This is a genomic window from Cellvibrio sp. KY-GH-1 (genome assembly GCF_008806975.1).
Taxonomy (GTDB): Bacteria; Pseudomonadota; Gammaproteobacteria; order Pseudomonadales; family Cellvibrionaceae; genus Cellvibrio.
Genome location: NZ_CP031728.1, coordinates 2,975,857 through 3,033,527, shown reverse-complemented (window position 1 = coordinate 3,033,527; position 57,671 = coordinate 2,975,857). Strand labels below are relative to the sequence as shown.

Genomic DNA, 57,671 nt, shown 5'->3' with positions numbered 1-57,671 from the left:
TGCCAATGCGCCCAAGCCAGACCCGTTACAGCAGGCGGTTGGCCTCTCTATGTCACAGTTTGACCTGCCAGTCGAAAACTTGATGAATTCAGAATACATTTACGAGCGTTACGATGCCAAGACCATTAAAAAAGTGCTTGCGCAGCTGGACGAAAAAAGTGCACGCGTTTGGTATATAAACCCGGATGAAAAAGCGGAAACGCCTGTGCCTTTCTTTGATGGTAAATATGCAATTCGCGATATCAGTGCGGCGGAGTTCAAGCGCTGGGATTCTCTGGAGAAAAACTTTACATTCAATTTGCCACCGCTAAACGATTTGTTTACCGATAAGCAAGCGCCAATTGTGGAAAACACTTATCTCAAACCGCACCAAGTGGTTAGTCAGCCGGGCGTAGAAGCGTATCTGGCGCATCCAGAATTTTATCGCGAAGACAAAGGCCAGCTGTCGTTACAAATTAATGTCGATTTTGGTAAGTCATCACCACGCCAGGCAGTTTTGTCGTCCTTGTTAAATGAAGTATTTAACAAGCAGAATCTGACATTAATTGATCGCGCCGGGCGTGCGTCGCTGGGTGTTGAGTTGAAAACAACGGTGACCAATTCACAGGGGATTTTTATTTCCGGTTATACCACCAAGCATGAATTACTATTAACCCAGCTGGTGAAAAACTTTGCGGAATTACCGATTACCGACCAGTGGTTTTCTGAAGCAAAAGATAGTCAGGAAAAAAATCTGCTCAATGCCAAAAAGAACCATGTGTTCCGCCAATTGTTTGGAGATTTGGGGCGCGTAACGGTTAAAAATGGTTACAGTATTGATGAGCAACTGGCGGCGCTTCAATCTATCACCAAAGCAGATTTAATTGCCTATCAGGACGCTGTAAAGAAAAATGCACTCTTGCGTTTGTTTGCAGTAGGCAATTACAGCGAAGCTCAGGTGAAACAATTTGCGCAAACCGCAGCACAAATGTTACCGGGTACGCGTTTGCCGGAAAACCGTGCGGTAAACGCATACATCATTCCAGCGATGGGAAAAATCACCGAGTCCAGTGGGGATGTAGAGCTGGCAGATAGCGCGGTATTGCAGGCCTGGTTTGGCGGCAAAAAGTCGGATGATGAGCAAGCACAGCTCGCAGTTTTAAATGCATTGTTTGGCAATGCCTTTTTTATGCAACTGCGCACCCATGAGCAATTGGGTTATGTGGTTACCAGTTTTGAATACCCGGTAGATGATGTGCCCGGTTTTGCGATGCTGGTGCAAAGTTCTAATACCGATTTGCCAGGTATAAAGACGCGTATGGATAAATTCCGCAAGGATTATCTGGCCACACTCAAGGCGACTGATGAACAGGAAGTTGAGCAGGCGAAGCAGGCATTGATCGCCAATGTGCTGGAAAAACCGACCGATTTCTACGCCGAGGCCTCGCGCTACACCAATGAGTTTTGGCAGGGAAAATATGCGTTTGATGCACGCGATCGCTATCTGGCGTCATTGAAAAAAGTTACCAAGGCAGATTTGGTGCGCATCTATGAAAGCTTGTTGCTGAACGACAAATCCGGCAAGGCGTTACTGCAGTTGCGCGGTACCAACTTCAAAACCAAACCCTTCGCCCCAGCGAAGTAATTGTTGCCCTCTAATAAAGCCCCCGTTGTCGCCTGACAGCGGGGGCTTTGTTATTTATAATTTGCGCACAACTGAAACTGGAGATATGTATGTCTGGCATAAATGAGGAAGATAGCTATTGGAATCAGGTGGAGGCCTTTATCAATCAGGCCAATGAAGCCTGCGATGCGGCTGATCCTGGCATAGTCGCGGCGGCGTTGCTTAATGCCGCGGCCCGCTTTAATGCCTTTGTGGTGGCGCATTCCTCGCTGGATAAAAATGAATTTGCCGAGGATGTTGAGGGTACCACCAATTATCTAACTGGCCGCTTTCGCGAGCACCTGAAAGAGCATATGGAAGATTATCGCGAGCACTACACGTCGCTGATTGGCAACCGCGAATTGCCGGCTGAGGAGTAGCCAGCAGTGAAGTGTTAGTTCAAAAGGCAGCCTGGCTGCCTTTTTTATTGGCGGGAGCGCAGGTTTGACATTATTGGCTATCGCTGCCTGGGGCGAATGCATCAATTTCTGTAAAAGTCGATGCAATTAGACTGACATGGTTTATGCTTTTGTCTGGTATACAAGTGCTTTACCGGCAATATTCGCCCCATAACTGATAACCAATAATGACCATTAAGCCTATGAAAACATCAATCATCTCCCGAGTTGCTGCAACTTGTCTGTTGGCGGTTGGCGCAGCCGATGTCCTTGCGGATGTTACCTTGCCGCGCCTGTTAAGTGATGGCGCAATCCTTCAGCGCGATAGGCCGTTAACTCTGTGGGGTTGGGCGGATGAAGGCGAAAAAGTGACGGTTAATTTCGCGGGTAAGGCGTTATCAACAGTGACTAAAGATGGTCGCTGGTCAGTTACTTTCCCCGCGTTTAAAGCGGGCGGGCCATACAAATTAACGGTACGCGGTAATAACCAGTTAACGCGCAACAATATTTTATTGGGCGATTTATGGGTTGCCGCCGGGCAATCGAATATGGAGTTGCCACTCAATCGCGTGAAATATAAATACCCGGGGTTAATTGAATCGACCAACCAACCGAATATTCGCGAATTTAATGTGCCGGTTACCTATGCGTTTAAAGGGCCGCTGCAGGATTACACCCAGGGTCAATGGAAAACCGCCACCCCGGAAAACATGGCAACGTTTTCGGCGGTGGGATTTTTCTTTATGCAAAAACTCCACGCTGAGAATAATGTGCCCATTGGTTTGGTAACTATCCCCGTGGGTGGCTCACCGGCTGAGGCTTGGGTGAGCGAGTCGGTGTTGCAGAAATATCCGCACTACCAACAAAAATTGCAGCCGTTTAAAGATGATGCTTATGTGCAGGCGACTAGTGCAAAAGACAAAGCCAATAGCGATAAGTGGTTTGCGGATTTGGGGGCAGCGGATATCGGCTTGAAAAATAATTGGCAGCAAGAAAAATTGGCAACTGCCGATTGGAAAACGTTGCAAGTTCCCGGGTTTGTCAAAGAGCAGGGTAGTGATTTTACCAATGGTGCTTTGTGGGTGCGTAAAACTATGAATTTAACCGCTGGCCAGGCGGCAAAAAAAGCGACTCTCTGGTTGGGCTGTATTGTTGATGGTGATCAAGTTTACGTGAACGGCCAGCTGGTGGGACAAACCGGCTATATGTATCCGCCGCGCATTTATGCTGTGCCGGCCGGCCTGTTAAAAGCGGGCGAAAACACCATCAGCATTCGTATCACCAGTTATTCGGGCAACGCCGGGTTTGTGAAAGACAAACGCTATGAATTGGCGCTTGGTGAAGGCTTGTTTGGCGATGAGCAAATCGATTTGAAAGGTGAATGGAAGTATCAAGTTGCTGCGCGTGCAGGTTCTATGCAGCCGACAACCACGCTGCATTATCTGCCGTCGGCTCTGTTTAATGCCAAGCTTGCGCCGGCACTGCCCCTGAAAATTAAGGGCGTGATTTGGTATCAGGGTGAATCCAATGTGGGTCGCGCAGAAGAATATAAATCGCTCATGACGGATTTAATTGCTGATTGGCGCGAGCAGTTCCAACAAAAAGATTTGCCGTTTGTGTATGTGCAGTTAGCCAACTTTTTAGCAGCAGCAAAAGAGCCGGGTGAAAGTGGCTGGGCAGATTTACGCGAGGCCCAGCGTCAACTGTTAGCGGTGAAGAATACCGCGATGGCAGTCGCTGTCGATGTTGGTGAGTGGAATGATATTCACCCTTTGGATAAACAATCCGTCGGTGAACGTTTGGCATTGGGTGCGTTGAAAGTGGCCTATGGCAAAAAATCGCTACTGGCGTCCGGGCCGATCCTGAAAAAAATCAAGGCGAAAGGCGGCAAGCTGGAATTGAGTTTTGCCGAGTTTGGGAAAGGGCTTAGGTTGCGCGGTGAATCTCTTGGCCATATAGCGCTGGCAGGTACGGATAAGAAATTTGTTTGGGCAAAGGCGGAGGTTAAAAAGGACAAGATAATCGTGTGGGCGGACGCTGTGCCTGAGCCGCAATGGGTACGGTATGCATGGGCGGATAACCCTGCGGGTGCAAATCTGTATAATAGCGCGGGTCTGCCTGCATCGCCGTTTGAGGCTCGCGTATCTGACTAATATCCGTTTCCTCCTCGTGACGGATTCCGGTGTTCACTCTGAGGCACGCCGTGAGTCCATCCGTGGGGGCTCGTCGCCCGCGTCCATGTGGGTCACGGTCTCCGAGCAAACACCGGAATCCATTCCGCTACCTCTGTGACAACGGATAAATGTTTCATACAAGATTCGCCGATGCAGAATTAATTTCTCATCGGCGTTTTTATTGTGAATCAACTCGATATTTTTGATCTCTCTCCCGCGAAAACCGTAGCAATTATTGGCGGCGGTCCCGCTGGCTTAATGGCGGCGGAAGTCATTGCCGCGGCGGGGCACCAGGTGTCTGTTTATGATGCAATGCCATCGGTAGGACGAAAATTTTTATTGGCCGGCGTGGGAGGAATGAATATTACCCATGCGGAACCGGCGGAAGATTTTCGTGCGCGCTATTCGGCCAATGTGCATTTCCTCAATAGCCTTAAACAATTCGATGCCAACACCTTGCGCAACTGGGTTCATGACCTGGGGGTTGAGACCTTTGTAGGAACTTCAGGGCGGGTATTTCCTGCCGATATGAAAGCAGCGCCTTTGTTGCGCGCCTGGTTGCATCGTTTGCGTGAGCAAGGTGTTAAATTTTATCCGCGGCATCGCTGGTTGGGCTGGGCAGAAAAACCCGCTGACGGTGGTGAAAAATCAAAAGCGACCGGTGCAATCCAATTAATCTTGTCGGCCCCTGACCATGAAACACCTTTCGCGATAATGGCTGATGCGGTGGTGTTGGCACTCGGTGGCGCCAGTTGGCAACGCCTGGGTTCTGATGGTGCCTGGGTTCCGCTTCTGCGCGAGCGCGACATACAAATTAATGCGCTGGTGCCGAGCAATTGTGGCTTTGATGTGGCCTGGAGCGAGCATATTCGCACTGAATATGCGGGCGCTCCAGTGCACGGTGTTGGTTTGAGTTGTGTGGACCTGGAGGGGCGCACGCGCGGTGTTTTATCTGAAGCGATTGTGAGTGCTTATGGTATTGAGGGTACTGGCATTTATGCATTGTCAAAATATTTGCGCGAGCAGTTGGAGCAGCAGGGCACCGCATTGCTGAATATCGATCTGTTGCCCGATTTCTCTGTCGATAAAATCCTGCAGCGGTTGAATAAGCCGCGTGAGAAAAATTCGCTCAGTAATTTTCTGCGCAAGCAATTAAATTTATCGCCCGTCAAATTGGCGCTGCTGCGCGAGCTGACGACGAAAAGCACGGTTGAAAACCCTGAATTGCTGGCATTGGCAATTAAAAAACTTTCATTAACGTTAAGCGCAACTCGGCCAATCGATGAAGCCATTAGCAGTGCCGGTGGTGTTGCGGCGAAAGAACTGGACAGTGCCTTTATGCTCAAAAAGGTGCCCGGTGTTTTTTGTGCGGGTGAAATGCTGGATTGGGATGCTCCCACCGGCGGCTATTTGCTTACCGGCTGCTTTGCCAGTGGTCGCGCAGCGGGTTTTGGTGTGGCTGCCTGGCTGCGCAAGTAATAGGGTAAAACTACTTATCTGACCAAGGCTTGCTGTTTTTATGCAGCTGGCCTATGATCGGCTTTCACCTTGTTAATTCTATATTGCCAGCAACTTCGTTGTTGGCTTTTTGCTTTTGGGGGAAATAACTATGTTGCCTGCGATTACAGTATCCACACTGGATTTTAAACGCATTGAATTGGTGTTGGATGCATTGCCAGCATCCCGCGATGACCTGAAAGATAAATTGTTTATGGAATTGGATCGCGCCGATTTAGTGGAGCCAGTAGATGTGCCGCCAACGTTGGTGACTATGAATTCGCGCGTGCGTTTTACGGTTCTCGCAACAGGTGTGACCATGGTGAAGACTCTGGTTTATCCAAAAGATCAGGCGGCCGATACACAAAATATTTCCATCTTGACACCATTGGGTAGTGCACTTCTGGGGCTCTCTATTGGGCAGGAAATTGAGTGGAAAATTGATGCCCACAAAACCATGCGCGTGCGTATTGACGCGATTGAGTATCAGCCAGAGCGTGCGGGTGATTTTCACTTGTGATGCAGAAGGTTTTAATTATTGGCTACGTCTGGCCGGAGCCAAAATCGTCGGCGGCCGGCACGCGTATGTTGGAGTTGGTGCAATTGTTCTTGCAGATGCAATCTGAAGTCACTTTTGCATCTGCAGCGCTGTTATCCGATCACCGTTTTGATTTAAACAGTTTGGGTGTGATAGAAAAATCTATCGCGCTAAATTGCAGCAGCTTTGATGAGTACGTAAAGGCGCTGCAACCGGATTTGGTGTTGTTTGATCGCTTTTTTACGGAAGAGCAATTTGGTTGGCGAGTTGCGCAAGCTTGTCCCAATGCATTGCGTATTTTGGATACCGAAGATTTTCACAGCCTGCGTTATGCGCGCCAGCAATTGTTGAAGGTAGAGCAAAAAAAATATTCCACCGAAAAAGAGAAGCAATCGGTTGGGCCAGTGTTGGTGGGCGCGGCGGAGTTATACCAACAGATGTGCACGCAGGATATGGCGTTGCGTGAAGTGGCGGCCATTTTTCGCTGCGATCTAAGTTTGATGATTTCTGAATTTGAAATGGAATTGCTACAGAAATACTTTTCGGTGCCTGCGCAATTATTATTTTATGTCCCATTCTTGTCGCCGATGAGGGTGCAGGAACAGTCATTGCCGGATTTTTCCGAGCGCCAGCACTTTGTCGCCATTGGCAACTTTCGCCATGAGCCTAATTGGGATTCGGTGCTTTGGTTAAAACATCATTTGTGGCCGATGATTCGCGCGCAGCTCTTGCAGCAGGGGGCGCACGCCGAGCTGCATATTTACGGTGCCTATCCGCCCCCTAAAGCGACCCAACTACATAATGCCAAAGAGGGGTTCCATGTAAAAGGCTGGGCAGAAGACGCCGCTTTGGTAATGCAGCAGGCCCGTGTTTGCTTGGCACCTTTGCGTTTTGGTGCGGGAATTAAAGGCAAATTAATGGATGCCATGCGCATGGGTACGCCTAGCGTAACTACCGCGATTGGCGCTGAATCAATGTGTGGAAGCCTGCCCTGGGGCGGAGCAATTGCTAATGACGCAGGCGCAATTGCCCGGGCTGCAGTTGCCTTATATCAAACCCCAAGTTCCTGGCATGCGGCGCAGCAGGCAGGGTTCACTATTTTGCAAAATTACTTCGCCCGGATCGACTATAAGCCGCGCTTGCAGGAACGCGTGGAGCGTTTATTTGAGCATGTTGCACTCGAACGCGGTAATAATTTTATCGGCCAGATGCTGCGTCATCATTCCCTCAAAAGCACCCAGTATATGGGGCAGTGGATTGAAGCGAAGAATAAGTAAGTCTTTTCTTCGTTTCTCTACCAATATTCGTACTTTTCCTTCCCACTTTTAAACGCCTGAAAGTGCTACGTTCGATCTTCCGTAAAATTTTGACAACGTTGTCCATCTGGGCGTAGCCTGTTTTTTCGGCAGTTTATGGCTGCCTGAATTACGCGACCAGTATTACGCGCGCAAGAACTAACCCTCGTAATCAACTCTCCCGTTTGTCCGGGAATAATAAAAACAGGACAGATCATCATGAATATTCAAGAAACTACCAGTCTGCGAAAAACGCTGGGCTTGGCCGTTGCACTTTTTTGCGCGGATCAGGCTTCTGCCTATAACTGTAATGGCGTAGCGCAGTATGTTGATGGGCGCTCTTACAGCGCTAATGCGATAGTCCAAAACGCCGGAAGTGCGTTCAGTTGTAAAGTGAGTGGCTGGTGTACCATCGGCGGGCCCTACGCGCCTGGATCGGGTTGGGCGTCGGGTGAGGCCTGGACCAACATCGGCTCTTGCGGCACTACCGCAACCAGCTCCACGCCCGCTTCAAGCGCGCGTTCCAGTGCGGCTTCCAGCACCCCGGTTACTGGTGGCAATTGCCCTAATTGGGCAGCGGGCACTACTTACCTGGCTGGCACAGTGGTGAAATACAACGGCGCCTTTTATCTGGCAGAGCACGATAACCCGGGGTACGACCCGGTCGTCAGTACCTGGTACTGGGAGCCAACAGCCTCCTGCCCGGGCGGTACCAATACTTCAAGCAGCACGGGCAATACTGGCACCTGCGCCGCCTGGGTAGCCGGTAGACTTTATTACGCCGGTAACACCGTGAGCTACAACGGAGCTTTCTACCGTGCGAAATACGACAACCCGGGATACGATCCGGTGATCAGTACCTGGTTTTGGGAGCCAACCAATAGTTGTAATGGCACGGTCACTAGCTCCAGCGTGTCATCTACTACGAATAATGGAACCGGTTTTGGCGCGGTGGTGAGCGAAGCCCAATTTAACCAAATGTTCCCCGGTCGAAACCCTTTCTACACCTATGCCGGTTTAGTCGCGGCGACGAAAACCTATCCTGCGTTTGCCGGAACTGGCGATCTGCAATTGAAAAAACGTGAAGCGGCAGCAGCGCTGGCGAATTTTTCTCATGAAACGGGCAGCTTCGTCTATGTGACGGAAATTGCGAAGGGATTGTACTGTAGCGATTGGGGGAATTTGGCAACTTGCCCTTGTGAGCCCGGCAAACAGTACTACGGTCGCGGGCCCATTCAGTTGAGTCACAATGGCAACTATTGCGCAGCAGGTGCTGCCCTGGGGTTGGATTTGCGTCGCAATCCGGAGTTGGTGGAACAAAATGCGACTGTAGCCTGGCAGACCGCGCTCTGGTTCTGGATGACTCAAAGCGGCGCGGGTTATCGCCCTGCGCATGACAGTATCGTCAACAATTACGGCTTTGGTGAAACTATTCGCACGATTAATGGCGCACTGGAGTGTAATGGCGGCAACCCGGCGCAAGTGCAAAGCCGTGTCAATGAGTTCAATCGTATTCTGCAGATTATTGGTGGAACTGCGGGCAATAATGTGGGTTGTTGATAATTGATTATTTGCAGGAATGGAATTAAAAGGACCTGAAAAAACGCCGCAATATTGCGGCGTTTTTCTTGGCGTAATTTATTTTTAGTGGCCTTTCAATTTAATTTCGCTCAGGGTCGCGGCGTTGTATTTTTTAATGCGCAGGTAACGGGTTTGCAAGTTCACCGGGTAGCTGGTGAATTTCAAGTAGCGATCTAATCCATCGGACACAATGACGGATTGTGAGCGCGTTGGATCTCCATCCGAAAACTCTACTAACCCTGTGCCGTTAGCGTCGTAAAAAGTAATTTCCGTCAAGGTATATTCGCGGCCTAAATCAATAATTGCCTCCACTGGATAAATACTGGTGGACCATCCGGCAAACCAATAAGTGGTAGGTGCTGTTGCCGTCTGCTCATCCACCAACGCCTGTGGATTGCCCAATGCGCCGGGCAGGATCATGGAGGGGTTCAGTAAAATGTCGTTCGCTCCACCGTTAACACTGGATGTTGAACCGATCGCGCTTGAGACTACTGAACTGGATGCAACGGATCTGGACGATGCAACGCTTGAAATCACAGAGCTTGACGCTACAGAGTTTGAAGCTGTGGATGAACTCGATACTACTGAACTCGGCGCAGAGCTGAATGACGTGCTGCTGGCAGGATTATAGTTAACCGGAAAAAGCGGCTTACCTTGATCAGAATTTTTTTGGGTCAACATCCAGTTGTAAATATTTTTTTCGGTGGTTGGCAGGGCGCTGTGAGTGCCGTTGTAAACTTCGCGCCAGCCGCTGTGACCATTCGTCGGCATAAACGTCGCGCGCAAATTTGTTGGTCGCAGCGCCGAAAAACGGGTACAACTCTTACCATTGTACACACACGCATAGGCGGGATTGGTGTATTCAATCACCGAATCGGGGCAGCTGCTGTTGGCATTGATTACGCTCAGCAAGTTTGCCGAGCCCATATTGCCGGAAGCGCCGCCGGCAAAGCCCCAGAAAGAAATTTGTTGATTGCGTAGCAAGCAGGCATCAATACCGCCCGCCGCTTCGATGGGAACCACAGCGGAAAAGTGAGTTGGATTTTCACTCACATATTTCATCACGCTGCCGCCACCCATACTCAAACCGGTGAGATAAATTCGATCCGCATCCAGCTCAATTCCTTTGGTGAGCATTTGCGCAGCGGTATCTGCTATTACCCGCCGAATGATATCCGTGGAAAAGCCGCCTTTGCTCATGGATTGTGGAATTATTACCACCATATTTTCCGCTGGTTTAAATTGTCCAGTTAATATCGCTGCGCCCGGGCCGCCGGCCTGGTTTTCCACTTTATTTAAATTAGTTGCGACGCCTGCGTAGTAACTGTCATCACGGGTGTAACACATATTTAACACCGAGCTGCCTTGCTCGCCCATACCATGTAAAAAAATTATCGCCGGAAACTTTCCGGTTTGTACTTGAGTGCTGTTGGTGGCGGGGGCGTATACGTAATAGGGGACGCGTGAAATCAAGCGAGCGTTGTTGCCAGGGGTACACTCGCTGCCCTCGTGGGACATGTACTGAAAGCGAAGCATGCCGGATTTGCTGAGAAAGCTGGGCGCTTCGGGAAAGCGTGGGTCGATCACTGCTTGAACAGACAAGCTCATAGTCAGCAGAAGTAGGGGAAACAATTTTTTCATGGCTGCGCTCCATAGAAAGCTGCATGCGTAAAGCCAATTCCATGGCGTTAAGTCCGGGATTGCAACTCTAGATGTACAGAACAGAAATTACCCGTTGATAGATTAATGAAATTCCATATTTGCGAGGGCTGCACGTATAAAAAAAATGTTGTTGTAACTACAAGATGTAAGAGGACTATTTCAGTGTCACTTTTTCGTGAAATAGTTTCATCCGCCTGGTTGAAAATGAATCGCGCCGCCCCCAATTAGTCTGTTCATCAGTGAAATCTCAAAAAATGCCAAATATTCCTTATTACCAAGCAGTGCAGTTCCGGCTCATATTGAGCTGGATTGGTTGTATTGGCGTGCTTTGGTTGGCGTTGCTTTGGGGCGCGGGTAGTGTTCACCAACGGCCTGTGCCTGAACATCATCCGGTCGCGGCAGGTGGTAGTACTGTTGTTGCTTATGTCAGTGGCGAGCAGCGTTTTAGTGCTCGACGCGGCACCGCGAATTTTTCTTCGGCAGATGATGCTCGACAGCCACCGGTAATATTGTCCAGTTGGATATTGGCCGCAGTTGCGATTGCGTTCGCCTTGGTGGCGATTCACTATCGGATTTTTTCCGCGCTCGTCCCGGTAGCATGTTTGCGATTGACGACCCTCAATATTTCGTGCGCCCCACCCTTAACTCCTCCGCTCGTTATCTAACACAATACGTTTAAATTTTAATTTATGTTTGCTTTCCTGGCGAAGGCAAGGCGGAGTATTGCTCATGAAAACTCTTTCATCCCGGGCGTTGGTATATGGCCTGGTTATTCTATTGGGACTGCTGTGCGCAGCGCCCAACCTACTGCCGGATTCCTGGTTAAAAAAATTGCCGGATTGGTACACGCAACAGCAAATTACCCTGGGGTTGGATTTGCGCGGTGGCTCGCATTTATTGCTGGAAGTCGATACCAGTGAATTAACACAAAATAAAAATCCAGCACTGCACGCGCAAATTATCCATGACGCAGTCGAGCAGAGTTTGGAAGTGGTGCGTCGCCGATTAAATGAAACGGGTATGGTGGAACCGATTATTACCCGGCAAGGACAAGACAGTATTCTGGTGCAAATGCCGGGCGTGAGCGACCCGCAACATATTCGCGAATTATTGGGCACCACTGCCAAGATGACATTCCATTGGGTTGCCGATCAGAAAACCCGCTCAGGCACACCCGTAATTTCTGTAAAAGGCGAAATGTCAGGTAGTAGCTATCAGCTTGAAGAGCGAGTTGTGTTGGAAGGAAAGCATATCAGTGATGCGCGCCTTGCATTTAGCCAGCAAACCAATGAGCCGGTTGTGAATTTTAAATTGGACGATGAAGGTGCGCTTCAATTTGGCAATTTAACCAAAAATAATATTGGTCGGGCGTTAGCGATAGTGTTGGACGACCAGGTTGTTACAGCGCCGGTAATTCGCAGTGCTATTCAGGGCGGCAGTGGTGAAATAAGCGGATCGTTTACCAGTGCGAGTGCAAATGACCTTGCCTTGTTGTTGCGCGCAGGCGCGTTGCCTGCGCCGCTAAACGTCATTGAAGAGCGGACGGTTGGGCCGGATTTAGGCAGCGACGCAATTTCCATGGGAATTAGCACGGGTATTTTAGGTGCACTCCTAGTGCTAGGTTTTATGGTGGGAATTTATGGTCGTTGGGGAGTGATTGCATGTCTTGGATTGGCGATTAATATTGGTTTGACGTTTGGTATTTTGGGTTTGCTTGGCGCAACACTAACCCTGCCCGGTATTGCCGGATTTATTTTAAGTATCGGCATGGCGGTAGATGCGAACATCCTAATTAATGAAAGAATCCGCGAAGAAACTCGCCAAGGGAAACCGGCGATGGCCGCATTGAATGCTGGCTTTCAACGCGCTTACGCCACCATTCTTGATTCCAACCTCACCTCGCTCATCGCTATCAGTTTGTTGTTTCTATTTGGTAGCGGTCCGGTGCGTGGTTTTGCAGTAACTATGGCAGTGGGTCTGCTAATTTCCATGTTCACTGCCATTTCATTCACACGCTTGGTCATGGAATGGCGCGTACGCAAACTGGGCAAACAACCGCTAAAAATTACTGGTATTAAATGGCTGGACACCGTGAGTGAAAACACGATTCCCTTTATGCGTGCACGCTACGCTGGTTTGATTGCGTCAGCTGTGTTATCGCTCGCGTCCGTATTTTTGTTTTTTAAACCGGGGCTGGAATACGGTATCGATTTTAGTGGCGGTAGCGTGATTGAAGTGCAGGCGCCGGGTTTAAATGTTAGTGATTTGCGCGAACAATTATCGACGCGCGATTTTCATCAGGTCGCGTTGCAAGAGTTTGGGAGTGACGGCCATTATTTGCTCCGGTTGCCAGCACAAACGGCAGAGGACGTGGCAACCGGCACTCAGGTTCAAGCAGTAAAAGACAAGGTGTTGCAGTTAGCGCCGGAAGCGAGTTTTCCCCGCACAGAAATGGTGGGGCCGCGCGTAAGTGGTGATTTTGGTGATGCCACAATTCTTGCAATTGTTCTGGCTGGTTTGGGAATGCTTGGCTATTTATGGGTGCGTTTTGAATCGCATTTTGCGCTGGCGGCGACAATCACCCTCGCGTTGGATCTCACCAAAACCATCGGTTTCTTTGCATTGTTAGGCGTGGAGTTTAATTTAACGGCAGTGGCGGCGCTACTCGCGTTAATTGGTTACTCGGTCAATGACAAGGTGGTGGTATTTGATCGCATTCGCGAAAATTTGCGCGCTGATCCTAAAAAGCCTTTGCTCGAATTATTAAATGAAAGTATTACTTCCACGCTTACACGCACTATCTTTACGTCTGTGGTAACTTTTTTGGCATTGTTGCCGATGGGAATCGCGGGTGGCAGCGCAGTATCCAGTTTTGCATTGCCGATGCTGTTCGGTATTGTGATTGGTACCAGCTCGTCGATCTTAATTGCTGCGCCCATAGTGCACTGGTTGGGTGTTAAACGCGCCCGGAAGGGGCAGGGGCAGTTGCGTCCGTTGTTGGCAGAATCTGATCGAGAAAATTTACCTTAATTTGTTCTTAAAAAAGCGACGCTAAAAATGTCTGCAATTGCAGGCATTTTTAGCGAGCACTTATGCTTGTCAGGGTAATGGTTGTAATTCAAATGCGCCCAAATCACAATTTGCAACACCGTCGGCATTGCCATCAGCAGGGCGCGGCAGCCAGCGTTGATCGTGCGAACTGCAAGAACCAATACCGGCGTCTATCGCTGGACTGTTGGGCAACAAGGCGTGTGTTTCCAGATGATAATTATTTTGTGCCAGTGGTGCTAATACATGAGTGAAGGTATCACTGTCGGCGACATAAATTTCACCCGCACATTTGGTATTACCTTCACCCAATAACAAACCGCGAGCTTTAAATTGTGAAGCGGGGCTGGAGTTATAGCAGTTAACGGGCGCAGGAGGGTATTCCTCATCGGGATAGTCGCTGAGGTTGTGTAGGATAATGCTGTTGCGGATGTTGCTCGTACCAGTGTTGTAAAATCCTGCGCCTACCCAATTATTAATAATGCTAGTGTTTACGAGGCTGAGCGTACCTGTGTTGTGTAGTGCTCCCGTTACTTGATAATAATCGCCACTGTTACCGCTAATGGTTGCGTTGCTGATAGTGACTTTTCCAGTGTTGTAGATGGCCATGCCTCCTCCTTGCGCCGAATTTCCAACAAATATTGAACGCCCAATATCTGCTTCGCTTTCGTTGTAAATTGCCCCTCCGTAGCTAATCACGTCGTCTGTATGCGCGCGGTTTTGGCGAAAGGCGGAGTCGCGGATGATAGTAAAACCTTTATTGTAAATGGCTCCGCCGAATGAGTAGCTGGTGTCGCCGAAGGAAGCAATATTGTTGTTAAGCTCGCTGCGTTGCACGTAGAGCGTGTGGTAGTTTGCAATAGCTCCACCGTTGCCCCTATGCCAACCCGATGTGGCTATATTATTTGTCAGTTTGGAGTTTTCAATATGGGCGATGTTGAAATTTAAAATGGACCCACCACTGGTAGAGCTTTTGCCGTTAATTAACTCCACATGCTTTAGCGTCAACCCACCTTTTTCAAAAATTGTAAAATGTCGATCCAGCTTATTAGCATTGATGATGGTTCGCCCGCCTTCAGCCCCCTTGATTGTTACGTGGGTTTTTAAATCCAAATCGCCATTTTTATTGTTGTCTTCATCGATAATTTCTCCTTCTTCATCCAGTTGCGCGGGCAATGTTAATTCATAGGTTTCAGCCTTGAGAAAAATAACGTTGCCGCCGCTGTATTTACTGGCTGCGTCGATTGCTTCGCGTAATGAGCAATCAGTATCGCAACTGCCATCAGATGAATCGGTGGTTTTAGTCACAACAAATTGCCAAGCCAGAGTATTTTGGCTTATTGCTGTGCAGCCGAGTAAGCCTAGTAATATGAGGGTTTTTAGCGGGTGTTGATATGTTTTGTGATGCATCGTTGGCTCCCTTACTGATTGTGTGATTACTGAAAACTGTGTTAGGCGGTGAACATCTTTAGTGTGTTATTGCAATTCAAATGCCCCCAGATCACACAGGGCAACGCCATCGCTATTGCCATCAACGGGGCGCGGTTGCCAGCGTTGGTCGTGTGCACTGCAAGAGCCAATACCTGCGTCTATTGCTGGGCTGTTTGGCAATAGTGCGTGGCTTTCAAGGTGATAATTGTTTTGTGCAAGTGGCGCCAACACGCGCGTAAAAGTTTCGCTATCAGCAACGTAAATATCTCCCTCGCATTGCGTATTGCCACCGCCTAATAGCAGGCCGCGTGTCTTAAATGGATAAAATGTATATTGGTTGTAACAATTGATGGGTGTATCACCATTATTATTGAGGATAATGCTGTTACGTATTTGTGTGTCGCTGAAGCTGTAGAGTCCTGCTCCGGGGTTGTTGTCGACTATGCTGCTGTTAATCAGCGTAAGTGTTTCCTCATTTTGCAATGCGCCAGCCAAGCCAGAGCTTTCTGTGCGATTTTTGCTAATAGTAATATTGCTTAGATTTGCGGTGCCTGCGTTGTAAATTGCCATGCCTCCATCTTTGGTACTATTGCCAATAAAAACTGACCGACCGACATCGGTGATTCCATGGTTATAAATAGCACCACCCAAACCATAGGGTCCATCGGTTGTAGCGCGATTACTGCGGAATGCAGAGTCACGGATCGTCATGGTTTTGAAATTATAAATAGCGCCACCGAAAGCATAGTCATATTCACCAGGCCCAGCGGCAGTGGTGTTATTGATAAATTCGGTGCGCTGTATTGTTAGTGTGCCCCAGTTGGCAATGGCGCCGCCGTAGTTTCTATGCCAATAAGATATGGCAAGATTATTTTTCAATAGGCAATTTTCAATTTTCACTGAGCCGCTATTTGAAATGGACCCGCCATGGAATGAAGTAAAACCATTAATTAATTGCAGATGCTTCAGCGTCAAACTGCTATTTTGATAAACAGTAAAATGCCTGCTTAGTTCACCGGCATTGATAACAGTGGATCCATCTTTTTTTCCGGTAATGGTGATGTCATTGCGTATATCCAAATCGCCAATGCTGTTGCTGGTATCCAAATCAATATCGTCATCTGCTTCGCTGGGAGACGGAATGGTTAATTCATAAGTTCCCGACGAAAGTTTAATAAAATGGTTGCCACTGTTTTGGTTTGCCGTTTCGATTGCTTCGCGCAATGAACAGTCACTGTCGCAAATTCCGTCAAATGAATCGATTGTTTTAGTAACAATAAATTCCGTTGCTGCACTATCCAGGGATGCAGCAGCGATTAGTGTGGTAAATGCGGCGGAAAGTGTGGTGGAAAATAAATTAATATTATTTTTTCGAAATTGCATTGTCGATTCCTTTGCTTGGTGGTTGTGACTAGGGAAAAGTCAATCGCTGGTTTGGTATTCGAACGAACCTAGATCACAACCGGGAACACCATCGGCATTCCCATCGACAGGTCTTGGTTGCCAGCGTTGATCATGGGCGCTGCATGAACCTATTCCTGCATCAATGGCGGGGCTGTTTGGTCGCAGTGCGTGTGTTTCCATGTGATAATTATTTTTTGCTAAAGGGGAGAGCACCTGGGTGAAAGTATTTTCGTCCTCCACATAGATCTCACCAGTGCATTCGGTATTGCCTTCTCCGAGTAGTAAGCCGCGCGTAGTTAATTTATTGCTTGCGCCCAGGTGATCACAGTTATTTGGTGCAGGGCTGCTACTCGCCGGGGTTGGGGTATCATAGTTATTTAAAATAATGCTGTTGCGAATAAGTGTCTCGCTCGTTGTCTGCACGCCGGCCCCGCCGTGATTGTTCACTATAGTGCTATTGATGATGGATATTTTTCCGATGGATTCCAGCGCGCCCATGCGATAGGGGTTGTTGCCCGAGTTATCGCTAACGGTGATATTGCTCAATTTCATGTCGTACATAGAAAAAATCGCCATGCCGCCGCCAGTCGTTTTATTTCCGATAAATATCGAGCGGGCAATATCGGCCTTGTTGGTGCTGCTTATCGCTCCTCCGTGACCGTAAAGTGGAGCAGAGATCGCCTGGTTGGCCCGAAAGACTGTGTCGCGCACCAGCAAGTTACCACTGTTATAAATTGCACCGCCTGTTGAATCTTTGGCGTTGGTGGAATTCACTGAGTTGTTGATAAACTCACTGCGCTGAATGCGGGCGTTCGCATAGTTGGCGATGGCACCACCATCGACTCGGTAGAGTGCTGAATCGACACTGTTGTTTTTAAATATGCAGTGCTCAATAACCAGCGTTGCCAGGTTCATAATGGAACCGCCTTGATTGGCGTTTTTTCCATTAATAAGGGTTAAATTTTTCAGTGTAACAGTGGCTTTGGGTAATGCGGTGAAGTGGCGATCGAGCTGGGTGGCATTGATCACTGTTGTGCCTGTGTCTGTGCCTTTAATAAATATTTGTCCTTTAATATCCAGATCGCCATTGCGTGCTTCATCTTCAGGCAGTTGCTCGCCGTTGATGTTATAGGGTGGCGGCAATGTCAGTTGGTATTCACCTTCGTCCAGAATAATGTAATGCGCACCGGGTGTTCTATTGGCCTGCCATATAGCTTCCCTGAGTGAGCAATCTGTATTGCATCTTCCGTCGAACGAGTCCGTAGTTTTGGTGACCCGAATTGTGTCGGCGAACGCACTGCCGCTGTATAAATAAAGTGGTAGTAGTGAAATCGTTAGGTTGAGAAAAATAAGCTTAATGGAAGTTTTCATTCTGAGGTCCTTATCTATTGTTTGCTTATTTACTCTGCCATCTGCATTTCAATTGGGCCTAAGTCACACGCGGCGATACCATCTGCGTTGCCATCGATTGGTCGTGGCAGCCAACGCTGGTCATGCAAGCTGCACGAGCCCACTGCAGCATCTATTGCCGGGCTATTAGGTAATAACGCATAGGACTCTAACTCATAATTATTTTGCGCCAAGGGCGCGACTATTTCGCTGTAAGCTGTGGAGTCGTCTGCGTGTATTTCACCGGTGCATTTGGTGTTGCCGTTGCCAAGTAAGAGACCTTTAGTTTTGAAAAGCGATGAAGGAGCGTAGTTGACGCAGTTTTTATAGTCCTCATATTCAGTGCTAAATTCACTACTGTATTTATTGTCGATGATAATACTGTTGCGAATGCTGACCGCGCCATAATTCAGTAGGCCTGAACCAAAAATGCTACCAAGAATGGACGTGTGTATGAGAGTCAGTGTGCCTGATGTCGTATTTTGTACTGCGCCGAAATAATAGATATCTTCACCGGTGCTATCACTTACTGTGGCGTTGCTGACCGACATCTGGCCCCGATTGTAAAGTGCCATACCTCCCCCCGCCGCCGCATTTTTTATAAAAATTGATCGGCCTATATCGGCGATGCCATCATTGTAAATCGCGCCACCCTGACTGGTGACGTCATCCGTTGTTGCGCGGTTCTGGCGAAATGCGCTATCGCGTATATATGCCTTACCCGAATTAAAAATTGCACCACCCATCGCTGATCCTGAATCACCAAATGACGCTACATTGCGACTAAAGCTACTGCGTCGAATTTCCATTTCATTAAAATTTGCAATGGCGCCGCCGCCGCCGCCCATCCACGCGCTCGCAAAATTGCGGTCCATGACAACCTGCTGAAGATACAGCGAGCCGCGATTCAATATCGCGCCTCCGAACGTGGAGCAACGTCCACCGGTGAGCGCAACGTTCCTCAAAGATAGCGTTGCGTTGTTAGTTACAGAGAAGTGTCGATCTTTGAAGTTGGCATTGATGACGGTTGAACCGGTTTTGGAGCCTGTGATAGTGATTGACTGACGCACTTCAATATCGCCGATGCTTATATCATCCTCTTCAAAAGTTATTCCTTCTTCATCGCGTGGTGCGGGAATAGAGTAAACATACGTCAGTGGTTCGAGTTTAATGTTATGTTCACCGGGTATTTGATTGGCTGCGTGCACTGCTTCGCGCAGTGAACAGTCAGTGTCGCAAGTGCCATCAAACGAATCGGTTGTTTTGGTTACGACAAATTGTGCTGCGAGTGTGTCTGTACTGGCGCAGATTGCAAATACAGCGCAGCAACTGGTCAGCAAATGACGAGAAAAAAATATCGCAGTGCGCATGTTTAACTCCTTTAAGTTTATGAAATGGAAAGCATTTAATCGTTGGCTTGACGTTCGTATGCCCCCAGGTCGCAATTCGCAACGCTGTTGTGGTCGCCATCAATAGGTCGGGGTTGCCGGCGTTGGTCAAAAGTACTGCAAGAACCAATACCCGCATCTACTGCGGGGCTCAGTCGCAGAAGTGCGTGTGTTTCCAGCGCGGCATTATTTGCCGCCAAAGGTGCAAGTACGCGTGAGTAGATTTCCGAATCTTGAATATGCAATTCGCCAGCGCACAAATTATTGCCGCTACCTAATAACAGGCCGCGCGTAATTAATTGGTTATTGTTATTTATGCAATTGCTGGCGTTGTGTACGGAAGTGTCACTGCTATTGTTGAGGATAATGCTATTGCGAATAGCGCCGTCACCCAGATTATAAAAGCCACTACCAAGGGTGTTGCTTACAATGCTGGTGTGAATGAGTGAGAGCTTGCCGATATTGTGCACTGCGCCGTTGGTGGAATTGCCATCTCCCTGGTTGCCACTAATAGTGCTGTTGGCGACTGTTAAATTGCGCGAGTTGTAAATCGCCATCCCACCGGTTTCGGTACGGTTTTCAGTAAACAAAGATCGCGCTATATCAGCGTTATATTGATTGTGCAGCGCGCCGCCGTAACTTTCATCTACAGCGGATACTGTTTTGTTACGACGAAAACTGCTATCGCGCATAGAGAGATAACCTGCGTTATGCAATGCGCCGCCGATAGCTTTTAAATGGTTGTGTGCAATGGCTAGGTTGTCAGTAAACTCTGTGCGTTTTATCGTGAGTCGTTGTTGGTTGTTGATGGCACCACCCGTGGCATCGTTGAATAAAGCTTCGGCAGTGTTATCGGAAAATTGGCAATCCACGATGTTCAGCGTGGAGAGATTCATAATGGAGCCACCCTGCATCTGGGTCATGCCGTTGACCAAACGAAGATTTTTTAACGTAACATCGGCACCGAATGCCACTGTGAAATGCCGATCCAGTTGTTGCGCATCGATAGTAGTTTGCCCTTGTGTTGATCCATAAATTGTCACTTTACCCCAGATATCTATATCGCCATTTTGGTTGTCATCTTCCACGCCGGCTTCATTTTCTTCGCTATCACGGGGTGTGATCAGCGATATCTGGTAAATTCCGGTATCTAAAATAATGCTATGGCTAAGGTCTTTATGGCTATTTACGTAATTAATTGCTTCGCGCAGTGAGCAATCGCTATCGCAAATACCATCTTGCGAATCTATTTTTTTAGTGACATGGATTGTTTTGGCAATGGCAGGTGATGTGGCACAGAGTAATAATGCTGATAATAGCCGTGGCAGGCATTGCGAAATCGTTTTGACAAAGACGCGGTTGGCGAGCAAAGTTTTCATCATTACTTCCCTTAAATGTTGCGCTTGGGTTGCACAAGTGACCGTGGCAAAGCGAAAGCCGCTTTAGTATGGGCAAGGGTTGTGAATTGTGAATCGCGGATGAAGATGGAATTGCGAAAGTTTGAAGCTTGACGCAGAGACAGTGCGGGCCTGTTCCTATAGTAGTGAGGTACGGTTCAATATGGCGCTAAAAGCTTAATACCTATAAAAACAAAACGCCTGCAAAAGCAGGCGTTGTTGGCGGGAACGAATCAGCGTTTAGAATTTTACGCTATTTGAATCCTCTCCAAACCAGCGCGGCTTTTCATCGCCGCGCGCATACTCGACAGTGAAGCCGGAATTGCCGTACCCCTGGAAATAGGAGACATGTACTTGGTGCTCTCCTTCTGCAAGGTGGATCAGGCAAGGCTGTACGCTGAAAGGGCGATCGCCAAGGTGTTCACAAATAAGTTTGCCATCAATGCTCAAGGAAAAACCGTCATCACTGCCTACCATAAAGCGATAGGTGTCCGAATTTTTCACGGTGATTTTATGGTCAACATCGACAAAAAAATCATCTGAATAATTGGCTACATTTCCCAGCTTGGGGTGACCGAACCGGCTTTTATGTTCCAGGTCCAATACGTCCACCCAGACTTCGCTGGTGTTTTCTATATCGCGTTGCTGGTAAATATTGGCGATACTCACGCGATTTTTACTGATTACCAGTTTAACAACGTGGTCCACAGTGACGGGAACGATTCGGTAGACGATAAGCAGGCTCACAAATAGGAGTGCAAATGAGAACAGCCAGTTTTTAGTTAAGTAGGATTGAATGTTCATAATTATTATCTCACCACCTGCAGTTTCCAGAAATCGAACCAGTTGCGCATTTCAAATTGATCTTCGGTTAGGCCGAAGCTGTAAGTGAACGGCGAGAAGAAAGCAAAAATTGCAATCACCAGCGCTGCAAATAGGACTGTATTGATAATTGTGTGTTTGTTATTGGCAATAACTTCATCGCGATAAATATAGGTGTAAATCAGCGAGAGATTTATCGCTCCGAAAATCAGCGCAATAAAATAGTGGTAGAGGTACATCACCCGCTCAATTTGCAGGATGGTCACCATATAGGCGAGATAGAGTCCAGTGAAGGCGCAAATCCAATAAAAGAGTTTTTCATCCTTCACTGGGTTGTTGTATACGTAGCGGCTGATGATTAATCCGATAGACAAAATTAATCCGCCCACCACAGAGAACCACACAATCGGATTACCAATTAGGTATTTGTATTTAACAATTACCTTACCGTCTTCCACGTTTCTGTCCCAACGGTAACTGATAGTTTTTTTGCTCAGTGGCCAGCCCAGCGCGTAGCTGCCGTTTTCGTCCGGTTTACACACATCCAGGCGTGGCACCCCGTCTGCGTATTCACTCATGTATTTCCAGTTATCACGTAAGCCCAACTGAAAGGTCTTAAATGACCAGGTGTCTCCCATTCGGATTTGATTTAAATACTCCGGCGATGCTTTATAGGTTTTGTTGGCTACCACTTTAGTGCCCATACCTATGTGTATATAAAATACTGCCAGTATGCACAACACAACGGGGATTACCGCAGAAGGCACAGTTGTTACCAAGCGTTTTAGTAGTGCGCGCCAATCCCAAATTTTAATTTGTGGCCATTGTTCAACAATATAAAGCATCGCAAACAGCAACAGTAAAATGGCGGCGGTAACTTTGACCATTATTCCCAAGCCAATCCATATACCAATGATAACGTAGTCTGATAAGCGTACGGCGCGCTGGTAATGAATAAATTGAGTTGCTGCGCGGACAAAAAAGTACACGGCACCGAGAACAAAAAATAGTTGAATACCATCGAGGTGTGCAGCGCGAGAATGAATCACCAACGCGTTATCGAAAATTACCAACGACGTAAACGCGGCAGCAAGCCACATCCGTTGGGTGATACAGTTGATAATTCCGTAAAAAAACACTACCGAAAAGGCCATCATTACCACCGACGGCCAGCGATATCCTTTGTAGGTCATCGTGGGTGGTGCTGCATCGCCAGTTAAATAATCCGTTTCTAACAGTGCCTGCTTGTTAATGCCCTCATTATCGCCAAATAAAACTTCACCAACGGCCATCAGCATTTTGCCGAGCGGCGGATGAGGCTCCATATACATCATGCCATCGATGTGTTTTTGCGCATTGGGCACGTGGTAGTTTTCGTCCCAAAACATCGCCTGAGGTGTGCCGTAGTAGGGAAAATAAATGCTGTATGAGACCAGCAAAATGACGATTGGATAAATAAATCGCGCGTAGGTCTTAAAGAATGTTTTCATAATCTTGTTATTAAATGTAGGTTTTTGTCAGGGGTTATTTTTTGCGAATGCCTTTACCAGTAGCGGCCCAATAAAGCCCGCCATAAATATGTTCCAGGAACATTTTATCGCTGTAGGTTGCGGGTAAATGGCCCAGTGCGGTATAGAAGGCGCGACCGCCATCGTAGTTGTGATACCAGGCAATGGGGTGGAACTTGCCCATCCCTTGTCCTTTTTTGGTTCCCCAATCTACTGTTGGATTAAAGGTTTGCTCATCAACTGCCAAAATGTAATTCAAACCCTTAATGCGTTCTGCACCGAATTCGTACCATTCATCGGTCCATAAAAAACGTTCTGGCATGCGCTCAACGCCGGGGAATTTCTGGTTGAGTACTTCCAGTTCGGCAGTTTGGATTTCCGGATGAATATGGAACGTGCGGCCTACCATTTTGGTGTACCAATCCCAGTCGTATTCAGTATCGGAGGCGCTGTGCACGCCCACGAAGCCTTTGCCGGAGCGAATAAAGCGCTCCATGGCGGCTTGCTGTTCATCGTTGAGAATATCGCCGGTTGTCATCAGGAAGATGACGGCCTGATATTTTTTTAATTTTTCATCGTTAAAAATACTGGCGTCTTCGTGCCAATCCACCGCAAAGTGGTGGCGCACCGCCAGTTTGCGCACCGCGTCTACACCTTCGTTGATGGCTTCATGGTGCCAGCCATTGGTTTTGGTAAACAGTAAAACGTTGAACTGTTGGGCGCTGGCGCTTAGGCTTGCGAGTAGGAAACTGCTGGATAGTACAAGGGATAGGGCGAATCGTTTAAGCATAACTTTACCTCGCGAGTATGTTGTTATTGTTGTCCCTGTCTTCTTTTTATTTTTATAAAACCGGCGCCATCATAAGCGATTCAGATTTATAGGCAATAAAAAAGGCACCCGAGGTGCCCTTTTTTAATCTGCTGTTCTGGCGATGTGAACTAGATGGTGCGGCGGCGAGCAAGTGTCAGCCCGAGCAACCCCATCGCTAATAAGAGTGCTGTACCTGGCTCAGGAATCTTGACCGGGCGCTCAACAACCACCCCTTTGAGTTTGTAGTAGTCGTTGCCTTTGGATTTGTCGACGTTTGGACCAGTAAACGCATTGCCAAAGTTGCTGTTGTAGGCGCCAACCAACCAGTATTGAGATGTTATGCCACCTGCATTGACAGCGCCGTTATTTGGGCCGTTATCGACGTTGTAATAGTTGCCCACCAATTGCCAACCGTTGCCAATCAAATCCTGCCATTTTTTTCCCAGTAATGAGCTGTTGTCGAAGCTGGTACCGTTAAACGCAAGAATAGATATGTCGGTATCTGTTTGATACCAGCCGATATCAAGAGCAGTCAGTTTCACCATTTCATCGAAAGAGAGCAGGTGCATATCGTAGTCGCCCGCCTCATTGTCAACCGCGTGGTTGGGAGTGTCGGTTTTTTCAACGCCTAAACCATCCCATTTGCCAACATAGTCCTGCTCAATCGCTTCGTTCAAGCTAGTGGTAGTGGTAGTTTTCCACTCTTTACACGCGCCTTTACGGTCGTATTTCTTACAGGTTTTTGTGGTGGTGGTTTTAATACCGTAAGACCAGCCGGTAACTGCCAAGCCAAGATCTTCTTCTTCGTAGTTGTATTGCATCGCATAGGTGCTGCTGTAAATACCGCTGCGAGAGTCCGGGGAAGTAAGATTGAACGTTATTGGCGTCGCATTCGCGGTGCTAATAAATCCAAAAGCAATCGCAAGCCCTGCGAGAGCGAGTTTTAGTGAGTGCATAGAGCTAAGTCCATTAAGTTGATTGAGTGGGTTATCGTTGTTTGGTATTTGCACAATTAGCAATTTTCGCGCCATATGGCGTAAGTTATTGGTTTTTTGTGTGATGCAGTTCTCATGTTTTTGAGTGTTGGTTTTCCGGTGTAAACTTTGTCGACTCTAAATGCTGGCGTGTGAAGCCGCCCCTCAGAGGTCACTGATAGATTTTGATGGCCTTCGGCATTGATGGGATGGCTTGCTCGGAATGACTTTGCTTTCCCGGATGGATAACTGGCAGGTTGCAATCAGAGCAAGTCTCTGCAGGGAAAGTGCTTAGGGGGCTTGGGCAATTGTTATAGTGCTCAGCTAACCTTGTTTTTTTGCCTTATTGCCGGGATCGGGTCACACTGGTTGCGGACTTTTTTATCGGGTTGTTTGTGCGTTTATGACTCTCACAGAATTGCGTTACATGGTTATTCTCGCTGAAGAGCAGCACTTTGGTCGCACGGCCGAGCGCTGCCACGTAAGTCAGCCTACCTTGAGCGTGGCGGTAAAAAAGCTGGAAGAGGAGTTGGGGGTAGAGTTATTTGAGCGCACCAAAACCGGCGTAAAGCCTACGGTGATGGGTGAACGTATTGTGAGGCAAGCGAAAGCACTATTAGCCGGAACTGAGGCTATTAAGACGCTGGCTGAGGCGGGAAAGGATCAACTGGGTAGCCCGCTGGCGTTGGGTACGATTTTTACGATGGGCCCTTACTTACTGCCGCAATTAATTCCCCATCTTCAAAAGCAGGTTCCTGGTATGCCGTTGCTGGTGCAGGAGGATTACACCGAAAACTTGCGCAGAAAATTGCGTGACGGGGTTCTGGATGTGATTCTGGTTTCTTTGCCGTTCAGTGAATCTGACGTTGTCACCCAGGAGTTATTCGATGAGCCGCTGGTGCTTATCATGCCCAGAAATCACAGTCTTGCGCACAAAGCAGAAATTACCCTTGCAGATATCCAGCCGCAGCAACTTTTATTGATGGGGCAGGGGCATTGCTTGCGTGAGCAGGTGCTGGCGTTGTGTCCGGCCTTGCGTGCAGCTTTGCAAAGTGGTGAGGTAGTGCTGCGTGCAGAGGGCAACAGCCTGGAAACACTTCGCTATATGGTGGCTGCCGGGTTAGGCTTGAGTATATTGCCGCGCTCGGCAGCGGAAGCCAGTCTGTGTCTCGCCAATCGTTTGGTGGCGCGGCCGCTGGCGATTCCGGGTGGTCAGCGGCGCCTGGCACTCGCCTGGAGGGCTAGCTTTCCTCGTCACAAGGCGATCGATGTGTTGCGCAAAGCGATACAGACTTGCAGTGGTGCCTATTGGAGTTTTACGACCGAGCCGGAAGAAAGCGAGCAAACTATGTTGTCGTTTCGCTAGCTAGGTGTTGAGTGGTTTTCGTGCGAATAATGTTAAATGCGTGTGGGCAAAATGATTTATGACGGCCAGTATTAATCCCCTCAAAAAAATTGTCATTCTCGGTGGAGGAACCTCGGGGTGGATCGCTGCGTCCATGCTTGCCGCGCATTTAAAACTTGGCTCTTGTGAAATTGAGTTGGTGGAGTCTGATGATATTGGTTCCATTGGCGTGGGGGAATCAACAATTCCTCCCGTGGTGCGCCTGGTTACCAGCTTGGGAATAGATGAAGAAGAATTTATTCGCGAAACCCAGGCGTGCTACAAGCTAGGTATTAAATTTGTCGATTGGCGAGCAAAAAACCAATCCTATTTTCATCCCTATGGTGCTTTGGGCAAACGTATTGGTTCGCAGGATTTTTATCAATGCTGGCTGAAAGCAACCAAAGAGGGTGATGCATACGACCTGCAAGATTTTTCACCTTGTGCCGTCATGGCAGCGCAAGAAAAGTTTTTTCTCCCCTCTCAGGCGATGAATACGCCCATTGGTGGTGCAGGATATGCTGTGCATCTGGATGCGAAATTGGTGGCTGCTTTTTTGCGGCGTTACGCCGAAGCGCGCGGCGTGGTCCGAAGTGAAGGCAATTGCGTGAATGTGTTGCGCAAGGAGAATGGATTTATTGATGCCATTGAATTGGCCGGCGGGCGCAAAATCCACGGGGATTTTTTTATTGATTGCTCAGGCTTTAAAGCCTTACTGATAGAAAAAGCCATGGAAGTTGCGTTTGAAGATTGGTCGCACTATTTGCCGTGTGATCGTGCATATGTGGTGAAAACAGAAAAAGCCGGTTCGCGCATGCCTTATACCACCGCAACTGCGCGCAAATCCGGGTGGGGCTGGCGGATTCCGTTGCGCAATGGCACGGGGCATGGCTATGTTTATTCGAGTCGTTTTTGCACTGATGCAGAAGCTAAAACAATCTTGCTAAAAAATCTGGATGCACCGCGCATTAATGATCCGCGTGTCATCAGTTTTAATACCGGAAGGCGCAAAGAGTTCTGGAAAGATAACTGCCTTGCGTTGGGTTTGTCCGGTGGTTTTATTGAACCTCTGGAATCCACGGCCATTCATTTAATTGCGCGCGGCATGGATTTCTTTTTGCGTTTTTTCCCTGATGCAGAGTGTGAGCGCAGTTTGCAGCGCGAATATAATCGCCGTATGGCGGCAGACTATGAAGAGGTGCGCGATTTTATTGTGTTGCACTATTGTGCGACCGAGCGCGAGGACAGTGACTTTTGGCGCTGGTGCAAAACCATGGAGCTGCCAAGTTCCTTGCAAGAGCGTATCGAATTGTTTCGCGGGCATGGAATTTTGCGTGAAGATAATGATGAGTTATTTCGCGCGGCTAGCTGGCAATCGGTGTTTGAAGGGATGGGGATTCGCCCGCAAAAATATAATCCACGAATAGATAATCTGGATTACCAGCAAATTAGCGAGACGTTAAAGCTTGCGCGCTCGGCAATTTTTAATATGGTTAAAAGTTTGCCCAGTCATGACGAATATCTGGCTGAGCATTATGGTCTTGAACTTGATTCGCAGGGGCGTAAATCCGGCAACTAATATCTGTCTGGCAAATAAAATAGTTGCCCACGCACCGCCAGGCTACTCGCCTACTGCCAAATAGTGTCCATTCAAATAGCTGCCGCCTTCTACCTGCGCAATACTGTGTGAGGGATAAACTTCGCTTAGGTGCAGGCGCGTTTCGCGTTTAACCAGTCGCGTTTCATTGGTTTGATATTCGGTGTTGGAGCCAACCACTATAACCTGGTACAGGCTTAGTGTATCGCCAGCATGCAAACCATTGTTTGCGCCGCCGTGCAATAAAATCTGTGCCTGTCCTGGTTGCGAGTCAACGCTGGCCATAAATGGCTGGCAATCGATAACCTGAGTGACTTCCTTACTGATTTTTTTAGTCAGGGCTGTTACTTTTTTACCATAAGGTGTTTTGTAAAAAGCCGGCGAATCAAACCCGATGGGTTTGCGCGTATTCCAAATACCTGATGTCGAAAAATGTTTGTTAAATAACAACTCCCCGGTAAATCCATCGCGCAATTGCACAGAAAGGTTCAAAACCCGGGTGCGTTTATCAAACATTTTTATGTGGGTGAGGTCGTGAAATGCATTCGCGGTCTGGCGATAAAGGTTGGGGTTGTACGTGGTGTCGGGCGCCGTCATGCTCATGTCTTCAATAGTGCCGCTCAGCACAAATTGGGTGCGTGCTTGCCGTGCAACTTTTTGTGCTTGTTGTTTCAGCTGGGTTTCGTTCAGCGTTGCAGAGGCAAAACCGGTCAGCAAAACCCCGGGGCTGATACTTTGGTAATTATCATTTAACTGCGCGCGAATCAGTCCGGGCACTTCAGCTTCCGCGGCAAACAAATTGCCCGCATTGGCGGTGTGGGGCGAGTTGCGCAAAAAGCGAGTGATGACCAATGATTTTTGCAGGTTGGTGTGGTTGCCACTTTGGTCCGGGCAGAGGTTGCCGCTCAGGTATTGAGTCGATGGCTTCGGTGCGACGTCTGTTGGCTGTGCGACTGATTGCGCGTCGTTTTCCGGCAGATCCGCAGTGCCGACGGTAACGTTGTTTGATGTACTGGACTCGGTAGGGGCGGGTGTTGGTTTATAGGCAATATCATCCGGCCCAATAGATGGGCCAGCAATACAGGTAATACTAATCAGCGATGAACTGAATCCCATGCTCAGGGTCAACAGCAGGTGGTTGAAACGCCTACTTGCAATCTGCAATGTTGATGAGTGTGAATCCATGGCAGGCTCCAGTCGTGAGCAGGTATAGTGCGGGAAACAGGTAATACCTTTTTGTCGGCTGTTTCGGCGGTTTCTTTAATTTGTCATTCCTCTCCGCCATTGGTGTTGGGTTTTATCGATAGGGCTGTGACCAGCAATGCACGGCCATTGAGCTTTAATAAGGCGGATTAGCTGCATGAAGAAAATTTTTGTTCTAATGCCTTTAGTGGTGTTGATGGTTGTTGGGTGCGGCACCAGCGGGCGCAGTTATGTTGAGACTGAAATGGTGGAGACGCTGGAGGTGGAGCTATTGCCTAACACCAGCAAAATGTTTACTTATCGTTTGCGCTGGCCAGAAGATCATATTCCCAGTCACATCCGGGTTGAGCGCGGCGGGGGCGATCCCCGGCGCGAGTTCGAACGCGGCGGGGTAGATGTGGGTCGCGGGACTTATGAGCGACTGCTGGAAAATACCGCCTTTGTTGTGGAGCGCGCCGGATACTGTCGTGAAGGGTTCTTTGAATTGGATCGCAGCATATCGCGCTATCACCTGTGGGTGCGCGGTGAGTGCAAAGATGGTGCAACGGCCGAGGATCAAAAGGTTTTTGGCGTGAAGCAAACCCTGGGGCCTGAGCGCTGGAAGGAGAGGTGATCAGGCTTTATGCGGTTGCGTCTGTTTTTGCCCCCGATTGACTCTTCAATCAACAATTAGCTCACCGCTGCTTGTCTTGCTAATGCCCCTCCAAGCGGGTAATATCCTGCGCCCATTTGCCTAGCCTCTGGATACCAGGGGCTTTTTTGTCTGGGATGTGATTTGGCGCGGCTTTCGCATGAGCAACGCTTCGCCTTACTTGCAGCTCACATCCTGTGATAGTGATTTTTGTTGAGAATCAGCCTATGACCACTGGCCTCTACCAGATAGACGAGTTCAAAGATAACTGCGGTTTTGGTTTGATCGCCCATTTAAAGGGCAAAACCAGCCATCGTCTGCTCAAAACAGCAATCGAAGCTCTGACCTGTATGACCCATCGCGGTGGTATCAACGCGGACGGTAAAACCGGTGACGGTTGCGGTCTGCTGATTCAAAAACCGGACAGCTTCCTGCGCGCGGTGGCTAAAGAAGCCTGTGGTGCAGAACTGACTGCTATATATGGCGTAGGCTCCATCATGCTCAGTCGCGATGCGGCGGTTGCTGAGTCTCAGCGTGCAATTCTGTCCGAAGAGCTGACCAAGCAAGGTTTGGTTGTTGCCGGTTGGCGTTTGATTCCAACTGATCCAGAGTGCTTGGGCCCTATCGCCCTGAAATCTCTGCCGACGTTTAATCATGTTTTTGTAAACAATACTGACTTGTCGCTTGAGCAGGTCAACTCCAAGCTATTTGTTGCGCGCCGTAAGGCTGAGATCCGTTTGGCGGGCGATAAGAGCTTTTATGTGGCGAGCCTGAGTACAGGAATCCTTTCTTATAAAGGTTTGATGATGCCGGTAGATTTGCCGCGCTTCTTCTCGGATCTGGCTGACGAGCGTCTGGAAACTGCGATCTGCGTATTCCACCAGCGCTTCTCCACCAACACCATGCCGGTATGGCCTTTGGCCCAGCCGTTCCGTATGTTGGCGCACAACGGCGAGATCAACACCATTGTGGGTAACCGCAATTGGTCTGTTGCCCGTACACCAAAATTCATCACTCCTTTGTTGCCTGAGTTGCAAGAGCTCAAGCCGCTCGTAAACCGTACCGGTTCTGACTCGTCCAGTTTGGACAACATGCTGGAGATTCTTACCCTTGGTGGTATGGAGTTGCATCGCGCCATTCGCATGCTGGTGCCGCCGGCATGGCAGAACGTGGAGAACATGGATCCGGATCTGCGCGCGTTCTATGAATACAACTCCATGCATATTGAGCCTTGGGATGGCCCTGCTGGCTTGGTAATTACCGATGGGCGCTATGCGGTATGTACCCTTGATCGCAATGGCTTGCGTCCCTCGCGTTGGGTTATCACCAAAGACGATATGATCACCGTGGCCTCGGAGGTGGGCGTGTATGCCTATGATCCGGCGGACGTGGTTGCCAAAGGTCGCCTTGGCCCGGGCCAGATTATGTCGATCGATACCTTGAACGGCACTTTGCACAACACTCAGGATATCGACAACCAGCTCAAGTCGAGCAAACCTTACAAACAATGGTTGAAAGAGCGTGCGTTGCGCGTTGAATCGACCCTCAACACCGACGCCAAAGAAAATGGTCTGGAAGGTATTGAGCTTAAAGCCAATATGAAAATGTTCCAGGTCAGCTTTGAAGAGCGCGACCAATTGTTGCGCCCTTTGGCTGAAGGTGGTCAGGAAGCTGTTGGTTCCATGGGTGATGATACCCCGATGGCTGTGCTTTCACGTCAGCAGCGTTCGCTGTACGACTATTTCCGTCAGCAATTTGCGCAGGTAACCAATCCGCCCATCGACCCTTTGCGTGAAGCGATTGTTATGTCGCTGGAGACTTGCCTTGGTCGTGAGCTGTCCGTTTATGAAGAACAAGCTGATCATGCGGATCGCGTGATCCTCAGCTCGCCAGTGCTGTCGCCGGAAAAATTCCGTGGCTTAATGGCGCTCAAGCGTCCTGGTTACGACCAGCAAAAGTTCTCGCTCTACTACAACCCGAAAACCACCAACCTGAAAGCGGCGTTGAGCAAGCTTTGCGAAGATGTCGCTGCTGCTGTTAAATCTGGCAAGGTGCTGATGGTGTTGAGCGATGCTGGCTTCGCTAAAGGTCAGTTGCCAATCCACGCGCTCTTGGCGGTGGGGGCTGTGCATCAGCATCTCACCAACGTTGGGTTGCGTTGCGATTCGAACCTGATTGTTGAAACCGCCAGTGCGCGCGATCCACATCAGGTTGCGGCCTTGATTGCTTATGGTGCGACTGCTGTTTATCCGTACCTGAGTTACCACGTTCTTAACGATCTGATTGAGACCGGTGAGTTGCTCAGCGATGTGGACTCTGCCTACAAAAACTACCGCAAAGGTATTGATAAAGGCTTGCTGAAAATCCTGTCGAAAATGGGTATTTCCACCATTACTTCATATCGCGGCGCTCAGCTGTTCGAAGCTATTGGTTTGTCTCAAGAGGTTATCAATACTTGCTTTGAAAGTACTCCAAGCCGCATCGGTGGTGCGCGTTTTGAAGAGCTGGAAGCGGACCAGAAAATTATTGCCCAAACTGCTTGGCTGGATCGCAAGCCGATTATCCAGGGCGGATTGCTCAAGTACGTACATGGTTCTGAATACCATGCGTACAACCCGGATGTAGTGCAAACCCTGCAGAAAGCTGTACAGAGTGGTAACTATGCCTTGTGGCGCAACTATGCCGATATAGTGAACAAACGTCCGGTAGCAATGTTGCGTGACTTGCTCGCAATTCGTGAAGATGCGTGCAAGCCGGTTCCACTGTCTGAAGTTGAGCCGATCGAAAGCGTGATCAAGCGTTTCGACTCGGCCGGTATGTCGCTCGGCGCTCTGTCGCCTGAAGCGCATGAGGCCCTGGCTGAAGCCATGAACCGGTTGGGCGGTCGCTCCAACTCCGGCGAGGGTGGTGAAGATCCGGCGCGTTACGGCACTATCAAGACTTCCAAAATCAAGCAAGTGGCGTCTGGCCGTTTCGGCGTGACGCCCGCTTATCTGGTAAACGCCGAAGTGCTCCAAATTAAAGTCGCCCAGGGTGCTAAGCCGGGTGAGGGTGGTCAATTACCCGGTGGTAAAGTGAATGCGTTGATCGCGCGCCTGCGTCACTCGGTTCCCGGCGTGACTCTGATTTCACCACCACCGCACCACGATATCTATTCGATTGAAGATCTGGCGCAGCTGATTTATGACTTGAAACAAGTTAATCCGGATGCGCTGGTATCGGTGAAGCTGGTATCGCGTCCAGGTGTAGGCACTATCGCTGCCGGTGTAGCCAAAGCTTATGCTGACCTGATCACCATTTCCGGTTATGACGGTGGTACGGCAGCGAGCCCCTTGACCTCCATTAAATATGCAGGTTCGCCATGGGAATTGGGGCTGTCCGAGACTCATCAAACCCTGCGTGCCAACGACCTGCGCGATAAAGTTCGCGTACAAACCGACGGTGGTTTGAAAACCGGTCTGGACGTTGTGAAAGCGGCGATGCTCGGCGCGGAAAGCTTCGGCTTTGGTACTGGCCCAATGGTAGCACTCGGCTGTAAATACCTGCGTATTTGCCACCTGAACAACTGTGCGACCGGTGTTGCTACCCAGCAGGACAAGCTGCGTCAGGACCACTACATCGGCACTGTTGAAATGGCGATGAACTTCTTCAAGTTTGTTGCTGAAGAAACCCGTGAGTGGATGGCGCGTTTGGGCGTGCGTAGTCTGGGTGAGTTGGTTGGCCGTGTGGATTTGCTGAAAATCCTCGAAGGTGAAACCAGCAAGCAACAACAACTCGATTTAAGCCCGATCATCTATACCGATGATTACTTGGCAACCAAGCCACAACTGTGTGCAGTGAGCAAGAACGAGCCTTTCGATAAAGGTGAAACTGCCGAAGCGATGGTAAAGGTTCTGTTGCCAACTATTGAAGCTAAAGCCGGTGGCGAGTTTGAGTTCCATATCACCAACTGCGACCGTTCCATCGGTGCGCGTATCAGTGGTGAGATCGCCAAGCGTTATGGCAACCAAGGCATGAATGAAAAGCCGATCAAGCTGAAGCTCACTGGTATCGCGGGTCAAAGCTTCGGCGTTTGGAATGCGGGTGGCCTGGAAATGTACCTGGAAGGTGACGCGAACGACTATGTCGGTAAAGGCATGGCCGGCGGTAAGCTGGTGATTCGTCCACCGCGCACGTCTGAATTCAAGTCCAACAAAACCAGCATCATGGGTAACACCTGTTTGTATGGTGCGACTGGCGGTAAATTGTTTGCAGCAGGTACTGCGGGCGAGCGCTGCGGTGTGCGTAACTCTGGTGCTCATGTAGTTGTCGAAGGTGCGGGCGATCACTGCTGTGAATACATGACCGGCGGTGTGGTAACTGTACTGGGACAAACCGGCGTTAACTTCGGCGCGGGTATGACTGGCGGTTTCGCCTACGTGCTCGACGAAGCCAACGATTTCGTGGATCGTTACAACCATGAATTGGTGGATATCCATCGCATTAACACTGAAGCAGTGGAAGCGCATCGCCACCACTTGCGCACGGTGATCGAAGAGTTTACGCAAGAGACCGAAAGTGCTTGGGGTCAGCACTTGCTTGATAACTTCGATGATTACATCGGCAAGTTCTGGCTGGTTAAACCCAAAGCGGCAGCTATCGGCGGCCTGTTAAACAGTTTCCGCAAGCGCGGCGAATAAGGCGGGGAACCTATCATGACTCGTTTAAGCAATGACTTTCAGTTTCTCGACGTGGGCCGTAAAGACCCCGCCAAGAAAGACCTGGAAACCCGCAGACACAAGTTTGTGGAAATCTACCAGCCATTCGCCAAAGAAGAGGTTGAAGGCCAATCGCACCGCTGTCTTGAGTGCGGTAACCCTTATTGTGAATGGAAATGCCCGGTACACAACTTCATCCCTAACTGGCTGAAGCTGATTTCCGAAGGCAATATTTTTGAAGCTGCAGAGTTGAGCCATCAAACCAACTCGCTGCCGGAAGTGTGTGGCCGTGTATGCCCGCAGGATCGTTTGTGCGAAGGTGCTTGTACGCTGAACGACGGCTTTGGTGCGGTGACTATTGGTAACGCTGAAAAGTACATTACTGATACCGCGTTCGCCATGGGCTGGAAGCCGGATATGTCCAAAGTAGTTTGGACTAACAAGAAAGTGGCCGTTATCGGTGCTGGCCCAGCGGGTATTGGTTGTGCGGACGTACTGGTGCGCAACGGCGTTAAGCCAGTAGTGTTTGACAAGTATCCTGAAATTGGTGGTTTGCTGACCTTCGGTATCCCTGAGTTCAAACTCGAAAAAAGTGTGATGACCCGTCGTCGTAAAATCTTCGAGGAAATGGGTGTGGAGTTCCGCCTCAATACTGAAGTGGGCAAAGACATCGCCATGGAAGATTTATTGCGCGATTACGATGCAGTATTCATGGGTATGGGCACTTACACCTATATGAAAGGCGGCTTCCCCGGTGAGGACCTGCCCGGCGTTTACGATGCGTTGCCGTTCCTGATTTCCAACGTGAACCGCAACCTCGGTTTTGAAAAAAGTCCGGCGGATTTCATCAGTGTTAAAGGCAAGAAAGTGGTAGTCCTCGGTGGTGGTGATACCGCGATGGACTGTAACCGTACCTCAATTCGCCAGGGCGCGAGCAGCGTGAGCTGTGCTTACCGTCGCGACGAAGAAAACATGCCCGGCTCCAAGCGCGAAGTTGCCAACGCCAAAGAAGAGGGTGTGCAATTCCTGTACAACCGTCAGCCAGTCGAAGTGGTTGGTAACGGCAAAGTGGAAGGCGTGAAAGTAGTTACTACCCAATTGGGTGAGCCAGACGCAAAAGGCCGTCGCAGCCCGGTAGTGGTTCCTGGCTCCGAAGAAATCCTGCCCGCAGATGTGGTACTGATTGCCTTCGGTTTCCGCACCAGCCCACAACCCTGGTTCGAAACCAATGGTGTAAAAACCAATGATTGGGGTGGCGTGATTGCACCTGAACAGCAACAGTTCAAGTTCCAGACCAGCAATCCTAAAGTGTTCGCCGGTGGTGATATGGTGCGCGGTTCTGATCTGGTAGTTACTGCCATCTGGGAAGGACGCGAAGCTGCGCAAGGTATTCTGGATTATCTCCAGGTTTGATCAGCATCTCGTCGATTGAATTGACCTTCCTGGTGGCAATAGCTTAGGCTCTGCCGCCGCACAAACCCCGCTATGGCGGGGTTTGTTTTATCTGACTCCCGTTTTTACCGCACAATGCAAGCAAGGCCAAGGCCTGAGGATAAGAGCATGACCCAACTTAAAAATGACCGTTTTCTCCGTGCATTATTAAAGCAACCGGTAGATGTTACTCCTGTTTGGATGATGCGTCAGGCGGGTCGTTATTTGCCTGAATACCGCGCATCGCGCGCGAAAGCGGGCGACTTTATGGGGTTGTGCACTAATCCGGAACTCGCTTGTGAGGTCACCCTGCAGCCGCTGGATCGTTATCCGGGTCTGGATGCGGCGATTCTATTCTCAGACATTCTCACCATACCTGATGCGATGGGTTTGGGGCTGTATTTCGAAACTGGTGAAGGTCCAAAGTTTCACAAAGCGGTGCGTACCGAAGCCGATGTGAGTGCTTTGAGAGTGATCAATCCAGAGCAAGATCTACCTTACGTGGTTAATGCAGTAAAAACCATCCGTCGCGAATTAAACGGACGCGTACCGCTGATTGGTTTTTCCGGCAGCCCCTGGACTCTCGCAACTTATATGATAGAAGGGGGCTCAAGTCGCGATTTCCGTCGCGCCAAGGAAATGCTCTATAACCAACCCCAAGTGATGCATCGTTTGTTGGATGTGTTGGCTGACTCGGTAACGGTTTACTTGAATGCCCAAATCAAGGCAGGCGCCCAGGCTGTGCAGATTTTTGATACCTGGGGCGGTGCCCTGTCCCATGCGGCGTACCAGGAGTTCTCACTGAAATACATGCAGAAAATTGTGGCCGGATTGATCCGCGAAAATGAAGGTCGCGAAGTGCCGGTAATTCTGTTTACCAAAGGCGGCGGCCAATGGCTGGAAGCCATGGCAGCGACCGGTGCAACTGCGCTGGGCTTGGATTGGACCACGGATATCGGCAATGCCCGCGCCCGCGTTGGTGATAAAGTTGCGTTGCAGGGCAATATGGATCCGGGCATCCTCTACGCGTCGCCCGAGCGTATTCGTGCGGAAGTTGGCAGTATTCTTGCCTCTTATGGAAAGGGGTCTGGTCATGTCTTCAACTTGGGCCATGGCATAACCCCGGAAGTCGATCCTGAACATGCGGGCGCATTTATTAATGCAGTGCATGAGTTATCAGGACAGCACCACCTGTAATCTTTTTGTCACCAAGCAGGCTTATTTAGCTACCTTTAATCCGGCAACTCTGGTGTGGCGCGTGTATCTTGATTAAACTCGGCGCCATATCCAAAAATTTTTTAGGAAGATTTGGAAGTTTATTTAGGCAATCAATGGCGGTTTACATCGAACGCCAGGCGATCAGTGCCAGTTATCCCAAGCAATAAAGTCGATAATTAACACCAAATGGTGACGTGGGGAAAAGGCGTGGGCATCAAGCAGGTCAAAGTTGACGTTAATGAGCTAACCATAGGTATGTTTGTGTCCGGGCTGGATCGCCCTTGGTCGCAGACTCCTTTTCCTTTGCAAGGTTTTTATCTGCGTGATCTGGGCGAAATTAATCAGCTCAAAGCTTTGTGCAACTATGTCTATATAGATATCGAAAAAGGTCGCGGTCCCATCGCGGCTAACCTCAAGACGATTGCCCCCGCCGCTAAAAAAACCTCAACCCGTGAGCGAGTTAGCTCATTTACGGAGACTGTTGCTCCTTTGAAAATCCAGCGCGGACTCTATCGCGAAGTGGAGCCCTTGCAGCGCGAAGTAAAAAAAGCGCGCCAGTTACATCAAAAGGTCTATGGCGCGGTTGTAGAGGTTATGGATCAATTGGAGAAAAACCAGTTCGATGGTCTTTCTCTGGGAGAAACAAAGCGCGTTGCCAGTGAGATGGTAGATAGTGTACTGCGCAATCCAGATGCATTTACCTGGCTGTCCCGCGTACAGGAAAAAGACGAATATACCTATAGCCATGCTGTGCGCTCGTCAGTGTGGGCGATTTTATTCGGCCGCCATATTGGGCTGCCCAAGCGCGATCTTGATGTGCTGGCAATGGGAGTGCTGCTCAAGGATGTGGGAAAAGTCCAATTGGATGCTGTACTGCTGGCGAAATCCGAGCGCAGTGCAGATGAGGAAAGTCTATACGAAACTTTTGTTGAGTTAGGTTGTGAGATACTGCGCCAAACACCTGGTGTAGAACCGCGAGTTATCAGTGTGGTGAAAACTCACTGCGAGCGCCTTAATGGTAGTGGTTTCCCGCAAGGCTTGTCTGGCGACAAAATCCCTCTATTGGGAAAGATTGCGGGCATAGTGACCTATTATGATTATGTCACCAATCCGCGCGGCTCGCGTCACCCTATTGCGCCCTCCAAGGCCGTGGGCAAGCTTTATGAGTTACGTAATATCCAGTTCCAGGAAGAGTTGGTGGTGGAGTTTATCCGCGCTATTGGTTTGTACCCGACCGGTACTTTGGTGGAGTTGAGTACTGGTGAAGTGGCGGTGGTGGTCGAGCAAAACTTCGAGCGCCGGTTAAAGCCGCGGGTGATTGTTGTGTTGGATGCGTATAAGCAACCTCTGGATGAATACCTGCTGCTGGACTTGTCAGAAGACGATAAGCGCAAGCAAGAGCTGTTGGATTCTGGAAAAAAATCCCGCTATGAAATTGAAAAAATCGAAATTGCTCGCGACCTTGAACCGGGCAGCTACGATGTGGATATATCCGGTATTCGTGATCACTACCTGATGAAAAATGAAAAGAAAGGCCTAATGGCGCTATTAAGCCGTTTAACTACCCGCAATTCCTGATCCCTCGTTGCTAAGGCGTCATTCCCACGATGACGTCTTAATCGCTCCGCCCTCTGTCATTCACTTGTTACCACAAAAGGTAAAACTAATTGCCTAAGGTTGTATGGGGCAGGGTACAATCGCGGCCTTTACTATTGCCTCAATGGCGCCGGTAAACAAAAAATCTGGTCGATTGGCATCTCCAATCCACTATTAATCCATCGGTAACAACTAAGAGAAGAGAGCAAGCAATGTTTGAATGGTTAGCCAGCCCGGAAGCCTGGGTTGCCCTGGCAACGCTGACGGCCCTGGAAATTGTATTGGGGATCGACAACATTATTTTCATATCGATTCTGGTGGGAAAGCTTCCCGAGCATCAGCGGAAATTTGCCCGGACAGTCGGCCTCGGTTTGGCTATGCTTACCCGCCTGGCATTGTTGTTCTCGCTTGCGTGGGTAATGGGGTTGGTAGATCCCTTATTCCATGTATTTGGGCATCCTGTCTCTGGGCGAGATATTATTTTGATCGGCGGTGGCCTCTTTTTGATTGCCAAAGCAACGCATGAAATTCACGGCAGCCTTGAAGGGGCAATTGAAACTGAGCGCAATGTTGCGGCTCATGGTTTGATGGTTGTACTGGTACAAATTGCGATTCTGGATATCGTGTTCTCATTGGACTCAGTGATTACTGCGGTTGGTTTGGTCAGCCAGGTTCCGATTATGGCGTTGGCAATTATCATCGCAGTCGGTGTTATGCTGTTTGCCGCTAAACCGATTGGCGATTTCGTGGATGACCATCCGACCATTAAAATCCTCGCACTTTCCTTCCTGGTGATTGTTGGTTTCACCTTGATGATCGAAGGTTTTGATGTGCATGTGCCTAAGGGCTACGTCTATTTCGCCATGGCCTTCTCATTGGGTGTGGAGATGATCAATATTAAAATGCGCAAAAATATCGATAAGCCGGTGGAGTTGCGAAAGGACTATCCTGGCGATCAAAAGTCACAAGATTAACAAGTAAGCATTTGTTGAAGAGTAAAAAGCGGGCCCTGTGTGGCCCGTTTTTTATTGGGGGGATTTTTCTGCAATAAAAAAGCCGACACTGCAGGCGGTATCTCCAGAACTAACATTCCCAATCTCGATATAGTTTTGAACGATGCCCCATATCGCGAGCATATTGTTGCCTTTCTGCCTGAACCCTATGCGAATTTCCAGCGCCTTTATGTGGCGCTGCAAGCTTTGGATTATGACTACATACTGATTGTTACACAGGACGCTAAAGGCGTTGTGCAGGAGCCTGCCATCTGCGCTGCCGATGTGCTTTTGTCCCCAATTAAGCCCTAAGTGACGGATGTTAGTGAATTTATTCAAGGCACGGTAGAGTTTGTGAATACACTCAGGTCGCGATTAGGATTTGCCAGTGCTAGTGCTAGTGCTAGTGCTAGTGCTAGTGCTAGTGCTAGTGCTAGTGCTAGTGCTAGTGCTAGTGGCAGGCCGCTCCACTTTATCCGCGTAATGATTAATATGTGGGATAGCACCGGTATCGCTGCCAATGTAACCACCGAAATGCGCAGCAGATTTGATAAGGAGGTTGATGATCAGGTAACGGAGGGTTGAAATTTTGTCGCCTAAAACATAATTCCATCTCTTTTTTATGCTACTTTGCCTGCCACTTAATTTTTGATCATTTTTAAACTCCACTCCTGGATCTCGCTGAAAGGGAAACAACATGGGAACGTTATTCGTCGTCAGGCACCTGCTTGCAGCATTCACTTGCCTTTTTATTTCATTTTTCTCATTTTCTTCGGCCGCATCTATAGATGGTGGGGTCGCATGGCTTAAATCCCAGCAACAGGCTGACGGTCGCTTTGACTCCACTGTCTCGTTAGCGTCGGTCCAGCAAGCGACCGCTGAATCCTTGATTGCACTGAATCAACACAAATCACTTGATGCAGCAATAAAGACTAAGGCGCTGCAGTTTTTACAGGGTGAACCAAGCCAACATTTAGAGGCCAGCGTTAACGCATTGCGGCTGAATAAAGCATTGGCAGCCAATCTTCCTGTTGCCCCGATAACGAACTTCTTGGCTTACAGCGGTGGTTTTGGTGATTATCCTGGATATGACGACTCTGTATTCGCCAGTGCACAGCTATTAGCATCGATTGATGGCTTGGAGGAACTGCACAGTTTTAACGCGGCGAATGCATTAAGCTTTTTGCTTGGAAAGCAGCGCAGCGATAAATCCTGGGCTGAAGAAAGTAATAACCCTTCTTTGATTGTCACTGCCCAAGTGAATAGGGCGCTACAGAAGCACCGGTTAACATTTAATGTTAATGATAAAATTGCATCTTCCATTCAGTATCTTCTTAAGGCTCAAACCCCTACTGGTGGATGGGCGGGTGTGTTGGATACTGCTCAAATATTATTAGCGGTTATACCCGCTTCGTCATCGCCAACAGCTTACGAAAAAGCGCTTCAGTTTTTAACGAAATCCCAACTGGAAAATGGTTCTTGGAATAATGACCCTTACACCACAGCCATTGCGCTGCAGGTGTTATATCTCGTAAAAAACCCACCGATTATTGAAAACAAAGACCTTGGATCTATTTCTGGATTATTAAAAAGTAATGTTACCGGTAAACCCATAGATTCAGCGCGAGTGGATATTTCTGGGCCGAGTGTTCGAACCATAGCATCAAATATAAATGGGTACTTTAATGGCGCAAGCCTTAGCCCAGGGGACTACTTACTTAAAATTACGGCTACCGGTTATCAGCAGGTCGAGTTAAACATAACTCTTGGGAGTGGCGCTCCGCTTGATGTGGGAGTTGTTCAATTAAAAGTATTGAAAGATTCAGGCGTAATAAGTGGTCGTGTGACAGATGGTCAGACGGGGGCGCCTCTTGCGAATGTGGATTTGGTTCTGCTTCGTTTTGGAGGCGGTAAATACCTCACTTCTACTGATGCTGGAGGGTTTTATTCGCAAGAAGTAATTCCCGGTCAATACAACGTTGGATTTGCTTTGGATGGTTTTTACACGCTCACTAAAACTGTTTATGTGGGTAACGAAACTGAGAATGAGTTCTCGCCAGAGCTTCACAAATTGAGCGATGGATTTATTGAGGAGGGATATTTGCATGGAACGGTATCTGATCCAACCGCAATTACGGGCTATTTTGGTGATTTCAATTTCATTCAAGGAATTGAAGGTGTCTCCGTACGAGAGATAATTGGTGGAGCGAGTACTGTTACAGATGTAAATGGCAAGTTTAAAATTGCGGCAAAAAATGGCCTCATTAAACTAATTTTTGAAAAAAATGGTTTTGAAACAAAAGTGTTGGATGGTGTTTTCAGTGGTGGAGCTGATACATCGGCAGGTTCAGTTTTAATGAATCCAACGTCCGGAGGGGTATTCGGTAAAGTAATAGACGCAAAGACTGGGGCCCCTGTTCCTTATGCATCTATTAAGGCTGACGATATTGTTGTTAGTAGTGATGAACTTGGGGCTTATAGATTCTCAGGATCCAAACAAAATAAAGTCACAGTAATTGTTTCCGCAGCTGGCTATGAGACACAAGCGTACGTTGTCGCAACATCACTTAGCGATATAGCAAGATATGATTTTTCATTAAAGAAAATCATATTGAGCAAAATTGACATAGTAAATTTTGTGTCATCGAGCAATAGTCTTAAAGCGTTTGAAGTGGCTACATTCTCCGGAGCTATTAAAAACTCTGGCGAAGAAACAGACACGGTAAATGTTCAAGGTCAGATATGGACGCCAGATGGGCAACTGCTTCAAGAAGTCGCTATTTCGGATCAGCTAGGTTATGGGTCGCCTATATTTTCATTGGCGGCGGGGGAGACCAAAACTATTGGTTTTGAGTGGAATACTCGAGCAAACAAGCCGGGTACCTACAGAATTGCAGTTAATGCGTATTCAACTGAGACCAAAAAACTATTGTCTCAGAAAGATTACCTTGTCGATGTCCTCCCAACGCCAATGCAATTGGGGGCTTTCGCTGCGTATCCGCCATTGGTCCAAGCTGGTTCAGTAACGCCCGTGAGTTTAAAGGCAAGTATCAGAAATGTCGGTAATATGGCACTTGATGCGGGCACGCTTGAATTCACCATTGCCGCGGAGAATACCGAACACGTGGTTTACTCGAAGACCCAGTCTGTAGATTCACTTTCTCCCAATCAAATTGTCGATGTGGACTTTGGTTTATGGACACCGCTGGCGGGCCAAACGGGTAATTACAAAGTACAAATAGTGCGCACGGATGGTATCGACCAAAAAATTGATGGAAGTATTTATGTTGGAGATGTCGGTAGCGCGAGCTACTCCGTCGACAGCTCGATTCTGAATGAGGGCGATTCTGTTGTAACCGGAACAATCAGATTGAAGGGTGTCGATACTACACGTGCGAACAGTGTAGATCCATTGTACCCATTGATTAAGAATGCAATCGAGCGCGGTGCCGAATATACCAACAAAGAAGGTGTAGCCTGGCAAGAAAAAAATAATTGTCTCGGTTGTCATACGCAAGCGCAAACTGTAGCAGGATTAGGCTCGTCGTTAGAGCGAGCGGATGTTAAGCGCGAACATGCCCTATATTTTTTAAATCAAATAGGAACTGGTCAACGCATTGATGGAGAGCTTGAAACTAGCTCGGGACCTGAAAGCAAGGTATCTGCGACATTATTCGCTGCGTGGGGCATTAGTGAGTGGCCACATCCAGACGACACCTACCACACTACAGTAAATAGCTTGGAATTTCTGTGGTCGAGACGCCAAGTATCCAGTGAAAAACTGTGGTGGAAGCCGGATTTAAATACAGGGTGGTTGAACAGTGAGTTTTCGGCGACTGCATTGGTTGCAACGGTGGCTAGCCGAGCGATTGAAGCAAAAGGGGCGTTATCCAAGGTCCACAATGAATATTCTTGGGGGGCAACAATTCCGACTAACCATAGTAATACGGGCCTGAACGCGATAACGGCGGCAGGAGATTCTATTTACGTAGTCAAACGCAATGGTTGGACAGAAAAAATAAACCCTGTTTCCCGTACAACGGAAATACTGTTTAGGTCTGTTGCCGGGATTAGTAACTTGGTTCACGGCGTGCACGTTGAATCTAGTGGTAATTTCTTAATGACAACCTATACGGGTGAAATTTTCCGGGTTACTCCGACGGGTGCAGTTCTTAATAGTTATAAAGTTTGTAATCAGCGCGCATGGGGAATAGCACAGAATTCACTCGGGGATACTTATATTTCCTGCGCAGATGAAGGAAAGATAGTTCGTTTGCTTGGTAATGGGACAATTCAAACAATTGTTGAGAAGAATGGTTTGCGTCTTCCGCATGGCATTGCATGGCATCCCGATGGTTATTTGCTTGTGGCTGAGTGGGGCAATTCTCGGCTAATAAAAGTCGCAGTCACAGGAGAGATATCAATTTTTTCATCAGGGCTTTCCTCTCGCCCCATTAACCTTGTTATTCAGTCTGCGGATGAAATTTTTATTACCAACGACAACAAAGGATTTGGCGGTACGGCCACAGGCGAGTCGCAAGGTTTAGATCTCATTAATGCTAACGGCGCCGCGAGCCGGGTTCTATTTTCAACTAATTTATTTGGAATTGCCTCGCTCAATGGGGCTCTCTTCGCAAGTGACCGTGTTTTGTCTGACATTAAGCCGATTGAAAAACGCAGCCTGAACGACACAATATTGGAAAACTATTTAACTGGCTTTCCTGCTATGGCTAACAGATATTTGGCCTCGCACGATTTACTCAGTCAGAAAAATGTTGACCATGCGACAACAATTATTGGTTTAGCTGAAATTCGTAAACATTTGGTTGATGAAAATTTAAAAAACCAAATTAGCTCGCGCATCGATAAAATCGTTGCATTGCTTCGTGCTCGCCAGTCAGCAGACGGGGGCTGGTCTGTAAATGGTACTGCCAATATTAACGACCCAGATAATCTCCGTAAGCCTGACTCTTTGATGACAGCGTTGGTAGGTATTGCGCTTAACTACACAACTCCGTCAGCCGCAGATCCGGTCATCAGAAACTCAGTGACATACTTGCTTAACAAACAAAAGCCAGGAGGTTTTTGGGGCGCTGTAACGGCTGAGGGGGAGGTGAACACTAGTTTATTTACAACTCATCTTGGTGATACCAGTCTTGTAATGGTCTATTTGCCGAGAGCCTTGGAAACCATAGGTGGGCTGAATGTTAAATTGACGCTTGTCCAGCCGAGCAATGTTGTTTTATCGAACCCTTCTATTTTGCCTACGAGCATAACGCCTTCGAATGACGGCTCCATCAGTTATCTGTGGGATCTATTGGGGGTAAAAAATGAAGGGGTTGATATAGATTTTGATTTGGCAATTAAAGATCTTGGATTAAAAGAGATTCGACCGGTGAGTACGAATGCGCAAATAACATTTGCGAATTCGTTTACTGATGAGGTCATCAATAATTCAGTTGCTATTCCGTCTGTCACAAACGCTGCGGCGCAAACTCTGGATTTGAAAACTAATAAATCTGTTTATGGGGCAAATGAATACGTCAATATTACCAATGTCGTAAAAAGTCTTGGGTCGGTATTTGGTGGAGGTAGTGTTCAACTGAGTGTTCGCTCAGTCGACGACAGCAGCGTTCTTGCTAAGCTAGTGCCAATTGCGGTTGGTACCATACCGGTATTCAATACCCAATCAGTTACAGCTGAGTGGAATACAGCTACAACAATGGCTGGTGCATACGAAATACACGGGCAGTTAGTTGATTCCCGCAATCGTGTGATTGCAGAAGCAGTTGCTTCAATCACAATTTCCGCGAGCTCATTGGATGGTTCCACGTTGGTCGGCGCTAGCTTATTTGCTGATAAGGCTGAGTATCGTGTGTCGGAAACGGTGAAACTAGATGCAGTCGTAAGCAATATGACGAGCAATACGATGTTGCCGTCAAGCCTGGCCAAGTTGCGGGTAGTAGATGCTCAAGCCGGCGTTGTGCTTGAGCGCGAATTTGCTATTCCGCAGTTGGTGAGCAGTGAACAGTTTGCACGCCAAACTACACTGGAGTTAGTCGGTGTTAAACCCGGTCAGTATCAGGCCTCATGGACTATATATGATGCTGCGGGCGCAGGCTCATTGGCTTCAGCAAATACAACGTTTGCGGTTTCAGATGATCCGCTACGGGCGTTGAGTGGTAGCGTGACCTTGGAGCATTTGGAGCTTGATCGCGGTGCGTTGCAAGGCTGTAATTTTGTTGTGACTAATCAGGGTACAGGGTTGCTCAACGATATTATGATGAAAAAATCAGTAGTGAGTATCGACCCTGAGTTGGTGAAGGAAGCTACTGAGGAGATCCTTTCAATTGTTCCAGCAGGCTCCCAATCCTACAGCAAGCTGTTTGCTACCACTGGTTTTGAAAAAGGCGATTATGCCTGCGTGCTCGAAGCAACTATTGCGGGCCAATCTGCTGTTTTAGCAACTGCAATATTTACCGTCAAAGAATCAGCCATTAAGTTAAATGGCGATATTACTCTCGGTGAAAGAGCCCGTTTATTAGTATTGATCGATTCATCCGCTACCGAGCGCACCTACCTTGAAAATCTGTTAACCAATGCTGGTTGGTTCTACACGATTGTCGATAACGCGGCAGCATTTGCTACTGAAATGAATCAAGGTGGTTACGGTGCTTACGCCTTGCTTAGCGAAAAAGTTACGCTGGATCAAACTACACAAGCTTCATTGAATGCCAAGGTGGCGGCAGGTGATGGTTTAGTTGTCGCCGGCGCTACAGATCGCCGCCATCAAGTACTGGAGCAAGCGCTGGGTATTAAAACAAGTGCAAATGAGTCCTATGCAAAAGGCGTTGCAATAAATGACAGCGTTTTAGGTTTGGCATGGCAGCGGGCGTTTAACAAGTCTTCGCAAGTGCTTAACTTCACGGCGGATGGCGCCACGATTATTGGCCAATACAAAAATGACTTGCCGGGCGCAGATACACAAACAGTACTTGGCGCATTAGGTGCAGCAGGTCGTTACGGCAATTTTGTGTGGGATAACTTCACTTCATTATCATCGACAGTTGAAGGGCGTTTGGCAGTGGGCGGCAATCTGAGTCTGCAAAATTTCAGCGTGGGCGATAAGCTCGATCCAAACAAGCTGCATGACGTAGTGACTGTGGGCGGTAATGTGATTTTCCCATCGGGTCGTATTTACTACGGCAACGTAATTGCCGGTGGTAGTGTTTCCGGTATTGGTGATGCGGTGCGGTTTGGAATGGCAACGGGTGCAACAATTAAAGGCAATGCACCAATGCCAATTAATTTCAATGTTGAGCGCGAATACCTGCAGCAGCTTTCCAGCAGCCTTGCTACATTACCGGCAAATGGCACAGTGAAGATGCAATGGGGTGGGTTGGAATTAAAAGGCGATTGCTCCAGCCGTTCCCAAGTCTTTAACGTGAACGGTGCTGATCTTGGCGTTGCTCATACGTTTGCGGTAAGTTGTATTCCCGACAATGCGACTGTGGTCTTTAATGTGATCGGCCAGAATGTCAGTATCAAAAGTATGGGAATGCAATCGTTGACGAATATTCGGGATAAAGTACTGTTTAACTTCCCACAAGCAACGTCGTTGTCGATGACCTCTGTCGGAATTGAAGGCAGTATTCTTGCGCCCTTTGCCGAGGTAAATCAGCCGGCGGGCCGCGTCGAAGGTCAGGTAATCGTGAAGAGTTGGAATTCTACTACCAGCGGATATATGTCGATCCATAATCGATTCTTCAGTGGTGATTTATCCATGGTAACTGCCAGTGCGAATAAAAATGCACTGTCGATTTATCAATACCAACTCGGTAAATCTGTCTTCGTCGGTTTTGATGTGTTGGCCCAAGCAACGAATGTAGGTGCTGGCAATGAGAATCCATTTGCCCAATTGCTGCTTGCTGCCTTGCAGCAAGTAAACCCTGAGCCAATCACAGCCAGGGCGGGTAAAACCCTGCCGATTCTTGTTTCCTATGCCAATGCAGGTGCGCAAACAGCGACCGGTCAGGTGAAACTGGTAATGCCGGCTAATGTCAGTGTTATCAGCGCCGCTAATTTTACTAAAGCTGCTAACAGCAATGATTGGATAGCACCGTTTGCGCTGGATGCCGGTGCAACCCAATCGCAGTTGCTCTATGTGAAATTACCGCAAACCGGTGGAGGGTTGCTCCAGTTGCAGGTGCAAACGGGTACCAGTCCGGATTGGCAAACTCGCGCCGAAAAATTCCTGAATTTACAGCCTTGATTGGCAGAAAAAACCGGCTCTAGAGCGGAGCCGGTTATCACACCTTTTTTTCAATTTATTTGTGTATTTAGCAAGACCAAAGGTAAAACATTATGAAACAAGGACATCCCCTAAATTCGGGTAACAACAGCATTACCATGGATAGTTTTCGCGGCGGCTTATTTGCACGGGCAATTGCTGCGCTAACCTTATTCTTTTTTACGTTTGTGTTTTACGCCAACCCGGCCGCAGCTGCCGTTGCCAATGAAATAAATAAAGACGACCAACGCGAAGCCGCGTTGGAAGCGGCGATAGAAACCACACCAGAGAAAAAACTCAGCAATCGCTTGGCAAAACTGCGCGATAAAATCGTGTTGGAATTACCGCAAGCGATTGAGCAGCGCGACGCCGATAAAAACTGGTTCCAAAGTGCCTTCGCCAGCGTATTTGGTGATGGGCCAATCACCAGTGAGGAGCTGGCTGAATTACAAACCCTGAGCAACAGCATCGATACGGCTTATCAGGAAGCGATTACCGAATTTGAAACCGAAGCAACGCAATTTGAGCAAGAGGCCGCAGCAGCTGGCAACGCGCTCAGCGACGATGTTAAAAAATTAATTAAAGAGCGCCATGCTCAAGCGCTTGATCACATCAAAACCCGCTACACGCAAACCAAAGAGCAACTCACCGCATTGGTTAGTGCCCAATCGGCCAGCGCGCAAGAACAAGCGCTTGAGCAATTAAACGAAACACTTGAACAGGAACAATTTAAGCCAACCCATACTCCTGCCACACCGGATGATTTACCTTGGGGGGCGCCCGATGAGGAGGTGCGTGAACCTGTCGATAACCCGCAAGATCTGCAAGCGACTTTAGGTTTAAACCCCTACGCCAAATACGCACAGTTGGCGCAAGCGGGTGATACCGATCCCGGTGTAATCGCGCAAGCAATGGCCAATGCTGCTAACGCAGAATTACAAGCCGCACTCAACGAATCGATTGAAGTCCAGCTCACGCCAGAAATTAAAGCACTAGCGGCACAACTGCATAACAACAGCATCGACATTTATACCTGGGTTCACAACAACATCCGATTTATTCCCAGCTACGGTTCCATCCAGGGCGCACAACACACATTGGAAACCAAACAAGGTAACGCGATTGATACCGCCAGTTTATTAATCGCCTTGTTGCGTGCTGCCAATATTCCAGCCCGTTACGCTTACGGTACGGTAGAAATTCCCGCTGAAAAAGTCATGAACTGGGTAGGTGATGCAAAAACCCCTGAAGCCGCGCAAGCGATTTTAGGTATGGGTGGTGTACCCACTATTGGCCGTGTTGAAGGCGGAAAAATTGCCACGTTTAAGTTGGAGCACGTGTGGGTAGAAGCCTATGTGGATTACTTCCCCAGTCGCGGTATGAAAGAGCTGGCGGGTGATAGCTGGATTCCGATGGATGCGAGTTTTAAACAATACGATTTCACCGACGGCATGAATCTGAAAGATCAGGTTCCGTTTGATGCAGAAGCCTTAGCTAATACCATTCAAACCAAATCGATTGTGAATGAGCAGGAAGGCTGGGTACAAAATGTGCCGCAGGCGGATATCGAAGCGCAGCTCACACAATTCCAGAATCAATTAAAAACCTATATTGAAAATCAGAATCCAGATTCCACCGTGGGTGAAGTGCTCGGCTTGCAGGAAATTAAAATATTACCTCCGCGTCCATTAGCCGCAGGCTTGCCCTACAACCGCATAATCACCAGCCAAACCTTTAACGAAGTCCCCAATAACCTGCGCCATAAATTTAAATACACACTGGCGACAGAAAATATGGGTTATGCGGATTCACCCTTCATTACCATTGAAGAACCCACTGCAAAGCTCGCTGGCAAATCCATCGCATTAAGTTTCAAACCAGCCACCAAAGCTGACGAAGATATTATCGCCAGCCGTTTACCCGCACCGGAAGCGAATGGCTCGATTGATCCAGCAAAACTGCCCAAAACATTACCGGGTTATTTAATTAACCTCACCGCAGAATTCACCATCAACGGCGAAACCATTAAAGCAGGAGCCGCCGGAAAAATGGGTGGAGAACTCTACGAAGAAATGGGCCTATGGAGCCCGAAAGAAGGTTGGGAAACCAGTGTTAACCACCCAGCCGCTGGTAGCTATCGCGCTATCGGTTTGGATTTACAAGGCGCAAGCCCTGAACAAGCCGCGCGTTTAAAACAACAACTCGAAGCCACCAAAGCGAAACTCGAAAGTAATAGTGAAGTGCAACTCGCTACACTCACCAAACACAACCTTGTAGGTGATTTGCTGTACGGCACAGTATTTAATTATTTCGCCTTAAACGACCTGCAAGACCAGATCGCTGCGCAAAGTTCCGCTATTATCAACTATCGCTTGCCCAGTTACGGTACCTTCAGCACCAACTTGGAAACCCAATACTGGTTTGGCTTACCGCGCAATGTCACCTTCGGTGGTCTGAGTATGGATATCGACCACATGAAGCAACAGCGCAACAGTAAAACCAATAATAAAGATGAAACCATTGCGTTCAGCCAATCCATCGCCTCAAGAATGAGTGCGATGGAGCACTTGGTTCCTGAGCAAATGTTCTCCACTGAAACCGATAAAGCCCAAGGAATATCAGCTGTAAAAGCGTTAGCGATTGCAAGCCAGCAAGGCCAAAAGATTTGGACAATCAACCAATCTAACCTTGACCTCGCACTCAGTCGAATTAATTTGGGTGCCGATGCAGAAAACGATATTCGCAATGCAGTAAATGCTGGAAAAATCGCAACTGCTCACGAAGCCCGAATTAATTTTATTGGCTGGGTAGGTGAAGGCTATATTCTGTTGGATCAGAATACGGGTGCCGGAGCTTATATGATTTCGGGTGGGGGGAATGGTGCGGCCTTCGCTGTAGGGACAGTATTGGGGGCATCATTATCTTATGTGGTTTTAGGGGGACCGGGAGCTAAGGTAATTGCCACAAATGTGCTGCCTTTTATCCTTGCGTTTGCAATACCTTTTATGATCGTTTTGCTTTCGATGACAGAGTATTTAACAAATGACAATAACGAAGTTGACCGTGTTTTAGGATGTTTTTTGCTGGGCTTATTAAGTGGGGTAACATTGGGAGGGGCTGTGGCTGGGGGAACAGGCAATCGCTTAGCAGATTTGGTAGTTGCCGCCTTGGGGCTTGCACTTGGTGCGCATCCATATATTCCAACTTATTCTGAATGTGGTGTTAGTCCGTGGTAAGGAGATCGAGATGATTGATAAGAATCGCTTTTTAATGGCAAGTAAAAAAACAATTTTTATTATAATTGGTATTTTACTAGGGTATCTATCCGCCTTATATTTATACGGAAATTTCGAATTATCGATAACGGGTGTTTTCGTTGTATGCTCTGGTGTGGTTATATATTTTTTTAGCAACTATTTTAATAAAAAATAGCTGAATAAATTTTCTGGCTTCTGGTTTGTTGATGTGGCTGTTATTCGTCTGATCAAGGGGGCAGACTCCTTGATTTCTTGATCGTTAACTAAAAGCAGCAATCCTCAATATTTGTTGTTGTCGCAAAGCCCAACTGGTGAAAGCTGTTTGGGTTTTTTTATGATGGGAAGTTCACAGTAATAGCGCTAAAAATTTAGGCTCAACAATCTACATTCCAAGGAGAGGTATATGGCAAGGTTGCCGAGGTTGTACGACGCTTACTTTCTCACCGTCAGTCTCTCATTGAGCTGATTCCCGTGCGCGCAAAATAGTTGCAAGCCCAAGCGAATTTGTTTGGTTGAGCTATCGAGGAAATGCGATGGGTAAAGATATTGAATCATTAGAGCGAGGTTGTCCTCCGGACCAGCTAAAGCTGTCCAAAATTGCTCCCGGCAATTTTGTGGTTTGGTTTACCGCGCAATGTCACCTTCGGTGGTCTGAGTATGGATATCGACCACATGAAACAACAGAGCAACAGCAAAACCAACAACAAACAGGAATCGATAGCCTTCGGTCAAAGTATTGGTGCACGTATGAGTGCGATGAAAAAAACGGTAGGAAAACCGTTTTGCACAGCGAAGCTGCCCTAAGGGCGAGGTACATGGATGTACCGAGTGAACCATTTGGTTCCTGAGCAAATGTTCTCAACTGAAACAGACAAAGCCCAAGGCATTAGCGCCGTTAAAGCATTAGCCATCGCATCGCAGCAAGGCCAAAAGATTTGGACTATAAACCAATCCAACCTTGACCTAGCACTCAGCAGAATTAATTTAGGTGCAGATGCGGAAAACGATATTCGTAATGCTGTGTATGCAGGAAAAATCGCAACTGCTCACGAAGCCCGAATTAACTTTAATGGCTGGATTGGTGAGGGCTATATTTTGATGGATCCGAATACTGGTGCTGGCGGGTATATGATTTCGGGCGGGGGGAATGGAAGTGAGACTAATATTCCACAAAGCTCAGGGCTGAGTTTTTTTGATGCAATGCAATGGGTTACCGTTTTAGTAGCAGTAGTAGACACTTTAAAAGTTTTATTATCAGGTTTTAAATATGGTGGCCCGTTCGCTTTGATTTCAGGCTATTTTAATGTGATCTCATCAATAATTTCATTTAACAAGGCTTGTGGTGATCCGTATGCTTCTGCACTAATGGGCTTTGCTGCGACGGCCATGTTTTTGCTTGGTGTGTTATTGACAGTAGTAAGCGGAGGAGCTGCTTTGTTTGGGCCGATGGGTTTTATTGTTTCGATTGGAATAGCAATAATGATGCATGTTGTTGGCTTACATTTAAGTGAGTCCATTTCTAATGGGTGCAGAGAATGATAAATCAAGAAATTACAATTAACCCTCCTGATAAAACCAAGTATAAGATTTACATTGCAATTTCATTGCTTCTACTTTTCGTTGGATTTGGTTTAATTTTTTTTGGTTTCGATGCTAGAAGTTTTCTGTTTTTTGTTGCTTCATCAGCCTTTTTGATGGTTGTTGGTTTTTCTAACCTTAGTAGAAAGATTAGCAAATTGACTATTCAGAGTAATATTTTGATAGTAATCAAGAATGGCATTGTAATTTTTAAGCGGCAGATAACTGATATTCAAAGAATAGAGTTTTACTCGGGAGATGAAGTGTTTACGCTTTACGATAGTCGATCCGTAGTCATACACCTTAAATCAGGTGATTCATTTTCATTTTATGTACATCCATTCACCAATGATCAAATCAAATTGATGTGCTCTTGGGTTGAGGAGTCTCGTCAAATAAGTGAATGAGAAGGTTGCTTGCACTATGAGCTGCACAATCCATTTTCGGTATGGAATTACATCTCTGAATGACGAATCATCTCGTATTCATTTATGAGGGGGTGGTAGTTGTGTTGAGTAACTTAAATTTCTCATTTTCAAAATACATTGATTTTTCGGATAAATGATAATTCCAATTCATTGAATACATTGTGCTGTGATTTGCGGTTCCCAAAATGAATAAAGACGACCAGCGTGAAGCTACGCTGGAAGCTGCCATAGAAACCACACCCGAGAAAAAACTCAGTAATCGTTTGGCAAAGCTGCGCGATAAAATCGTGTTGGAATTACCGCAAGCGATTGAGCAGCGCGAAGCCGATCAAAACTGGTTCCAAAGTGCCTTCGCCAGCGTATTTGGTGATGGGCCAATCACCGGTGAGGAGCTGGCTGAATTACAAACCCTGAGCAACAGCATCGATACGGCTTATCAGGAAGCGATTACCGAATTTGAAACCGAAGCAACGCAATTTGAGCAGGAGGCCGCAGCAGCTGGCAACGCGCTCAGCGACGATGTTAAAAAATTAATTAAAGAGCGCCACACACAAGCGCTGGATCACATCAAAACCCGCTACACGCAAACCAAAGAGCAACTCACCGCATTGGTTAGTGCCCAGTCGGCCAGCGCGCAAGAACAAGCGCTTGAGCAATTAAACGAAACACTTGAACAGGAGCAATTTAAGCCAACCCATACTCCTGCCACACCGGATGATTTACCTTGGGGTGCGCCCGATGAAACGGTGCGTGAACCTGTCGATAACCCGCAAGATCTGCAAGCGACTTTAGGTTTAAACCCCTACGCCAAATACGCACAGTTTGCGCAGGCGGGTGATACCGATCCCGGTGTAATCGCGCAATCAATGGCCAATGCTGCTAACGCAGAAGTACAAGCCGCACTCAACGAATCGATTGAAGTCCAACTCACGCCAGAAATCAAAGCGCTCGCCGCGCAGTTAAATAACCGCAGCGTGGATATCTACACCTGGGTGCATAACAACATCCGTTTTATTCCCAGCTACGGTTCTATCCAGGGCGCACAACACACACTGGAAACCAAACAAGGCAACGCGATTGATACCGCCAGTTTATTAATCGCCTTATTGCGCGCCGCCAACATCCCAGCGCGTTACGCCTATGGCACTGTAGAAATGCCCGCCGAGAAAGTGATGAATTGGGTGGGCGGTGTGCAAGTGCCGGAGGCGGCACTCAGTGTACTTGGTATGGGCGGAATTCCTGTCTCTGGATTGGTCAGCGGAGGAAAAATTTCAAAGTTTGAATTAGAGCATGTATGGGTAGAAGCCTATGTGGATTACTTCCCCAGTCGCGGTATGAAAGATTTTGCGGGTGATAGCTGGATTCCGATGGATGCCAGCTTTAAACAATACGATTTCACCGAAGGCATGAACCTGAAAGACGAAGTGCCGTTTGATGCAGAAGCGCTGGCTAATACCATTCAAACCAAATCGATTGTGAATGAACAAGAGGGCTGGGTGCAGAATGTGCCGCAAGCGGATATCGAGGCGCAGTTAACGCAATTTCAAAATCAATTAAAAACCTATATTGAAAATCAGAATCCAGATTCCACCGTGGGTGAAGTGCTCGGCTTGCAAGGAATTAAAATCCTGCCGCCGCGCCCACTCGCCGCTGGCTTGCCTTACAACCGTATTATCACTAGCCAAACCTTTAACGAAGTTCCGAGCAAGTTACGGCATAAATTTAAATACACCTTGGCAACCAAGCTTCACGGTTACGCCGGCGATGAAATTATCAATATAGAGGAGCCTACGGCGAAACTTGCGGGCAAAACCATCGCACTCAGCTTCAAACCCGCAACAAAAGCGGATGAAGAAATTATTGCTGCCCGTATTCCTGCTCCTGAGGCTGATGGTTCTATTGATCCTGCAAAATTACCTAAAACCTTACCGGGCTATTTAATCAATTTAACAGCCGAGTTCGCTATTAATGGTGAAACCATCAAAGCCGGTGCTGCGGGAAAAATGGGCGGTGAGTTGTATGAAGAATATGGCTTGTGGAGCCCTAAAGCGGGTTGGGATACGAGCCTCAATTACCCTATAGCGGGTGTGTATCGTGCAATAGGGCTTGATCTGCAAGGTGCCAATCCGGAACAAGCTGCACGTTTAAAACAACAAATCGAGCAAACTAAAGCGAAATTGGAAAACGCAGACAATATTCAACTAGCGACTCTTACCAAACATAATCTTGTGGGTGATTTGCTTTACGGTGCTATCTTCAATTACTTTGCATTAAACGATTTGCAAGACCAGATCGCAGCGCAGGGAAGTAATATTGTGAATTACCGTTTCCCCAGCTACGGTTCCTTCAGCACAGGCTTGGTACCTAACTATTGGTATGGCATTCCGCGGGATGTAAAGATGGGAGGGCTGGAAATGGATATTGATGGTTTGCGCTTCCAAATTGCGAGTAAAAATAATACCCGCGCAGAAAAAGTTACTTATATGCAATCTATCGGTGCGAGAGGTTCAGCGATGGAGCATTTGGTTCCCGAGCAAATGTTCTCTACGGAAACTGAGAAGGCTCAAGGTATTAGTGCAGTAAAAGCTCTTGCTATTGCATCCCAAGAAGGCCAAAAGATTTGGACAATTGATAAAACCAACGTCGATTTAGCGTTAAGTAAAATGAGTCTCGGGGCACCGGCTGAGAGTGACATCCGTAATGCCGTACATGCAGGTCAAATTGCAACAGCACATGACAGCAGAATCAATTTCAATGGCTGGGTTGGTGAGGGCTATATTTTGATGGATCCGAATACTGGTGCTGGTGGGTATATGATTTCGGGTGGGGGGAATGGTTCGGAAACCACTATAGCTGAAGATCTCCTATGGGGTATTCAATGGGTTCTTACAGCCCTTTCACTCATTTTTTCAAAGACGGGAATTCTAGATTTGTTGATTAGTGCGATTTCGAATATGGTTAACTGTTCATTTGCTGTTTCAAGTGCATTTTTACATGAAGAATATTTATTTGCTGCGCTTCTACTGTTTTCAATAGCCTTTCTTGCATTTATCCTAATTGGCTTAAATGTTTTTGTACTGCTGCTTGTCGCTGAAATTGCAACTTTTAAGGCGCTTATGTTTGGATTTATAGCGACCTTTCTGGCTAACTATTTTGGGTGGGGAGCCATGAAAGAAACATGCGATGCAGTTAATGATTACTAAGGAATTTTAATATGCCCTCAAAATTACTTGTTTTTGGATATATTTTTGCAATGATTTTGGTCGCAACTATTTGGAATCAGAGTCAAGACATTTTGATCCGATTGTTATCTCTCTTTTTTGGAGCTGCTTTTTTTGCATCGTGCGGTGCTAAAGATGTTAGCAAGACCAAAAAATTAAAAATCGGGGTTGGTTCATTGGTTATCCTAGTCGGTTGCATGGTGTTTGTAAGCATGGTAGATGCTTAAAAATGCTGTGCTACGGTAAAATAATTTAGGCATCAACAGGTAAAGAGAGAAAAATTAGGAGTTACCACCATCAATTGGACGAAAGCCATTGCATGTATCACATTGTTCTTTTTTGCCTTTGTGTTTTATGCCAACCCAGCTGCCGCTGCCAATGAAATGAATAAAGACGACCAGCGCGAAGCGGCGCTGGAGGCTGCCATCGAAACCACACCCGAGAAAAAACTCAGCAATCGCCTTGCAAAACTGCGCGATAAAATCGTGTTGGAATTACCGCAAGCGATTGAGCAGCGCGAAGCCGATCAAAACTGGTTCCAAAGTGCCTTCGCCAGCGTATTTGGTGATGGGCCAATCACCGGTGAGGAGCTGGCTGAATTACAAACCCTGAGCAACAGCATCGATACGGCTTATCAGGAAGCGATTACCGAATTTGAAACCGAAGCAACGCAATTTGAGCAGGAGGCCGCAGCAGCTGGCAACGCGCTCAGCGACGATGTTAAAAAATTAATTAAAGAGCGCCACACACAAGCGCTGGATCACATCAAAACCCGCTACACGCAAACCAAAGAGCAACTCACCGCATTGGTTAGTGCCCAGTCGGCCAGCGCGCAAGAACAAGCGCTTGAGCAATTAAACGAAACACTTGAACAGGAACAATTTAAGCCAACCCATACTCCTGCCACACCGGATGATTTACCTTGGGGTGCGCCCGATGAAACGGTGCGTGAACCTGTCGATAACCCGCAAGATCTGCAAGCGACTTTAGGTTTAAACCCCTACGCCAAATACGCACAGTTTGCGCAGGCGGGTGATACCGATCCCGGTGTAATCGCGCAAGCAATGTCCAATGCTGCTAACGCAGAATTACAAGCCGCACTCAACGAATCGATTGAAGTCCAACTCACGCCAGAAATTAAAGCACTAGCGGCACAACTGCATAACAACAGCATCGACATTTATACCTG

At 48.0% G+C, this 57,671-nt stretch carries 37 protein-coding genes (2 of these 37 only partly in view); 26 read left to right on the top strand and 11 right to left on the bottom strand.

Annotation, left to right across the window (positions count from 1 at the left end):
- The 7 genes from D0C16_RS12980 to D0C16_RS12950 form a co-directional block, all read left to right on the top strand.
- Positions 1 to 1,624, top strand: the 3' portion of a protein-coding gene (locus D0C16_RS12980; protein WP_151032774.1) for an insulinase family protein. Its footprint begins 1,235 nt before the window's first position; 1,624 of the gene's 2,859 nt are visible here — the last part of the coding sequence; its start codon lies off the left edge, out of view; its stop codon occupies positions 1,622 to 1,624.
- A gap of 89 nt (positions 1,625 to 1,713) precedes the next feature.
- On the top strand, positions 1,714 to 2,022 hold the full coding sequence (locus D0C16_RS12975; RefSeq protein WP_151032773.1) for a DUF3144 domain-containing protein: 309 nt from the start codon (positions 1,714 to 1,716) through the stop codon (positions 2,020 to 2,022).
- A gap of 221 nt (positions 2,023 to 2,243) precedes the next feature.
- Positions 2,244 to 4,193, top strand: coding sequence for a sialate O-acetylesterase (locus D0C16_RS12970; protein ID WP_191968479.1), 1,950 nt, complete (start codon positions 2,244 to 2,246; stop codon positions 4,191 to 4,193).
- 204 nt (positions 4,194 to 4,397) lie between these two features.
- Entirely contained in the window at positions 4,398 to 5,693 is a 1,296-nt protein-coding gene (locus D0C16_RS12965) for a TIGR03862 family flavoprotein (RefSeq protein ID WP_151032771.1), read from the top strand.
- A 130-nt stretch (positions 5,694 to 5,823) separates the two neighbouring features.
- Positions 5,824 to 6,231: a nucleoside diphosphate kinase regulator gene (gene rnk, locus D0C16_RS12960; protein WP_151032770.1), complete on the top strand. Its 408-nt coding sequence runs from the start codon at positions 5,824 to 5,826 to the stop codon at positions 6,229 to 6,231.
- Entirely contained in the window at positions 6,231 to 7,526 is a 1,296-nt protein-coding gene (locus D0C16_RS12955) for a glycosyltransferase (RefSeq protein WP_151034921.1), read from the top strand. Before rnk ends, D0C16_RS12955 begins: the two co-directional genes overlap by 1 nt.
- A 237-nt stretch (positions 7,527 to 7,763) precedes the next feature.
- Complete coding sequence (locus tag D0C16_RS12950; protein WP_151032769.1) at positions 7,764 to 9,104, top strand: glycoside hydrolase family 19 protein; 1,341 nt, start codon at positions 7,764 to 7,766, stop codon at positions 9,102 to 9,104.
- An 84-nt stretch (positions 9,105 to 9,188) separates the two neighbouring features.
- Here the strand turns inward: D0C16_RS12950 and D0C16_RS12945 are convergent, their stop codons facing one another.
- A complete protein-coding gene (locus tag D0C16_RS12945; RefSeq protein ID WP_151032768.1) occupies positions 9,189 to 10,766 on the bottom strand; it encodes a hypothetical protein in 1,578 nt (525 codons plus the stop codon).
- 275 nt (positions 10,767 to 11,041) lie between these two features.
- On the opposite strand from D0C16_RS12945, the gene D0C16_RS12940 reads away from it, so the two are divergent.
- Positions 11,042 to 11,452 (top strand): hypothetical protein, encoded by a 411-nt coding sequence (locus tag D0C16_RS12940; protein WP_151032767.1) that lies wholly within the window; start codon positions 11,042 to 11,044, stop codon positions 11,450 to 11,452.
- 64 nt (positions 11,453 to 11,516) lie between these two features.
- Positions 11,517 to 13,817: a protein translocase subunit SecD gene (gene secD, locus D0C16_RS12935; protein WP_151032766.1), complete on the top strand. Its 2,301-nt coding sequence runs from the start codon at positions 11,517 to 11,519 to the stop codon at positions 13,815 to 13,817.
- 69 nt (positions 13,818 to 13,886) lie between these two features.
- Here the strand turns inward: secD and D0C16_RS12930 are convergent, their stop codons facing one another.
- From D0C16_RS12930 to xdp1, 9 genes are all read right to left on the bottom strand, one after another.
- Positions 13,887 to 15,245 (bottom strand): choice-of-anchor Q domain-containing protein, encoded by a 1,359-nt coding sequence (locus D0C16_RS12930; RefSeq protein WP_151032765.1) that lies wholly within the window; start codon positions 15,243 to 15,245, stop codon positions 13,887 to 13,889.
- A 66-nt stretch (positions 15,246 to 15,311) separates the two neighbouring features.
- Positions 15,312 to 16,649 carry a CSLREA domain-containing protein gene (locus D0C16_RS12925; protein ID WP_151032764.1) on the bottom strand — a complete coding sequence of 446 codons (1,338 nt, stop codon included), beginning with the start codon at positions 16,647 to 16,649 and terminating at the stop codon, positions 15,312 to 15,314.
- Between the two features lie 39 nt (positions 16,650 to 16,688).
- Positions 16,689 to 18,041, bottom strand: a complete 1,353-nt coding sequence (locus D0C16_RS12920) for a CSLREA domain-containing protein (RefSeq protein ID WP_151032763.1) — start codon at positions 18,039 to 18,041, stop codon at positions 16,689 to 16,691.
- Positions 18,042 to 18,070: 29 nt separating this feature from the next.
- The gene (locus tag D0C16_RS12915; RefSeq protein WP_151032762.1) at positions 18,071 to 19,429 is read right to left on the bottom strand and encodes a CSLREA domain-containing protein; all 1,359 of its coding nucleotides are present in this window, start codon (positions 19,427 to 19,429) and stop codon (positions 18,071 to 18,073) included.
- Between the two features lie 35 nt (positions 19,430 to 19,464).
- Positions 19,465 to 20,829, bottom strand: coding sequence for a choice-of-anchor Q domain-containing protein (locus D0C16_RS12910; RefSeq protein WP_151032761.1), 1,365 nt, complete (start codon positions 20,827 to 20,829; stop codon positions 19,465 to 19,467).
- Between the two features lie 255 nt (positions 20,830 to 21,084).
- Positions 21,085 to 21,648, bottom strand: coding sequence for a PA14 domain-containing protein (locus tag D0C16_RS12905; RefSeq protein ID WP_151032760.1), 564 nt, complete (start codon positions 21,646 to 21,648; stop codon positions 21,085 to 21,087).
- A gap of 5 nt (positions 21,649 to 21,653) precedes the next feature.
- Positions 21,654 to 23,156: a phospholipid carrier-dependent glycosyltransferase gene (locus D0C16_RS12900; protein WP_151032759.1), complete on the bottom strand. Its 1,503-nt coding sequence runs from the start codon at positions 23,154 to 23,156 to the stop codon at positions 21,654 to 21,656.
- Between the two features lie 34 nt (positions 23,157 to 23,190).
- Positions 23,191 to 23,964 carry a ThuA domain-containing protein gene (locus D0C16_RS12895; RefSeq protein WP_151032758.1) on the bottom strand — a complete coding sequence of 258 codons (774 nt, stop codon included), beginning with the start codon at positions 23,962 to 23,964 and terminating at the stop codon, positions 23,191 to 23,193.
- A gap of 149 nt (positions 23,965 to 24,113) precedes the next feature.
- Entirely contained in the window at positions 24,114 to 24,941 is an 828-nt protein-coding gene (gene xdp1, locus D0C16_RS12890; protein ID WP_225318663.1) for an exosortase-dependent surface protein XDP1, read from the bottom strand.
- A gap of 421 nt (positions 24,942 to 25,362) precedes the next feature.
- Between xdp1 and D0C16_RS12885 the strand changes: the two genes are divergently transcribed.
- Together D0C16_RS12885 and D0C16_RS12880 are read left to right on the top strand one after the other, a co-directional pair.
- Entirely contained in the window at positions 25,363 to 26,325 is a 963-nt protein-coding gene (locus tag D0C16_RS12885; RefSeq protein ID WP_151032756.1) for a hydrogen peroxide-inducible genes activator, read from the top strand.
- Between the two features lie 58 nt (positions 26,326 to 26,383).
- A complete protein-coding gene (locus D0C16_RS12880; RefSeq protein ID WP_151032755.1) occupies positions 26,384 to 27,922 on the top strand; it encodes a tryptophan halogenase family protein in 1,539 nt (512 codons plus the stop codon).
- A gap of 42 nt (positions 27,923 to 27,964) precedes the next feature.
- Here the strand turns inward: D0C16_RS12880 and D0C16_RS12875 are convergent, their stop codons facing one another.
- Positions 27,965 to 29,125, bottom strand: coding sequence for a flagella assembly protein FlgT middle domain-containing protein (locus D0C16_RS12875; protein ID WP_151032754.1), 1,161 nt, complete (start codon positions 29,123 to 29,125; stop codon positions 27,965 to 27,967).
- Between the two features lie 175 nt (positions 29,126 to 29,300).
- On the opposite strand from D0C16_RS12875, the gene D0C16_RS12870 reads away from it, so the two are divergent.
- From D0C16_RS12870 to D0C16_RS12800, 15 genes are all read left to right on the top strand, one after another.
- On the top strand, positions 29,301 to 29,756 hold the full coding sequence (locus D0C16_RS12870; RefSeq protein WP_151032753.1) for a hypothetical protein: 456 nt from the start codon (positions 29,301 to 29,303) through the stop codon (positions 29,754 to 29,756).
- Positions 29,757 to 30,001: 245 nt separating this feature from the next.
- A complete protein-coding gene (gene gltB, locus D0C16_RS12865) occupies positions 30,002 to 34,453 on the top strand; it encodes a glutamate synthase large subunit (RefSeq protein WP_151032752.1) in 4,452 nt (1,483 codons plus the stop codon).
- Between the two features lie 12 nt (positions 34,454 to 34,465).
- Positions 34,466 to 35,884 (top strand): FAD-dependent oxidoreductase, encoded by a 1,419-nt coding sequence (locus D0C16_RS12860; RefSeq protein WP_151032751.1) that lies wholly within the window; start codon positions 34,466 to 34,468, stop codon positions 35,882 to 35,884.
- A gap of 147 nt (positions 35,885 to 36,031) precedes the next feature.
- Positions 36,032 to 37,099, top strand: coding sequence for a uroporphyrinogen decarboxylase (gene hemE, locus D0C16_RS12855; protein WP_151032750.1), 1,068 nt, complete (start codon positions 36,032 to 36,034; stop codon positions 37,097 to 37,099).
- 228 nt (positions 37,100 to 37,327) lie between these two features.
- Positions 37,328 to 38,698, top strand: a complete 1,371-nt coding sequence (locus D0C16_RS12850; RefSeq protein WP_151032749.1) for an HD-GYP domain-containing protein — start codon at positions 37,328 to 37,330, stop codon at positions 38,696 to 38,698.
- Between the two features lie 230 nt (positions 38,699 to 38,928).
- Positions 38,929 to 39,690, top strand: coding sequence for a TerC family protein (locus tag D0C16_RS12845; RefSeq protein ID WP_151032748.1), 762 nt, complete (start codon positions 38,929 to 38,931; stop codon positions 39,688 to 39,690).
- Positions 39,691 to 39,729: 39 nt separating this feature from the next.
- Positions 39,730 to 40,020 carry a ParA family protein gene (locus D0C16_RS12840; protein ID WP_151032747.1) on the top strand — a complete coding sequence of 97 codons (291 nt, stop codon included), beginning with the start codon at positions 39,730 to 39,732 and terminating at the stop codon, positions 40,018 to 40,020.
- A gap of 385 nt (positions 40,021 to 40,405) precedes the next feature.
- Positions 40,406 to 47,980, top strand: a complete 7,575-nt coding sequence (locus D0C16_RS12835) for a choice-of-anchor A family protein (RefSeq protein WP_151032746.1) — start codon at positions 40,406 to 40,408, stop codon at positions 47,978 to 47,980.
- Positions 47,981 to 48,072: 92 nt separating this feature from the next.
- A complete protein-coding gene (locus tag D0C16_RS12830) occupies positions 48,073 to 51,234 on the top strand; it encodes a transglutaminase-like domain-containing protein (protein WP_151032745.1) in 3,162 nt (1,053 codons plus the stop codon).
- Between the two features lie 618 nt (positions 51,235 to 51,852).
- On the top strand, positions 51,853 to 52,059 hold the full coding sequence (locus D0C16_RS12825) for a hypothetical protein (protein WP_151032744.1): 207 nt from the start codon (positions 51,853 to 51,855) through the stop codon (positions 52,057 to 52,059).
- Positions 52,060 to 52,083: 24 nt separating this feature from the next.
- Positions 52,084 to 52,794 carry a hypothetical protein gene (locus D0C16_RS12820; protein WP_151032743.1) on the top strand — a complete coding sequence of 237 codons (711 nt, stop codon included), beginning with the start codon at positions 52,084 to 52,086 and terminating at the stop codon, positions 52,792 to 52,794.
- On the top strand, positions 52,791 to 53,240 hold the full coding sequence (locus D0C16_RS12815; protein WP_151032742.1) for a hypothetical protein: 450 nt from the start codon (positions 52,791 to 52,793) through the stop codon (positions 53,238 to 53,240). The genes D0C16_RS12820 and D0C16_RS12815 overlap by 4 nt, the downstream gene beginning before the upstream one ends.
- 206 nt (positions 53,241 to 53,446) lie before the next feature.
- Positions 53,447 to 56,464, top strand: coding sequence for a transglutaminase-like domain-containing protein (locus D0C16_RS12810; protein ID WP_151032741.1), 3,018 nt, complete (start codon positions 53,447 to 53,449; stop codon positions 56,462 to 56,464).
- Positions 56,465 to 56,475: 11 nt separating this feature from the next.
- Positions 56,476 to 56,709, top strand: a complete 234-nt coding sequence (locus D0C16_RS12805; RefSeq protein ID WP_151032740.1) for a hypothetical protein — start codon at positions 56,476 to 56,478, stop codon at positions 56,707 to 56,709.
- A gap of 156 nt (positions 56,710 to 56,865) precedes the next feature.
- Positions 56,866 to 57,671, top strand: partial view of a transglutaminase family protein gene (locus D0C16_RS12800; RefSeq protein WP_151032739.1) — the beginning only. 2,170 nt of this gene lie beyond the right edge of the window; 806 of the gene's 2,976 nt are visible here — the first part of the coding sequence; the start codon lies at positions 56,866 to 56,868; its stop codon lies beyond the right edge, outside the window.

Coding starts and splice junctions, on each gene's coding strand:
- D0C16_RS12975 (WP_151032773.1), top strand. CDS start 1,714: ATGTCTGGCATAAATGAGGAAGATAGCTATTGGAATCAGGTGGAGGCC.
- D0C16_RS12970 (WP_191968479.1), top strand. CDS start 2,244: ATGAAAACATCAATCATCTCCCGAGTTGCTGCAACTTGTCTGTTGGCG.
- rnk (WP_151032770.1), top strand. CDS start 5,824: ATGTTGCCTGCGATTACAGTATCCACACTGGATTTTAAACGCATTGAA.
- D0C16_RS12955 (WP_151034921.1), top strand. CDS start 6,231: ATGCAGAAGGTTTTAATTATTGGCTACGTCTGGCCGGAGCCAAAATCG.
- D0C16_RS12950 (WP_151032769.1), top strand. CDS start 7,764: ATGAATATTCAAGAAACTACCAGTCTGCGAAAAACGCTGGGCTTGGCC.
- D0C16_RS12945 (WP_151032768.1), bottom strand. CDS start 10,766: ATGAAAAAATTGTTTCCCCTACTTCTGCTGACTATGAGCTTGTCTGTT.
- D0C16_RS12940 (WP_151032767.1), top strand. CDS start 11,042: ATGCCAAATATTCCTTATTACCAAGCAGTGCAGTTCCGGCTCATATTG.
- secD (WP_151032766.1), top strand. CDS start 11,517: ATGAAAACTCTTTCATCCCGGGCGTTGGTATATGGCCTGGTTATTCTA.
- D0C16_RS12930 (WP_151032765.1), bottom strand. CDS start 15,245: ATGCATCACAAAACATATCAACACCCGCTAAAAACCCTCATATTACTA.
- D0C16_RS12925 (WP_151032764.1), bottom strand. CDS start 16,649: ATGCAATTTCGAAAAAATAATATTAATTTATTTTCCACCACACTTTCC.
- D0C16_RS12920 (WP_151032763.1), bottom strand. CDS start 18,041: ATGAAAACTTCCATTAAGCTTATTTTTCTCAACCTAACGATTTCACTA.
- D0C16_RS12915 (WP_151032762.1), bottom strand. CDS start 19,429: ATGCGCACTGCGATATTTTTTTCTCGTCATTTGCTGACCAGTTGCTGC.
- D0C16_RS12910 (WP_151032761.1), bottom strand. CDS start 20,829: ATGATGAAAACTTTGCTCGCCAACCGCGTCTTTGTCAAAACGATTTCG.
- D0C16_RS12905 (WP_151032760.1), bottom strand. CDS start 21,648: ATGAACATTCAATCCTACTTAACTAAAAACTGGCTGTTCTCATTTGCA.
- D0C16_RS12900 (WP_151032759.1), bottom strand. CDS start 23,156: ATGAAAACATTCTTTAAGACCTACGCGCGATTTATTTATCCAATCGTC.
- D0C16_RS12895 (WP_151032758.1), bottom strand. CDS start 23,964: ATGCTTAAACGATTCGCCCTATCCCTTGTACTATCCAGCAGTTTCCTA.
- xdp1 (WP_225318663.1), bottom strand. CDS start 24,941: ATGCACTCACTAAAACTCGCTCTCGCAGGGCTTGCGATTGCTTTTGGA.
- D0C16_RS12885 (WP_151032756.1), top strand. CDS start 25,363: ATGACTCTCACAGAATTGCGTTACATGGTTATTCTCGCTGAAGAGCAG.
- D0C16_RS12880 (WP_151032755.1), top strand. CDS start 26,384: ATGACGGCCAGTATTAATCCCCTCAAAAAAATTGTCATTCTCGGTGGA.
- D0C16_RS12875 (WP_151032754.1), bottom strand. CDS start 29,125: ATGGATTCACACTCATCAACATTGCAGATTGCAAGTAGGCGTTTCAAC.
- D0C16_RS12870 (WP_151032753.1), top strand. CDS start 29,301: ATGAAGAAAATTTTTGTTCTAATGCCTTTAGTGGTGTTGATGGTTGTT.
- gltB (WP_151032752.1), top strand. CDS start 30,002: ATGACCACTGGCCTCTACCAGATAGACGAGTTCAAAGATAACTGCGGT.
- hemE (WP_151032750.1), top strand. CDS start 36,032: ATGACCCAACTTAAAAATGACCGTTTTCTCCGTGCATTATTAAAGCAA.
- D0C16_RS12845 (WP_151032748.1), top strand. CDS start 38,929: ATGTTTGAATGGTTAGCCAGCCCGGAAGCCTGGGTTGCCCTGGCAACG.
- D0C16_RS12835 (WP_151032746.1), top strand. CDS start 40,406: ATGGGAACGTTATTCGTCGTCAGGCACCTGCTTGCAGCATTCACTTGC.
- D0C16_RS12830 (WP_151032745.1), top strand. CDS start 48,073: ATGAAACAAGGACATCCCCTAAATTCGGGTAACAACAGCATTACCATG.
- D0C16_RS12815 (WP_151032742.1), top strand. CDS start 52,791: ATGATAAATCAAGAAATTACAATTAACCCTCCTGATAAAACCAAGTAT.
- D0C16_RS12810 (WP_151032741.1), top strand. CDS start 53,447: ATGAATAAAGACGACCAGCGTGAAGCTACGCTGGAAGCTGCCATAGAA.
- D0C16_RS12805 (WP_151032740.1), top strand. CDS start 56,476: ATGCCCTCAAAATTACTTGTTTTTGGATATATTTTTGCAATGATTTTG.